Genomic DNA, 56,692 nt, shown 5'->3' with positions numbered 1-56,692 from the left:
GACCGGCCGGACACGTACAAGGGGCGCTACGTCCTGGTGCGCGCGCAGGTGGCGGATCAACGCACGGAAGGGGAGCGCCCCACCGTGTGGCTCGTGGAGCAGACGCTCTCGTCGGTGGAGACGAGCGCGCCCGTGGGGTACGGCGAGCGGGTGGACACCCTCACGTCGTCCTCGGGGGACCTGGGCGGTCAGACGCAGTTGACGGGGCCGGGGCGCGTGGGCGGGAGCTTCGTGACGCGCGAGCGCAGCGACTCCTCCGTGACCCAGCGGCACTTCGACAACATCTCCGACGAGACGGGCCGGGAGGCCCTGGGGCGCCTGGCGAAGGCGGACCCGTTCCTCGAGACGCGCAGGGACTACGTCTTCCTGGCGCGGTTCGACGGCGTGCGGCTCACGTCGGGCGGCGCGGATGATGACGCGGAGGCGCCGCGCATCCCGGTGCTGACCATCGTCAGCTACCACGCGCCGCAGCCGCTCGTCGTCTACTGAGCCGCCGCGCGACCCCACCGACAAAAAACGAGGCGCCGGGAAACGACGTCCCGACGCCTCGCCTGTGGAGCTGGCCCCGCGCCAACCCCAGCGTGATCGCGAGGGCCCCAAGCCTTCGCGGCCGCTCGCGCGTGCAAGACCCCGCCTCCACGCGCCCGGCCACGAGCGCCCCGCGGAATTCCGCCGAGGTCCCAGGCCCTGCGTCAGGCGTCAGGTGCGTGCGTGAAGGAGCTGCCGCGCCCATGTCGGGAGGGCTGGGTGCTCGCGGCAGCCTGGCGCACAGGTCGGGTGTCAGGCGCCGCCGGCGTCCAGCCCGTGCTTGCGCAGCAGCTTGCGGAGGTAGACGCGGTCGATGCCAGCCTCGCGCGCGGCGCGGGACAGGTTGCCCTCGCAGCGCTCGACGAGGTTGCGCAGGTAGTCCCGCTCGAAGCCGTCGATGAGCTGCTCCTTCGCTTCCTTGAAGGGCAGGTCGAGCGCGAGCGACAGCGTGGACTCCGGGTCGTCGCCCGAGGGCGGGGGCCTGAGGCTGGCGGACGCGGGGACGTCCGGGATGTCCGGCAGCGCCTCCTCGCCGAGGTTCACCACCCGGTCCACCACGTTGCGCAGCTCGCGCACGTTGCCGGGCCACGGGTACTGCGACAGCAGCAGGCGCGTGGTGTCGGAGAGGGCGCTGGGGGGCTTGCCCAGCCGCGACAGCACGGTGTCGATGAGCAGCGGGATGTCGTCGGGCCGCTCACGCAGAGCGGGCAGTGCCACGCGCAGCACCGCGAGGCGGTGGAAGAGGTCGCCACGGAAGCGGCCCTGCGTGACGGCGCCTTCCAGGTCCTGGTGCGTGGCCGCCACCACGCGCACGTTGAACGTGCGGTAGTCGTTGGCGCCCACGCGCTTGACCTGACGTCGCTCCAGGGCGCGCAGCAGACGGGGCTGGACCTCCAATGGCAGCTCGCCCACCTCGTCGAGGAAGAGGGTGCCTCCGTGCGCGCGCTCGAAGGCGCCCGCGCGGTCGCTGTGCGCGCCGGTGAAGGCGCCCTTCACGTGGCCGAACAGCTCGCTCTCCAGGAGCTGGGGCGCGATGCCCGCGAGGTCCGCGATGACGAAGGGCCCCTTGGCGCGAGGGCTGTGCAGGTGCACGGCCTCCGCGCACAGCTCCTTCCCCGTGCCCGTCTCGCCCTGGATGAGCACATCCGACTCGCCCTGGGCCAGCCGCTCCAGCAGCGTGAAGACCTCGCGCATCCGCCGGCTGTTGCCCACCAGTCCGCCAAAGCTGCTGCGGGACGAGAGGGGCAGGGCGCGGCTCCGCTCCCCTTCGGGGACGAGCTTCAGCTCCGTGGTACCAAGGGTCAGGACCGCCCCGGGGCGGACCTCGAGCTCCGAGAATCGCATGCCCTCGCAGTAGGAGCCGTTGCGGGAGCCGGGGTCGACGGCGCGCACGCCGTTCTCCCTCACCTCCAGGACGAGGTGCTGCCGCGAGACGGCCCTGTCTGGCAGGACGATGTCCGCGGTGGGCTCCGAGCCCAGGCGGTATCGCCCCGGCGAAAGCGGGTACACCTTGCCGGCATCCGGCCCCGACAACACCGCCAGCTTCACCCGGACGTTCAAGCTCCGGAGCGCTGGCAGTGCATCGGTGCGGACCAGCGCCTCATCCCCGTCCTCGTCACCCATACGTGCCACGGTTCGCAACATAGCACGCGGGAGACCCAGGAAGTTCGGACCTTCTGGATAATGCGGTAGGGTCGTGGATTGCTATGGCCTTGCAACCCGGTGACAGGTTCGGCCGATACGAGCTGGTGTCCTGGCTTGGTCGGGGGGGAATGGCGGAGACGTGGCGCGCCCGGTGGGTGGGCGACGCTGGCGTCACCAAGTCCGTCCTCATCAAGAAGGTCCTCCCCGAGTTCGCGGACGATGACGCCTTCATCTCCATGTTCATCAGCGAGGCGCGCATCTCCGCGACGCTGTCTCACGGGAACATCGCCCAGGTCTTCGATTTCGGGCGCGTGGACGGCCAGTACTACCTGGCGATGGAGCTGGTGGACGGGCAGCCGCTGCACCGGGTCTTGAAGCGGGCACAGACGACGGGGCTGACGACGCTGCCCATTCCCCTGGCGGTCTACATCGTCCTGGAGATGTGCCGGGGGCTGCACTACGCGCATGCGAAGACAGACGACAAGGGGATGCCGCTGAGCATCGTCCACCGGGACATCTCCCCGGACAACGTGCTCATCAGCTACGAGGGGCAGGTCAAGATCGTCGACTTCGGCATCGCCAAGGCACGCATGCTGCGCAGCTTCAGCACCGAGCCCGGCGTGGTGAAGGGCAAGTTCCTGTACTTCTCGCCGGAGCAGGCGCGCGGCAAGGAGGTGGATGGGCGCACGGATGTCTGGGCCACGGGGCTGGTGCTCTATGAACTCCTGTGCGGGCAACGGCCGGTGGAGGGCTCCCAGGCGGCGGTGATGATGCGCCTGGCGCATGGCGAGTTCCCGTCGCCCCGGGAGGTCCGCCGGGAGATTCCCTCGTCGCTGAATGAGATCGTGATGAGGGCCCTGTCGGTGGACCTCGCGGGGCGGTTCGAGTCGGCGAATGCCTTCGGGGATGCGCTCGCGGCGTTCCTGTATTCGTTCGCGCCCCGGTTCTCTCCGATGAACCTGGCGTACCTGGTCCGGGTGCTGTTCCGAGGGGACATGGCGGTGGATGGGCGGGAGCTGGCCGTTCCTCCGTCATTCCTCGAGGAGCTGAGTGCGTGGCGGACGGGAACAGGCGTGGTGCAGGCGCTGAAGTCTCCCGCGCCACGGAAGCTCCTTCCTTCGAACACGGAGTCTGAGACCGAAGACGGGGCACCGACGACGCCGATCCCCGTGCAGCGGGCGAAGCCCCGTGTATCGACCGCGCGCGAGTCCGCGATATCGGAAGTGGCCCTGGAGTCCGCTGAGCAGGGCGAGAGCGCCGGCGGGAAGACCCGGTGGCTCCTGGGGGCGGGCCTGGGGGGCGTGGCCTTGTTGGCCGTGGCCTTCGCGAGCTGGGGGCCGGAGCCCGAAGTGCCGCTGAACCGCTATGTCGAGAAGCCCCTCGGGGGAGCGACTGGAACCGTGGCCAAGCAGGACGTGCCGCCTCCTGTCGATCCTCGGCCACTCTCCTTGGATGAGCGGGGGGCCAAGGCAGAGGAGCGGTTGCGACAGGCCCGTGTCCAGTATGTCGAGCGTGATTATCAAGCAGCCCATGCCAGCGCGGAACGCTGCCTCGACATCGAGCCGGATAACTCCACGTGCCTGCTCCTCTCCTCGGTGAGCCTGGTCCGGATGGGACGCGCGGATGATGGCTCGGGGCGCTTCAGTCGCTTCCTGGCCGTCCCTCGCAATCCTGCACACGAGGACCTGACTGTGTTGCTGATTGACGACTATCGGCGGGCCGCCAGCGCGAAGCTCCGGAACATGAACGTCGAGACTCCGCCCGAGCGCACGGTTGGCAAGGAGTCCCCGTCGAGAGAGAGCGTCATAGGGCCGGCTACCGCCAGCAATTTGTCTCTGCCCGTCCAGGACCGGTTGAATGGGCTCAAGCTTGCGCTCCGGGAGAATCGATACGCCCATGCCGTGCAATTCGGACGGCAATGCATTGAACTCGACCCGACGGTCGCGGAGTGTCACATGTATCTGGGCTCCGCGTTGGCCAGGTCGGATCAGATCTCTCAGGCAGTGATCCACTACCAGCAATTCTTGAAGCTTGCTCCTAGTCACCCCGCCGCAGACAGGGTCAGGAAGCTCGTGGATGACTACACCAAGTTCCATACTCGATGATGTCGGACACGGGCTTGGAATGGCATTGATGGTTCGATGAGCACCCCTCCCGCCATCCCCTTCGGACGCTACGAACTGCTGGCCGAGCTCGGTCGGGGCGGCATGGCGGAGACGTGGCGTGCGCGGCTCGTGGGGGCGGCGGGGGTCACCAAGCCCGTGCTCATCAAGAAGGTCCTCCCGGAGTTCGCCAACGACGAGGCCTTCACCTCCATGTTCATCCGGGAGGCGAGCATCTCCACGACGCTCTCTCACGGGAACATCGCCCAGGTCTTCGACTTCGGCGAGCTGGATGGCCAGCACTTCCTCGCGATGGAGCTGGTCGACGGACAGCCGTTGCACCGCATCCTCAAGCGTGTGTCGAAGATGGGGTTGCGGACCCTGCCGGTCCCTCTGGCGGTCTTCATTGCCCTGGAGATGTGCCGGGGGCTGCACTACGCGCACACGCGGACGGACGAGAAGGGGATGCCGCTGGGCATCGTCCACCGGGACATCTCCCCGGACAATGTGCTCGTCAGCTACGAGGGGCAGGTCAAGATCGTCGACTTCGGGATCGCCAAGGCGCGCATGCAGCGCACCTTCGACACCGCGCCTGGCATCGTCCGTGGGAAGTACCTCTACTTCTCGCCGGAGCAGGCGCGGGGCAGGGAAGTGGATGGCCGCACGGACGTCTGGGCCACGGGGCTCGTCCTCTACGAAATGCTCTGTGGGCAGACGCCCGTCGCCGGGACCCAGGCCACGGTGATGATGCGCATGGCGCATGGTGAGTTCACCTCGCCACGCGGTATCTCCAGGGATGTTCCGGCCGAGCTCGATGCCATCGTCATGAAGGCACTCGCGGTCGACCTCCAGGACCGCTTCGAGTCGGCCCATGCGTTCGGCGACGCACTCGCCGGCTTCCTGTTCTCCGTCGACCCCCGCTTCTCGTCGATGAGCCTGGCACACCTGGTCCGCGTCCTGTTCCGCGAGGACCTCCATTCCGAGGGGCGGGAACTCACCGTCCCGCCCGACTTCACGAGCATGCTGGCCCGATGGCAGGCGCGGAAGATCGCCACCCCGCCACCCCAACCCCCACGGCGCCGCCCGCCCGCACCGCCCGCCGGGCCGTCCCCATCGCTCTTCGAGACGGCCCCCCTGCCGCCGAGGGGTGATCCCAACATGGCCCCCACGGTCATCGTCCCCGGCCTCTTCGGTCCCTCGTCCCGGACGGAGCTGCTGCCCCGCGTTGAGCGCGGGGGCCCCTGGAAGGGCATCGTCCTGGGCGGAGGGTTGTTGGTCCTCGGCGCGCTGGTCGCCATCCCCTGGTCCACCGGCGTGTTCTCCTCCGACGACGCGCCGCCTTCCTCGGAGGCGCCAGGGGGCGAGCCCCAGTGGGGCGTCGCGCCTCCCATGGCCCCATCCGAGCCCGTGCCGACCCCGGGGCAGGCCACGAAAGCACCCGTTCCCGCCCCGGGCGACAAGGGCGCTGGAGTGATGGCTCCGCGCGTCACGCCCAAGCCTGTCCCAGCGGGTTCGAAGAACCGCAGGGACAACAGGAAGGTCGCCGCCGTCCCTGGCTCGACCGAGGCCCAGCGCAAGGAAGCCGAGCGGCTGTCCCTGATGGCCCGTCGAGCCGCGCGGAAAGAGGAGTTCAAAGACGCCTTCCTGCTGGCGGAAGACTGTCTGTCCAACGTCCCCAACCATGCGGAATGCCTGCTGGTCTCCGGCGCGATGCTGAACCGTCTGGGGTCCAGCGAGGACTCCATCGAGCGCTACCGCGCCTTTGTCAGACATCACCCCGACCACGAGCGTGCGCCCAGGGTGAAGCAGATACTCGAGGAATACGACCGGGCTGCCCCCCGGTCCCGCTGAGTCGGGCGCAAGGCTCCGTGCGACCGTGTTACATTGGCCACCAATGGCCAATGAGCAGCATGAACAGTTCGGACGGTACAGGCTCGTGTCCCGTATCGGCCGGGGGGGAATGGCGGAGACGTGGCGGGCCCAGCTCAAGGGCGCCGCGGGCGTCACCAAGCCGGTGCTCATCAAGAAGGTCCTGCCGGAGTACGCCAACGACGAGGCCTTCACCTCGATGTTCATCAGCGAGGCGCGTATCTCCGCCACGCTCTCCCACGGCTCCATCGCGCAGGTCTTCGATTTCGGAGAGGTGGACGGCGAGTACTTCCTCGCCATGGAGTTCGTGGACGGGCAGCCGCTCCACCGGGTGATGAAGCGCGTCCTGCGCTCGGGCTTCACCAGCCTGCCGGTCCCCATCGCCACATACATCGCCTTGGAGATGTGCCGGGGGCTGCACTACGCGCACACACGGGTGGATGAGAGCGGGCAGCCGCTGGGGATCGTCCATCGGGACATCTCCCCGGACAACGTGCTCCTCAGCTACGAGGGGCAGGTCAAGATCGTCGACTTCGGCATCGCGAAGGCCCGCTCGCTGCGCAGCTTCGACACCGCCCCGGGCGTGGTGAAGGGCAAATACCTCTTCTTCTCTCCGGAGCAGGCCCGGGGCGAGGAGGTGGATGCCCGCACGGATGTCTGGGCGGCGGCGGTGGTGCTCTTCGAGATGGTCTGTGGCCGGTTGCCATTGGAGGGCCCCGAGTACGTGGTGATGCACAAGCTGCACAGCCGCGCCCCCATGCCTCGGGCCCGCGACCTCAAGCCCGACCTCCCCACCAAGCTGGACGCCATCCTCCAGAAGGCGCTCGCGGTGGACAAGAAGGACCGCTTCGAGTCCGCCCACGCCTTCGGCGACGCGCTCGCGGGGTTCCTGTTCAAGGCCGCGCCACGGTTCTCCTCGATGTCCGTGGCGCACCTGCTCAATGAGTTGTTCCGCGAGGACCTGCGGGCGCTGGGCAAGGAGACGAAGGTCCCGAACTCCTTCGTCGAGGAGCTGTCCGTCTGGCGCGCCACCGCGAACCTGCCCAAGCCCACGGACATCGAGGTGCCCCAGCTCAGCGAGGAGCCTCGGACGCGCAAGGAGGAGACCGCGCGCTCGGCGGAGGCGGAGGCCGCGGAGCTCGAGGAAGAGGAGGGGGGCGGCAACTCCCCGGATCGGGGCAGCTTCCTCGAGCGAGGCGGGCTCCGCGTCTCCTCACATCACCTGGTGGTCGTCGGGGCGTTGGTGGTGGTGGGCGGGCTGCTCTGGTCGTCCTTCAGCAAGCTCAAGCCGGATTGGGTCCCTCCGGAACAAGAGGCCAAGGACAGGGCTCGCAACCTCCCGCCCAAGGCGGTTCCCGGCGAACCTCCTGGCTCCACGGCTCGGAAGGTGGAGGCGTCGTCGCCCGGCACGCCGAAGTCATCCGCGGCGCTCCCGGGAATCTCCACGCCCGTCGAGCTGCCGGTGGAGTTCGTCCAACTCGAGGCGCGACGCGATGTCTTCCGGGTGTCGTCGGGCTATTCCGCCCAGGTGCGGCTGGACGCCCAGGCGAGCTATCGCATCCAGGAGACGACGGTGCTGCACGCGGCGGAGCGGGCCAAACCCTTTCCTCAGCTCTTCTATCTCTTCACGGGAGACTTCTCCGCGGATGTCGCGCTTGGGGTGGTCACCCGGAATCGCTCCGAGTCCTTCCAGGGTGCATCGACGGTGTTCTTCTTCACGGTCGGGGCTCCCTCGACCCACGAGAACCTCCCCCAGCGCGGCGTGACACTGACGAACATGGTCACGAACAAGAGTCAGCTCGTCCCCGTCCATCCCGAGCAGATGGCGACGGACGTGGACCGGGCTCTCCTCATCAAGGGAATGGATGCCTCGGAGACCTACTTCCTGTCCGTGGAGCCCGTGGGGGATGGCGCCTTCACGCGAGGTCGCGCCCGGGGCCCCGTGAACACGGTGGCGTGCGTCCAGGAGGTGCCCGTCAATCGCGACGGCATCTCCGTGAGGCCCGGGACGGCGCAGCGCTTCCTCGTGTCTCGGGGACAAGGCCCCGTCAAGGTCACCAACATCCAGGCGCTGCGCTGTGGCTTCGTCGACGACGAGGTGTCGGACAACGAGGGCGCCGTGCGGCTGCGCATCGAGTCGGCCCGTGCTCTCGCGGAGCGGAGTCTCGCGGCTGGAAAGTCCTCGACGCCACAGGCAGAGGAGGGGGCGCGTACGCCCTCGAGGAAGACGCCACCTCCCGAGCCTGTCCCGGAGGCGCCTCCGAAGCCGGCCCAGCCTGGCGACGACAAGTACGCGGAGGCCCGGAGCGCCTACGCCGCGGGCAAGTATTCGCTCGCGCGAAGTCGTGCCCGGGAGTGTCTCGCCGTGGCGAGCGAGCATGACGAGTGCCTGTTGGTGGCGGGGGACGCGTCGGCCAAGCTCAACCTGGTGAAGGAGGCCGCCTTCTATTACGGGCTCTTCCTCCAAACGGCGCCCAAGGGCCACCCCGAAGGGAGTCGGGTGCTTCGGATGCTGGAGAAGTACGAGGCCGATCTGCAGAGCGGTGGAGGGGAGGCCCCCGAGCACAGTGGGGGGTCTCCCCCGTGAGCCACCGCGTGCTCGGGGGGGCCTAGCGCAGCCGCTCGCTGGTGTGGGGTTTCGGGTCCAGCGACCCGAGCACGTCGCGGGCGTGCCGCGCTTGTCTCGGAGGCAGGCGCGGAATGCCCTGGAGCGCGGCGGTGAGGTGTCGCCGCGCGGCGGGGACATCCCCGCTGGCCGCGTCCACGAGGCCCGCGACGTAGTCGAGCCGCGTGCTGCGGGTGCCCAGGCGGGTGGCGTTGCGTGCCATGACTCGGGCCTCGTTCAACTTGCCGACGGCGAGGAGCGCCTGGGCCAGGATGCCCTGGGTGAAGACGTCCTGGCGGCGTTCATGCTCCTCGCGCGCGAGACGCTCCGCGCGCGGCGCGTCCCGCCCCAGGTCCAGCAGGAGGCGGGCCTGCTCCCGCGCATCCTCGCGTGCGGCGCTCTCGAGGGCCCGGGTGTATTCCGCCTGCGCCTGGGCCGCCAACCCCTGGGCCTCGAGTGTCTCCGCGAGCAGGGCGTGGTAGCCGGCCAGCGGGCGCGCGGCCACGGCGGCCCGGAACTCCTCCGCCGCGGCGGCATCGTCGCCCCGCGCGCGCAGCACGTGTCCCCGGCCGACATGGGCGCGGTCCAGGCCCGGGCGGCGGGACAGGGCGACGGAGAAGTAGTCGAACGCGATGTCGGGGGAGCCCTGGGCGAGGAACGCGTCGCCCAGCTCACACAGGGCCCGGGCCACCATGTCGTCGTCCATGGCGTCCGCGGACGACGCCGCGAGCTTGAGGACGGAGATGGCGCCCTCCACGTCTCCCTCCATCAGCCGCAGATAGCCCACGCGCGTATAGGTGGCGTGCGAGGGCTTCAGGTCCATCATCCGCGTGTAGGCCGCCGCCGCCTCGTCGTAGCTCCCGAGCTCCAGCCACGCATCGCCGAGCAGCCCCTGGAAGAAGGCGTCATGCGGGTACTGTCGCGTCAGCTCGAGCGCCGCGTCCCGCAGCGCCTGGAACTGGTGCCCCTGGTGGAGCACGAGCAGCTCCACCTTCAGCGCGTCCACCTGCTCGGGGTCCGCCAGCAGGGCCCGGCGTGCGGCGAGCCGGGCGCGCTCGACGTACCGGGCCTCGCCGGTGCGATGGGCCTCGCGCATCCAGGCCTGGGCGAGCCGGGCCTGGGCGGCGGGGTCGTCTTCCCGGGAGGCCCTCGCCATCTGGACGAGGGCCTCGGGGCCGTCGAGGGGGGCCGGCTCGTGCGCGGACAGGGTCAGCCAGCGCACGAGCCCTCCCGCGGCGACCGCCGCCACGGCGACACCCACGGCCAGGATTCGCGGAGCGGCCATGGGGAGCCTCAGGGCGTGGGGTCGCCGGAGTGGGGCGGAGCCAGGTAGGGGAAGACGGTGAGGAAGGGCACGTCGTTGGCGGCGACGCCGTCGCTGAGGTTGGCGGCCGCGGCGGCGAAGGTGCCGCCGTCGGGCAGCGTGGCCGGACCTCCGTCCGCGAAGGTGGTGAAGAACGCGCCGCCCGCGGCCTGGAGCGCGATGTCCGTCACGTCGTCGGTGAGCTGCCGCCCGTTGGGGAAGGCGGTGGCCTTGCTGGTATCGATGTGGAGCATCTCACCCGTGGACGCGCCGTTGGTGTTGCGCGTGAAGATGTTGACGAGGTCCGTCCGGGGCGGGGGCGGGGCGAGCGGGATGAAGCCCTTGGCCTGGAGCAGTTGCGGCAGCTCCGGGTTGGTGACGATGGCGACGATGGCCGGCGTCTTCAGGTCGTTCTGGGGCTTGGACGCGTTGAAGAAGTCCTTGAACTTCGTCGGGACGATGACCTCGTTGATGAGGGGGTTGCCCAGGCGCGACACCTGGACCCACGCCCCCGAGGCGTCCACGTTCCCGTCCGCGCGGCGGGTGGTCACCTTGGGCCGGCTCGAGGTGGTCCAGATGCCCAGGTGCGGCGAGTTGAACTCGGTGAGCGGCACCTCGATGACGAGCGACAGGATGTTGAGGCCCGCCAGGTCGTCCCGGTTCGGCTGTCCGTTGTAGTTGAGGAAGTCGAACGTCTTCGAGAGGTTGACGAAGAAGGGGTCGTCCCGGGGGCCGACGAAGACCTTGTAGGCGGAGGCCGAGCCCGAGCCGTTCTGGATGGCGCTCTGGGTGATGGGGTCCAGCGCGGTGGTCCCGTCGGTCTGGGGATAGGCCGGCGTCGTCAGTCGCCCGACGTTGTTGGGGGCCACCGGGGCGTCACGCACGATGACCTGCTGCTGCCCGCCACCACCGGAGACGCGCGTGAGCGTGTACGTCTGGGAGCGGAGGATCTCCGGCGAGGTGGCGCTCTTGACGCCCGCGAACGCGTAGAGGAACGAGTCCTTGTAGGCGTTGTACCCGGCGGTGTTGCTCACGGTGGGCAGCGCGCTCTGCCGCAGTTGGGTGCGGAAGCGGAACTGGTAGCGGATGTCCGGCGCGCCGTCGCCCGTCTGATCGATCTGGATCTCGTAGAGGACGTTGTCGTCGAACAGGTAGTAGTTCGGCCCGCCGTACGGAATCCCGATGGGGTAGTAGTTGGCGACCAGCACCAGGTTGCCGCCCTGCTTCCAGGCATACATGTCGGTGCCGTCGGCCGCGGGGTCGTTGCTGATGAGGGGGGCCTCGCGGTGGCTGGATGCGCCAGCACCGCCGGCCAACAGGGACAGACAGACCGCGAGAAGACGCCGCGCCAGGCGGGACGTACCCATGGAACCTCCTTGGACAGATGGGGGACAACGGGGCGGGACGTGGGACCCAGTCGTGCGGGCGGTTCGCCGGGGATCCCTACCTAATGCATCGGGCTTTCCGGGGGACATGCCCCCCGGTACGAGCCCGCCAGGGGATGTTGGCCAGTGTCCAGAGCCTCCCGGAACGCGTCGAGTCACCGCCACCCCTCCCGGGGGCTTGGAAAAGCCCGGGCGCCTCCCGTAGAAAGGCAACCGCATGGCGCACATCCGCATCTCTCGAACCGTCGCGCTCTCCGCGCTGCTGCTGGCCTCCGCCTGTGGAGACTCCGAGGACACCATCGCCGTCCGGACCTGCGAGGTGGCGCTGACGTACGCGCCCCAGCAGTCGCTGGTCGCTCCGGTCTACGTGACTGGCGAGTGGAATGGCTTCGCCTCCGAAAGGCTGAAGATGGAGGACCGGGGCGACGGCGTGTTCACCCTGCGCCTCGAGGGGCTGGAGCCGCGCGACTACGGCTACCGCTTCGTGGTGGGGAAGGAGGAGATGCTGGATCCGCAGAACCCGTACTCCCGCTGGGTGCGCGCGGAGGAGTACTCGCGGCTGACGGTGCCGGACTGCCGCCAGCCCCTGCTGGCGCTGCGCGCCTTCTCCGTGACGCCCGAGGGCAGGCTGGACGTCGCGGTCGACTACGTCGACGGCGTCGACGAGGAGGGGCCGGACCAGGGCAAGGTGTCCCTGACGCTGGATGGCGAGCCCCGGCCGGACGCGTTCGACGCCAGCTCCGGGCGCCTCCAGCTCCGCGTGGAGGGCCTGGCGCTGGGCAAGCACCACGTGAAGGTGGTGGCCATGGACGCGGCCGGGCGCGCCGCGGAGCCCCTCTACCTGCCGTTCTGGGTGGAGGCCGAGCCCTTCCGGTGGGAGGCGGGCCTCATGTACTTCGCCTTCACGGACCGCTTCCGCAACGCCCGCGCGGACAATGACGGCCCGGTGGCGGACGTGGACCCCATCGCCAACTACATGGGCGGCGACTTCGCCGGCATCACGGAGAAGATCGAGGACGGCTACTTCGACGCCCTGGGCGTCAAGACGCTGTGGATCTCCCCCGTGGACCAGAACCCGGAGGGGCGCTTCGTCGGCACGGGCGGCAAGTACTACGCCGGCTACCACGGCTACTGGCCGTCGAAGCCCCGCGAGACGCAGCACCGGTTCGGTTCGATCGACGAGCTGCGCGCCCTCACCCATGCGGCCCATCAGCACGGCATCCGCGTCATCGCCGACCTGGTGCTCAACCACGTCCACCAGGAGCACCCGTACTGGGTCAACCACCGCGAGGACGGCTGGTTCAACACCGCGGCGAGCTGCGTGTGCGGCACCGCGGATTGCGACTGGGAGGTGAAGCGCCTCACCTGCAAGTTCACGGACTACCTGCCGGACTACGACTGGCGCTCGTCCGGGATGGTCGACCAGTTCATCGCGGACACGCTCTGGTGGCTGGAGGCCGCGGACTTCGACGGCTTCCGCATGGACGCGGTGAAGCACATGGAGCAGGTGGCGGGCCGCACGCTGCGCGGGCGCCTGCGCGACATCACCGCGATGACGGGCACGCAGTTCTACCTGGTGGGTGAGACGTTCGTGGGGACGGACGGACGTTCGCAGATCGCCCGCTACATCGGGCCCCGCGAGCTGGACGGCCAGTTCGACTTCCCGCTGTACTGGCCGGTGCGCGAGGCGTTCGCGGACGGCCAGGGGCTGGAGCGCGTGGACCAGGCGGTGCGGGAGAACGAGGTGTTCTACGCGCCGGGCACGCTCAACTCGCCGTTCCTCGGCAACCACGACGTGGCGCGCTTCATGTCCCAGGCGTCCGGACAGTTGCAGGGCGAGGGGAGCGATCCGTTCGGCGCTGGACGTCCCCCGTCGACGGTGACGGACGCGGCGGCCTTCGAGAAGGCGAAGTACGCCTTCACCTTCCTCCTCACCCAGCCGGGTGTGCCGCTGGTCTACTACGGGGACGAGGTGGGGCTGCCGGGTGCGGGCGATCCGGACAACCGCCGGCTGATGCGGTTCGGGGGCGAGCTGACGGACCTGGAGCGCCAGCTCCTGGCGCACGTGCAGACCCTGGGGCGGACGCGGCTGGCGCACCCCGCACTGCAATCAGGGGCGCGTCACACGCTGCGCATCGAGAAGGACCTGTACATCTTCCAGCGCTCACTGCCGGACGGGCAGGGCGCCATCGTGGCCATCAACCGTGGCGACGTGGAGCGCCCGCTGGTGGTGGAGCTGCTGGGGGGCCTGGCGGCCAGCACCGCGACGTACGAGGACGTCTTCAGTGAGCGGACGCTCCAGCTCGCCGGGACGGAGACGGTGATGGTCGTCGCTCCCCGCAGCGTCGCTGTCTACGTGCCCCGCACGGAGTAGCCACCCAGGGGATGGTGGAAGGGGAGGGGCCGCCCCCTTCTTCTTCCGCTGCCCCGGAGGGCTACGGCTGCTGCGGCTGCTGCGCCTTCCCGTGCCGGTAGAAGAGCACGAGCGTGTAGCAGTGGAATTCGTTGTCGGACGACTGGCAGATCACGCGATCGACGATCTCCAGATCCGCGTTGCTCTTCATCCAACGGGTGACGTTCTCACCCAACTCCTCGCGCTCCTTCGCCTTGGTGGCGGAGAAGACCTTCACGCCCGTGAACATCGCCTGCCACTCCTTGTGCGGTCCCGACACAGGACAAGGGGGTGTTATCGCACGGGGTGATCAGAGGTGTCAAAAACACGGCTTCCCGTGGGGTAGGGCGTTGATGGCCTCATGACGGGGGTTTGCACTGGCGGCGGCGTGCCTAGATTGGTCGGGTCGCACCTGAAACTGGGGGCGCTCGCGGCAGGGGCCACGAGTGGCGGCGTGTGCTGGGGAAGGGGAAGGGGGAGGCTCGTGGACGTGAAGACCAAGAAGGACCTCGCGGTCGATTTCATCAACACCATCCGGACGATGGAGCCCACCGCGCTCAACGCGCTCATCGTCAAGGAGGCGGGGGAGGAGCTGGCGCAGTTCTTCTTGAACTACAGCGCCAACCTCATCTCGAAGGATCCCTCCCGGGTGCTGGAGAACACGTCCTCGCTGATGCTGATGGGCTACCTCATCCGCACCTACGAGGAGAAGAACACGCAGGCCAAGCAGGGGACCTTCCAGTCCTACGCGTTCGCTTGAGCGACGGGAGCGGGGGCATCGCGGGCTCGACAGCTCCTGGGGGAGCCTGTTAGGGAGCGACGCCCATGCTCATCGACCTGCACGCCCATTCCCACCTCTCCAAGGGGTGCGAGCTGGACCCTCGCGCCGTCCTGGAGCGGGCCGCGCTGTTCGGCCTGGACGGAGTGGCCTTCACCGAGACGAACACCCAGGACGGGTGCGACGAGCTGTTCGAGATCGGCGCGAAGGCGAAGCTCAAGGTCTTCGTCGGGCTGGAGCTGGTGACGGACCGGGGCCAGTACCTGTGCTTCTTCCCGAAGCCGGAGCTGGCCCCGGAGCCCGTGCAGATGTGGGGCAGCAACCGCGAGAAGCCCTGGAGCGCCGCGGAGTGTCTGCCCAAGGTGAAGGCGCTGGGCGCCGCCATCGTCGCGGCCCGGCCCTTCGACCGGGACTTCCCCAACCCCGCCATGGACTATGTCCGCTCGCTCAACGTGCTGAGCGCGGTGGAGGGCTACAACGCCCGCGTGAAGCAGACCGCCAACGACCTGGCCGTGGAGGCCGCGGAGGCGCTGAAGCTGCCGTGCACCGGGGGCAGCGACGCGCGCGGTTCGCTGGACGAGGTGGGCCGGGGCGCCACGTTCTTCAAGCGCCCGGTGGAGACGCAGGCGCAGTTGGTGGCGGAGCTGCTCAAGGGGGAGTTCTGGCCGGTGATGGCCGGCGAGCTGCCCCGGCTGACGCGCCCGGGCGAGGCCCAGGCGGCGCGCAAGCAGGGCGGGGGCGGCGGCAAGCGTCGCCGCCGCCAGCGGTAGCCCCCGCTACGGCAGCACGGACGCGCCGGCCTCCTCCGCGCGCGCCAGCCGCCCGTCGGTGAGGAACGCCTTGCGGCGGCCACCCGGGTACGTCCACTCCTCGTTCTTGGCGGTGCCCTCCAGCGAGCGGCGCACCACCTCCGGGGGCCCCCACGCCATGCGCACCGCGTCCGCGGGCATGTTGTTCACCAGCTTCTTCGCGAGGACGGCGTCGCGCACGGGCGCGGCCAGCGCGTCGAGCTGCGCCCTCAGGCTCTGGGGGGACAGGTACTTCTCCAGCTCCGCGCGGAAGTTGTCCGGCTGATCCAGGTTGGGCGGCAGCACCAGGATGAGGGGCGGGCCGTCCGGCGCGTCCTCGCGGGCCAGGTACACCCAGGGCCAGGTGCGCGGCGTGTAGAGCACGCGCTCGGCCACCACCCACGCGGTGGGGAACTCCACCTTGGTGATGCGCAGCTTCGTGCCCGCGGGCAGCGTGGTCTCCACCTCGCCGGGGTTGATGGGCTTGCCGCCGCTGTCGTCGAGCAGGCGCAGGTCCTCCGGCGCGTAGGGCGTGAGCAGGCGCTTGGAGCGATCCCCGAAGAAGGGCGTGATGTTGGCGGAGACGCGCAGGTACTGCTCGGCGTCCGGCCCGGTCAGCGTCCGCTGGAGCGACGCGCGGGACTCCGGCGCCATCTGGGTGTAGTTGGCGCAGCCGGCGGCGAGCGCGGCCAGCAGCACGAAGGTCAGGCAGAAGAGGGGGCGTGGGGCGAGCGTCATGGCACCTCCCGCGACAGTGCGCGCGGTCGGGCCTGCTTAGCTCAGCGGGAGGCCTGCGTCAGCGGGGAGGGTGTGGCCACCGACTCGCGCTTGCCACCCTGGCAGCCGCGCTGGGGAGGACAGACGGGGCCGCGCCCGTGGGGGTCCGGCACGAGCAGGAACCGTCCCTGGCCGCGCGCGTCCGTCAGCTCCGGATGACCGCACAGGGCGCAGTGGCGGGGAGGTCGCTTGGAGGGCGGGAAGGGCACGGGAGTCGAGTGTGCGTCGCTCCCGGACCCCGCGCGAATTTTCGGCGCCCTCCGCGCCTGACTACATCCTACGACTTGTCGCCGGACGCGCTGGACGTCGACGAGGTGCTGCTCGAGGACGACGTGCTGGCCGGCGTGCTGCTCGACGAGGACGAAGAGGCGGAGGTGCTCGAGGAGCTGCTGCTGGAGCTCGAGCTGGACGACGAGGAGCCGCCGTCCTTCTTCGTGGAGCTGTACAGGTCGGAGTACCAGCCGCCGCCCTTGAGGACGAAGCTGGAGCGGCTGACGACCTTGGTCAGCGTGCCCTCTGCGCCGCAGGCGGTGCAGGCGGCGGGGGTGGGGTCGGAGATCTTCTGGAGGACGTCGATCGTCTTTCCACAGCTCTGGCAGGCGTACTCGTAGATGGGCATGGTTGCGGTGCCTCTTCAGGGTGTTGATGACGGGACGGAGTCGCGGAGCTGCTTGCGCAGGCTCTCGGCCAGCCCCAGGCGCTCGATGGCGCGGAAGACCAGCTCGCTGGGGGCGCCGTGCTTGCGGCCCACCGCGTCGGCCAGGCCGTGCACGTCGGTGGCGCCGGGCAGCTCGTCGCGCAGCAGGCGCTCGAGCTCCTTGCGCAGGCCATCCGCGAACTTCCGCTGGATGCCCAGATCCGCCAGGTACTTGTCGCGCCCCAGCAGATCCAGCCGGTGCGTCAGGTGCGGCGTGGCCAGGGCCTCGCGACGGAACCGCTCGCGCAGGGCCTCCACTTCCACGGTGATCCCCACCGCGGAGACGAGCCGCTGCAGCTCCGGCGGGCTCACGCCCAGGGCCCAGGCCACCCGGCCGGTCGCGCCGCGCTGGGAGGAGTAGGCGTCGATGACCTGGAGCTTCTCCTTCTCCGTGAGCGCGTCGAGCAGGCCGTGGTCGCGCAGCACCGTCTCCAGGTCGACCAGGGACAGGTCGCCGCGCGAGCCGTTGAAGCGGTGGGACAGGTTTCGCAGCAGGGCGAAGCGGTGCTCGGAGCCGGCCAGCGTGGCCTCCAGCGTCTCCTTGCCGCTCGGGCGCGTCAGCTCCACGAACGGGGTGCGCGGGGCCTCCACGCGGGTGAAGCGGCCCCGGGGGCGGGGCAGATCGCGACGCAGGAACTGGCTGGGCTCGTCGCCCTCGGGGGGGGCCGTGGTCTCTTCGTCCACTGCCTGACGCTTCTTGGGCGCGATGCGCTCCATGACGGAGGCCTCGTCCTTGTCCGCCTTCTTCCCGGCCTTGGCGGCGGGCTTCGAGGCGGCGGGCGCCGCGAAGGTGGGGATGGACGGGTCCGGGGCCGGAGCGGGCGGCGGCGTCTTCAGCTCGCGCACGTGGGCCAGCTCGCGCACCACGTCATAGTAGCCGCAGGCCTGCCGCTGGGCGGCGAGCGCGGGGGCCGTCCCCTGGAGGATGTCCACCACCGCGAAGGGCCCCAGGGGGGAGGTCTCCGGCTCCGCGTCGGTCAGCGCGCGCACCCGGAAGTCCTCGGCCTCGGCCACCAGGGCCAGGGCCTCGCGAACCTCCGGTGCGGGCGCCGGCGCCTTGGCGCGCCGGCAGTAGTCCGAGACGGCAACCGCCACGGGAGTTGGAACGTCGTCGGGCTGTCGTCTTCTCTGCCAGGAGCTGGTCATGGAAAGTTGCCGAAAAATGCTCGTTTACGAGGGCGGATGCCTCTATCTTCGCGGCCAGACAGGTGTCAATGAGCCAGTCCGCCCCCAATCTAAACAGCCAGCGGCGGTTGCAAGTCGAGAAGCGAGGCGGGCGGGGGAGGGTCCCCCCGCTGGAGCAGGCTGCCGGACGTTGCGGGCCGGGACCGTCGGGGGTATCAGAGACCCCGCGTCCGGGGTCCAACAGTCGTCGCTGAGACTTTACTTCGAGGATGACGGGCGCCAGGGGGGCGGCAGGGAGCGCGCGCGTCCGGGTCGCGGGTTACAAACAGGAGCGGCGGGCCAGGGCAGGTCGGCCCCCTACCGAGGGATTTCCATGCAGGGCCACGAAGAATCCAAGGACGAGGTGCTCGCGCGTTACATGGCCCAACACGGGCTGAAGAGCACGCGCCAGCGCAGTCTCATCATCGATACGTTCTTCTCCGTGGGCGGCCACCTGTCGGTGGAGGAGCTGTGGAACAAGGTGCGCGAGCAGGACGCGAAGGTGTCCGTCGCCACGGTGTACCGCACCATGAAGCTCCTCAACGAGTGTGGCCTGGCGCACGCGCGCAACTTCGGGGACGGCCAGACGCGCTACGAGGCGGCGGCCGGCCGCGAGCACCACGACCACCTCATCTGCACCCGGTGCGGCACCATCGTCGAGTTCGAGAACGACCGCATCGAGGCCATGCAGGACGCGGTGGCGCGCAAGCACGGCTTCACGGTGACGTCCCACAAGATGGAGCTGTACGGCTTGTGTCGGGAATGTCAGCGCGGAGATCACCGGCCTCCCCCCGAAGCATGAGCGCCGCGGCCCGACGCCTGGTCCGCGGGGCCGTCCTGCTGCTCCTGGTGGCCGCCGGCTGCCGCGGCACGCGGCCGGTGGACCTGGGGCCGGCCTTCCTCCAGTCCCTGGCCCTGCCGTCCGTGGGGCCGACGCCACACGACGTCCGGGCGCTGTCCGGCAAGGTGGTGCTCGTCTCCTTCTTCGCGACGTGGTGCTTCCCGTGCCTGGCGGAGATGCCGACGCTGGAGGCCCTCCAGAAGGAGTACGGCGCGCGCGGGTTCCAGGTGGTGTCGGTGGGGATGGACCTGGAGGGCGCGAAGGTGCTGGCCCCGTTCGCGGCGCACTACGCCCCCAACTATCCCATGCTGGTGGCGAACGACTGGGTCCGCGACGGGCGCAGCGCGTTCGGCCACATCAAGGCGCTGCCCACCACCGTCCTGTTGGACCGCCACGGCCGCGCGGTGGCGGGGTGGCAGGGCGTGGAGGGGCACGACGACGTGGCGAAGGCCATCGAGAAGCTGCTCGGCCAGGACTGAGTCGGTCCGGCGCGCCTCGCGTGCGGCGAGGTGTGCTACAGGTCTGGAGCGGATTTCTTGCGGCGTCGAGGGTCGCTGGTACCGTCGGCGGCGTTCATGACGGCGAGGCGAAAGCTCCTGATGGTGTCGGTGGGTGTGGCGGGGGCCTTGAGCCTGCTGTCGGTGGCGGACGCCAAGGGCTTCCGCCGGTATCTCGCGTTGCGGCAGGACGTGGATGCGCTCCAGGTGCGCAACCAGTCGCTGGCCCAGCAGAACGAAGCGCTGCGCCAGGAGATCAACGCCCTGCGCAAGGACCCGGCGGCCTTGGAGCGGGCCGTCCGGGAGGAGCTCGGCTACGTGAAGCCGGGTGAGCTCGTCTTCCATCTGGAGTCTCCATGACGTCGCTGACCTCGATTCCGTCGCCCGGAAGGTTGCTGCGTCACGCCCTGAGGCTCATCCCGCCGGCGGCCGCGCTGGCCACGTTCATCCACCTGGCGCGGGGCGGCTTCCGCGGCCTGCACACGCTCGGGTGGACGGAGGCCTCGCTCGTCCTGCTCCTGCTGGTGGGTATCGCCGTGGCGGGGTGGCGCCGGGCCATGCGCGGCTCGGTGGGCGCGGTCATCGACCTGCGCGACGACCTGGAGCTGGGGGGCGGCCTCATCGCCGCGTCCTTCATCGTCGTGGCCATCGGCGGGGGGGAGCTGTTCCCCATCGTCTACCTGCTGATGGCGTTCCTCGTCGCCTTCCTGCCGCGCAACGCGGGCCTGACGCTGCTGGGCGTGGCGCTGGTGTTCGACGCGCTGGTGACGCTGGGCGGTCCGGTGCCGAACGCGGCGAGCTTCGCCACGCACTCGACCTTCCTCGTGCTGTTCGCGGGGGCGTACCACCTGGTGCTGGCCTCGCGCATCGCGGTGGCCCGCCGCGCGGAGAACGACGCGGTGCAGAAGCGCATCCGCGAGGTGGAGGAGCGCGCGCGCACCTTCCGCCTGGTGAGCTCCGGCACGCAGGACAGCTTCAGCGGGATGAGCTCGGACGAGAAGTGGCTGGTGGCGTCGGTGAAGGAGATCGAGGGCGCGGTGCAGGCGGCCCTGGAGATCGCCGAGACGGGGCTGCGCACGCACACCTGCGCGGCCTTCCTGCTCGCCTCCGACGACCGCAGCCTCAAGCTCTACGACTGCCGCTCCACCTCCGACCGCGTCCAGCGGGATCGCTTCGGGGCAGGGGAGGGCATCATCGGCGGGGTGCTCAAGCGCCGCGCGCCGGTGCGGATGAACTCGGTCCAGGGCCTCAAGGGCGTCACCTACTACGAGAGCGGCGGCCCCACGGTGCAGGCGCTCCTGGCGGTGCCCATCCTCGAGGGCAGCGGCCTGGTGCGCGGCGTGCTCGTGGCGGACAAGGTGGCGAACGAGCCGTTCAGCGACCAGGACGAGAAGCTGCTGACGACCATCGCGGGCGAGGTGCTGCGCTCCATCGAGGTCGAGCGGGTGATGAACTACATCCGCAAGACGCGCGACGAGAAGGACCGGTTCTTCCGCGCCATCGAGGAGCTCAACCGCGCGGGCAGCCCGGAGCAGGTGTTCGTGGCGGTGCTGGAGAGCACGCGCCAGCTCGCGGGCCTGGACTTCTGCGCGGTGACGCTGGTGTCCGAGGTGGACGGCAAGCGCATGCACCGCGTGGTGCGGATGACGGGCGTGACGGCGCAGGGCAAGGCGCTGGAGGGTCGCTCGTTCCCGGACAACAACGGGCTGGTCGCCAACGTGGTGCGCTACGGCGCGCCGCTGCCGGGGCGTGACCTGAAGGCGATGGACCGGCAGATCATCTTCGACGACGAGACGCAGATCCGCGGGCTCGGCGCGCTGAAGATCTTCCCGCTGGTCGCGGGCGACCGCATCCTGGGCACGCTGGTGGCGGGGTCGCGCAAGAAGGCGAACTTCGAGCAGGACGTGCTGCGGATGATCGAGGTCATCGCCATCCAGGCCGCCCAGGCGGTGCTGCGCGCGCAGCTCTACGAGCAGATGGAGCGGATGGCGACCACGGACGGACTCACCGGCCTGTTCAACCACCGCACCTTCCAGGCCAGGGCGGACGAGATCCTCGCCCAGGCGCGGCGCTACCAGCGCAAGTGCTCCGTGGTCCTCACGGACGTGGACCACTTCAAGAGCGTCAACGACACCTATGGTCACCCCACGGGCGACCAGGTGCTCAAGGGCGTGGCGCGCATCATCAAGTCGCTGGCCCGAGACACGGACGTGGTGGCGCGCTACGGCGGCGAGGAGTTCGTCATCATCATGCCGGAGACGGACGCCAAGGGCGCCTTCACCATCTCCGAGCGCATCCGCGAGGCCGTGAAGGCGGAGACCTTCCAGACGGAGATGGGGCCGCTGAAGATCACCATGTCGCTGGGCATCGCCACCTTCCCGGACAACGGGATGGAGAAGCAGCAGCTCATCGACCTGGCCGACCAGTGCCTCTACCACTCCAAGCGCAACGGCCGGAACCAGTCCGTCACCGTGGCCATCATGCAGGGCGGCCGCAAGCTCCAGGCGGTCGACGCGTCCGCCTCCTGAGCCCCGAGCCCGGGGAGCCCTCGTGGTGGCTCCCCGAGCGGGGTGACTCAGTCCTTCGGGTCCTCGCTCACAGCGTCTGGAGGAAGCGCAGCAGCGCGGCGCGATCCGCGGCGCTCATGGCCGCGAACGCGTTGCGCGCGGCCTGCCCCTCACCGCCGTGCCAGAGGATGGCCTCGGTGAGGCTGCGGGCGCGGCCGTCGTGCAGGTACGCCTCGCCGCCGCTGACCCCCGCCGTCAGGCCGATGCCCCACAGCGGCGGGGTACGCCACTCGGCCCCGACCGCGTTGCCATCCGGGAGGTTGTCCGCGAGGCCCGTGCCCATGTCGTGCAGCAGCAGGTCGGTGTACGGGTGGATGACCTGTCCGCGCAGCTCCGCGTTCGGGTGGAAGGCGCTCGTCGTCATCGTGGCGGCGTGGCACTTCGCGCAGCCGGCGCTCTGGAACAGCGTCTCGCCGCGCAGCGCCTGCGTGTCACGCAGGTCCCGCCGGGCGGGGATGCCGAGGAGGGCGATGTAGCGCACCATCTTGTCCAGCTCCGTGGCGCCCAGCTCCTGGCTGGACCCCGCGCACCCCTGCTGGGACGGGCCGCAGTCCAGCGTGGGGAACACCGCCGTGGTGACGCCGATGTCCCGGTTGAGCGCCTCGGCCACCTGGTGCTTCAGGCGCGCGATGCCGGCCTTCCAGCCGAAGCGGCCCAGGCGCGTCTGGCCCGTCTCCGGATCGATGACCGCGTTCATGCGACCGGAGATGCCGTCGCCGTTGGCGTCATTGGGGTCCGCGAGGGCCGCCACCGCCGTCTCGGGGATGGCCTCCAGCAGGCCCAGGCCGACGAGCTGCGGGGAGATGCGCGCGGAGTGGTTCGTGGGGATGACGTTGAGGAACTGGAAGTTGGGCCGGCGCAGCTCGTAGGCCGTGCCGTCCGCGAAGGTGCCCGTGCTCGTCGTCCAGCTGGCGATCCGCACGTCCGCCTCGGGCGTGCCGCTGGTGCTGCGCGGCTGGAGGCGGAAGCCCAGGAACGGGTCGGCCGTCACCGCCGTGCCGTTCACCCGGCCCACCTTCACCACGTAGTTGCCCAGGGTGGTGTTCACCGCGGGGGGCAGCCCGCGGCCGTTCTGCACGTGGCAGGAGATGCAGGAGCGCGAGATGTAGTTCGGCCCCAGCTTGTTCGCGTGCTGGGTGAAGACCGGGTTGCCCGGCTCCGAGTGGCTGCCGTCACCGAAGTCCGTGTGGTGCAGCCGGCGGCCCTCGACGAACGGCTGCGCGTTGACGGGGGCGATGTTGAGCGCCATCTGCAGGAAGCGGTTCCGAGGCTCGTTGGAGTAGGGGTAGTTGAGCGTGGTGCGGCCGCCCGTCCATCCCGCCTCGGGCAGGGGGAAGGAGTCCAGCAGCGCGCCCTGGCCCTCGAACGGGACGATGCCCGGCGAGCCTACGATGTAGAGCAGCGCCCGGCCGTAGTAGTTGAAGCGCCCCTCCACCGGCTGCTTGAGGAACACGCCGGCTTCGATCTCCATCCGGTCTCCCACGCGGATGGCCCGGCCCTCCTTGGCGTTGTAGTTGACGCTCGCCGTGTAGAGGTAGTCGTTCACCCGCTCGAACGTGCCGTTGTGGAAGTACTCGGCCACGGTGTTGATGCCGCGGAAGAAGGCGCGGAAGTTGGTGCCGTCGTGCGGGTACACCGTGTTGAGGTTGACGCGGATGGTGGTGCCGCCCTTGGCCACCTCGTCGATGATCTCCAACCAGAAGGTGCGGTTCTCGAAGTAGCGCGCCAGGTAGTGGTCGTAGGCCTGGAACTGGGACTCGCGCGCGTGACGGTCGCGGACCCGGTCACCCACGCGGGTGACGATGGCCGTGCCGATGTCCTGCGTCGTCGCGGGCTCCAGCGCCGTGCCGCTGTTGAAGAGGGGGACGATGTTGCCCACGTCGGGCGGCGGCCCCGAATCCGGCGTTCCCGAGTCGGGCGTGCCTGAGTCCGGCGTGCCCGCGTCGGGAGGCGGCGTGCCGGAGTGCGTGTAGCGTTGCCAGGGCGTGTCGTAGGCGCAGTTACAGGCCACGTCCCAGTAGGTGAACGAGTAGTCCACGAAGTTGCCCGCGGCGAGCCCCGTGACGGCGTACTCGTTGCGGCCGTTCGTGACGACCATGCGGACGTTGAGCTGCTGTCCGTCGTTCACCTTGTAGTGGATGTCGGCCCACGACGTCGTATCGATGAAGAAGATGGCGGACGAGCCAGACGGTTGGGCGCCATAGGTGGCGGCCGACGCGCTGCTGCTCGCGAGGCCCGCCAACAGCAATGCCACTGCCATTCCTGCTGCTCTGTTGCGCATGCGTTTTCTCCAGGGGGACCCTCCGCATGGTGGCTCCGGCTTTCTCCACCATCCGAAGGAAGTAGAGGTTTAGGCCGCGCAGCTAAGAATTCCTATGAAGTTCGGAAATTTTGGCTACTACGGTTGATTTTCAGACATTCGAGATACTTCGGGCTTGTGTGTTGATGCGTTGCGTAACGCATGCGCTCGGGCAGGATGCGCGGCTCCCATGGCTCCCGTGCCCCTGGCGGTGACGACCAGCACGAAGGTGGATGAACTCCAGACGCGAGAGGCGCGCGCGGTCGCCGAGCGCTGGGGGCTGCCGTACTTCCCCCGGCGGGCGAAGGAGTCGGTCGCGCCCTGGCTGGGAACGCGCGTCGAGGCGCTCCTCGTGGTGGGGGGAGACGGTGTGACATTGTGGGAGCCTGGAGGCTCATTCGGGTTTCACGCGGGCATGGCGCACCTGCGTCGCATGCGCCTGCGGGAAGGGGAGCCGGACACCTTTGTTCGGGTCGCGGAGCTTCGTCCCGGCGACGCGGTGCTCGACTGCACCCTGGGGTTGGGGCAGGACGCGCTGGTGGCGTCGCTCGCGGTGGGGCCCTCGGGGCGCGTGGTGGGGGTGGAGCGGAGCCTGCCCCTGTGCGCCGTCGCCGGCGAGGGGCTTCGTCGCTACGAGCGCGGGCCGGACTCGTGCGCCGTCGAGGTGGTGCACGCGGACGCGCGGGAGTACCTCAGGGCGTTGCCGTCCGCGTCCTTCGACGTGGTGTTCTTCGATCCGATGTTCGCGAAGCCGCGCAAGGCCCAGCCGGCCTTCGAGGTGTTGCGCCGCTTCGCCGAGCACGCCCCGTTGACACCCGAGACGCTCGCCGAGGGCCGGCGCGTGGCGCGTCGCTGGGTGGTGGTGAAGGGCGCCAAGTACACGGACGACCTGCGCAAGCTGGGGCTCACCGAGGAGCCGCTGTCGCGCTTCGCGGATGTCGTCTGGGGCCGGGTGGCCCCGCTGCCCGTGGCGCCGTGAGCCCTGCCGCCCTCAATCCCGCCCCATGCAACTGGCGTAGTAGCTGACCGTCCCCGGCCAGTCGCTGAAGACGCCGAGCACGCCCACGTCCCGGGCGAGCACGTCCAGCGCCACCAGCATGTCCCCGTCGCGCTTCAGCGCCGGGGCGATGGACTGGAAGTAGTAGCCGCCGTCGGGGCGCAGCGGGCCCTCGCGCTCGAAGGACCAGGTGATGAGGTCCAGGCCCGCGGCGCGGGCCTCGCGCGCATAGGCGGAGGGGATGATGCGGCCCTGGGTATCCAACGTGAGGAGCACGTAGATGGGCGGCGCGAGGATGCGCACGCCCGACTCCGCGAGCGCCGCCATGCTCGGCTCCCACGTGGACGGATCGTTGGGGTCGAAGCGCGAGCCGGGCAGGTCGTCCCGCTCGTCCAGGAAGACGGCCTGACGGCCGAAGTCCGGCGCGCGCTTCAGCCAGTACTTCACGTCCTCCAGTTGGAACGACTGGGGCCACACGTCCTCGGGGGGGACGCCGGCCCGGGTGTACTCGTCGATGAGCTGCTGGGCGTACGCGGCCTGCGTGTAGTCGCCCTCGTAGGGCATGGGCACGCTGGGGGCCTTCAGCTCCGGCGTGAACTTCGTCCCCAGTCGCCGGAAGAGGGTGATGCTCTCCTGGTGGGAGAGGAGGGTGCCGCAGGTCGAGTAGAGGTCGGTGCGGAAGTCCGGCGTGCCCCGCAGGTACCGCGCCACGGTGGTGGCCGTGGGGTCCACGCCGTCCATCTTCCCGCACAACTGCTTGAACTCGGCGAGCGTCACGTCGCTGGTGCAGCAGCGCGCCGACGCGGGCCGCCCCGTCGCCGGGTCCGCCGGCTCGAAGGGCTTCGTGCACTTCGCCGCCAGCGCGGGAATCTCGAGGATGTTGGTGGTCGCGTGCAGGTCGCATTGGGAATGGCGACACACGAGCTGGCGGTCCTTCGTGAACGTGACGTCGCACTCCAACACGCCCGCGCCCATGCGCGCGGCGGCCTCGTAGGACTCCTGGGTGTGCTCGGGGAACTGGAGCGGCGCGCCCCGGTGGCCGATGGAGAAGGTCGTCCGCCGGAAGGGGCCCTCCGCGCAGCCCTGGAGCTTGCGCTTCAGCGGCCCGGCCTCCAACTGGTCCACGAGGAAGGAGGGGCGGGGACCGACCTGGATGCCCTGCGTGACACCGCCCGACGAGGTACACGCCGACAACACCACCGCGCCGAGCATCCACCACGTCCTGGCATCCATGTGCGGCCCCCCGGGTTTCGTCAGTCCTTGCCCGCGCCCTTCGGTGGCCCCTCGCCACCCAGCGGGGACAGCCGTGCCGACAGCGCGCCGGCCTGCTCGTGTGGCATCAGGTCGCGCGGCGAGCGGTAGTACTGCATGGGCGAGTGGTGCAGGAAGTTCGAGACGCGGCTCGTGTAGAGGCACGCGTACTGCTCCACCTGGTAGCCGAAGCGGCTGTTCTCCGTGCCTTCCTTGAACAGCAGCCCCCAGTACGGATTGAAGCCTTCCTCGACGTCCTCCTCGAGCGTGTCCGCGATGTCCGTGGCCTCCTTCAAGGCCCGGCGCATCCGGTCCAGCTCCGCCTTGAGCTGGCGCCGCTGCTCCTCCGCCTCGGTGCGCTCGTCGGGCGTCAGCGGCTCGCGCTCCAGCCGGCGCTCCAGCACGTTGAGCAGCGTCTTGTGGTGGTTGACCTCGTCGTCCAGGCGCTCGCGGAGGATCTCCATCTGGGTGAGCGTGCCGATCTCCTCCTGCCGCGTGGCCGTGTAGGCGATCTCATCCTCGATCTCCTGCACCACCATGCACGTGCGCCACAGCGACGACTTCTTGGACTTGAGGATGTCGCCGTAGATGTGGTCGCCCACGTAGAGGATGTTCTCGCCCCGGTAGCCGGTCAGCTCCTCGAAGCGCGCCAGGTTTCCCCCCGAGTACACCTTGCCGCGATCCAACGAGGTGGCCTCGCCCACGGGGCGTCCCTCCTCCGTGGAGGCGTCCAGCTCCAGGAAGGGGCGCCCGTCCGTGAAGAAGCCCGGCTTGCCCGCCGCCGTCACCACCACGTCGAAGTAGTTCCTCCAGCTCGGGTACTCGGGCAACTGCCCGTCGAGCAGGTACTTCATCACCGCGTCGGTGTAGTCCCAGGCGGAGTTGGTGAGCAGGAACAGCCGCTTGCCGCCCGAGCGCAGCTTGTGCAGCGCGGGGCCCAGCTCCGGGTCCAGGAACACGTAGCGGCCCAGGTCCTTGCGCACCTCGCGCTTGAGCGAGTTGTCCCGGTGCACCGTGTCGATGGCCTCGCGGATGTCGTCGTAGAGCTTGCCGTAGTCGACCTTCTGCCCGAGCGACTCGAGCAGCTCGATGATGCCCGCGAAGAGGCACGTCTCCGGCAGCGCGAACAGCGTGTCGTTCCAGGCGAACTGGGGGTTGCGCAGCCGCACGCGCTTGTTGCGGTACAGCTCCCGCGACACGTCGGGTGGGAGCGGACGCAGGCCGTGCCACGCGCGCCCCACGTGCCCGAAGCGGTCCATCTTCAGGATGTTCCCGTTCACCCGGTCCACCGCCAGGCCACGCATCACGAAGTGGTGGTCGTAGAGCAGGTGGCCCACCAGCGGTGGATACCGGTACTCGCTGATGAGCTTGGCCAGCGTCATGTCGAACGAGAGCTGCTCCAGCCGGCGCATGTGGTAGATGGCCAGCGTGTAGTCCATGTCGAAGCCGACCAGCTCGACGCCCGACATCCGCAGGTTGCGGTTGACGAAGATCTCCCGGGCGCGGGGGACGACGTTGCGCGGCTCGCGAGGCAGGGCGAGCAGTCGCGCCAGCGCATCGTCTTCCAGCAACGTCTGGGCCTGCGCTTCCGCGGCCGCGGCGCGGGCGCGATTGAGAGGGGAACGAAAGCTCCCGTGAAGCGGGTCCGGCGAGGGCCCGCCCGGGATGGGTCGGAAGGGGGAGAGGGTCGGAGCCACGGGACGTCCACACATAACACGCACGCTCTCTCGCGGCTCGGTCCTTGAGGGCACTGGCGCGGCGTGGCACGCTCGCGGTTCGCGATGCGCTCGCCCGCCCGACGTCAGGCCCCGGAACCCCCCGAGGCCGCTCATGCCCGACTGACCCAGCGGATCGCCGCGCTGGAGGACCGGGTGCGTCGGCTGGAGGCCCGGCTGCGCGTCGTCTCCGTCGCGTCGCGTCGGGCCGCCCCCGGGCAGGCGACCAGGCCCCTGGCGCCCACCGCCTCCGCGCGAGCGCGCCCCCGGTGTCCCGGGTGTACCCTGGAGCTGCCCCCTGGCCGACGGGGGGAGTCCTGCGTGTGGTGCGGCTTCGTCTTTTCCGCCCTGACCCGGCGCCGTCCGGCGCGAAAGAAGCGATGAGCGCCACCTACCGACTGACGGGCCGAATCGAGACCGGAGAGCTCGCGGAGCTGTACGAGGCCGTCCAGGCGCCGTCCGGCGAGGTGGTGGTGAAGCTCTTCCACCCCAAGACGTCCGACCCCGCCTACGCCCTGGACCTGGCCGAGACGACGCGGCTGCTCCAGCCCGTGCGCCACCCCGGCATCCTCCACGTCGTGGACATGGGCGTGGTGCGTCAGCGGCTCGCGGTGGTGCGCGAGGACCTCGACGGGTACCTGCTCGGCACCGCCCTCCAGCGGCTCCACACGAAGGAGGTGCTGCTGCCCCCGGCCGTCGCGCTCTACATCATCATCCAGCTGCTGGACGCCGTGCAGCACGCGCACGACGCGGGGGTGATCCACGGCGCGCTCACGCCCGGCAACGTGGTGCTGGGGCGCTCGGGGCAGCCCGCCGTCTGCGACTTCGGCGCGATGCGCGCCCTCGTCGCCGTCCCGCAGCTTCGCAAGACCTTCGCGGGGCGCGGCCGTGGGACGTATCGCGCGCCGGAGGTGTCGCGCGGCGAGCCGACCTCCGAACAGTCCGACGTGTATTCGCTGGGCGCCATCGCCTACGAGCTGCTCACCCAGCGCGAGCCGGTGGTCCCCGGCAGTGGCGGCGTGTCCACCCGCCGCAGCGAGTCCCTGCCTCCTCCCAGCCGGTTGGATCGCCGCATCAACGCGCGGTTGGATCCGCTCGTCCTCCGCGCGTTGGATCCGAGCGCGGGGCGGCGCTTCCGCTCGTGCGCGGAGTTCGCGAGCGCGCTGCGCAACTTCCTCTCCGCCAGCGGCGGCATGCCCACCGCGGACGACGTGCGCCGGTTCGTGGGGGAGCTGTTCCCCAACGAGGTGAGCGTCGCCAGCCTCGCGGCCCCGGTGTTCAAGGAGCCCTTCACCCTGGAGCCCATCTCCGGCGCGGAGATGGTCGACCTGGGCGCGGAGGAGCCCGAGGCCTCCATCGTCCAGCGCGCGCCGTACAGCCGCGCCCTGACGGAGGAGGAGGCCAGCGCGGAGACCCAGGAGGCCGCCGGCCCCGCCTTCGCGGAGTACCGCCCGGAGGACTACGAGCCGGACATCGCGCCCTCGCAGACCCGCACGCGCGCCCCCCAGCCCACGCCCCCGCCGGAGAACGAGGGGACCCAGATGGGCACCTCGGGCCTGGAGCAGGGCTGGGACGCGCCTCCGGGCGCAGCGCCGCCGAAGCCCCGCCGGCAGATGGGGCAGTCATCGGGCGCGGCCGGGCAGGGCTCGGCGAAGCCCGCGGGGCGCAACCCCCGGCTGCGCGTGGTGGAGGACTTCTCCTCGCCGGAGCCGCTCCCGGACGACGACGAGGAGTTCTCCGTCGTGGGACGCCGCGCCGCCGCCCGGGCCGCCAAGCGCGCCGCGGCCCCCGTGGATCGCTCCCGCACGCTGCCGGACCCGATGCCCGCCGTGATTCCCGCGGCGAGCCGACCCCGCGACGACATCGCGATGCCGCCGCCCTCCGCGCCCTCGCTGCCCGCCACGCCGCCGCGGATGCCCACCATGGAGCGCGAGGTCCAGCGCATCCAGGGGCGGCGCGGGCGCATGGTCGCCATCGCCGGGGCGATCGCCCTGGTGGGCCTGCTGTCCTTCGCCATCGCGGCGTGGCGCCTGGGCGGACCGGAGGAGGGCGTCGCGGAGCTCGAGGACGAGCCCCTCCCCGACGTGCTCCCCGTTCCACCCCCGCCGCCCCTGCCCATTGCCCGTCCGGCGACGCCCGCGCCGGCCCGAGGGGGCGCGGCGCACGAGGAGTCCGCGCCGGCCGACGAGGACTCGTCACCGGCCCCGTCGTACCGGCCGCCCCCCAAGTCCCAGCGCGGCTACCTCACCGTCGAGGCCAACGTGCCCGCCCGCGTGTACGTCGACGGGGAGCTGGTCGCGCGCAGCACCCCCGTGACGCGCCTCCCCGTTCGCCCGGGGGTCCGGCTCATCATGCTGGTGGCCATCTCGACGGGGGAGCGCGAGCAGTTGGAGCTGCGCATCGAGAAGGGCAAGCTCCGCCAGGTCAACGTGCCTGGCTTCCGTCGGAAGTGACCATGGACCCGACCCGCATCTTCGTCGTCGAGGATCAACCCCAGTTGCTCAAGAACCTGCTCAAGGTGCTGAGCACCTTCGAGGAGCTGCAGGTCATCGGAAGCAGCCAGGAGGGCGAGGCCGCGGTGGAGGACATCGTCCGCCTCCGTCCCCAACTGGTCCTGCTGGACCTGGAGCTGCCGGGCATCAACGGCATCCAGGTGACCCAGCGGGTGAAGCGGCGCGCACCCGAGGTGGAGATCCTCATCCTCACGTCGTTCGACGACGAGCAGAAGGTCTACGAGGCCATCCAGGCCGGGGCCTCCGGCTACCTGGTGAAGCGGGTGGGGCCGGAGAAGATCCGCTCCGGCATCCAGGAGGTGATGGAGGGCGGCACCGTGCTGGAGCCCCTCATCGCGCGGCGCTTCTGGAACTACTTCCAGTCCGTCAAGGCCCAGCCGGCCTCCCCGGAGAAGAAGGAGAACAACCCGTGGAGCCTGTCGCCCACGGAGTTCGATGTCCTGCGCTACGTGGCCAAGGGCCTGTCCAACGCGGAGGTGGGGCAGGTGATGACGCTGGAGCGGCGCACGGTGCGCACGCACCTGTCGCATATCTACCGGAAGATGGGCGTCAACTCCCATGTGGAGGCGGTGGTGCTGGCCCTGCGTGAGGGGGTCGTGGACCTGTAGCCGCGCCGTGTATACGGTGGGGCCCTATGCGCAAGGCTTCCCCGAAGAAGGCTCCCGCCCGCGCCGCGGATCCCGCCCTCCAGTCCCTGTTCGACGTCCACGAGGCCACGCTGCCCAACGGCCTCCAGGTGCGCCTGCTGGAGAACCACCTGGCGCCCGTGGTCAGCCTCTACACGTTCTTCAAGGTGGGCAGCCGCAACGAGCGGCCCGGCATCACCGGCATCAGCCACCTCTTCGAGCACATGATGTTCAACGGGGCCAAGAAGTACGGCCCCAAGATGTTCGACAAGACGCTCGAGTCCAGCGGCGGCAGCTCCAACGCGTACACGTCGCACGACATGACGGTGTACTACGACGACTTCGCGTCCGACGCGCTGGAGACGGTGCTGGACCTGGAGTCGGACCGGATGCGCTCGCTGCGCATCTCCGACGCCATGCTCGCCTCCGAGCGCGAGGTGGTGAAGGAGGAGCGCCGCGTCCGCACGGACAACGACATCGGCGGGTTGATGGACGAGGAGCTGGGCACGCTCGTCTACAAGGCCCACGCCTACCGCTGGCCCATCATCGGCTGGATGGCGGACATCGACGCGATCACCCGCGAGGACTGCCAGCAGTACTTCCGCACCTACTACGCGCCCAACAACGCGGTGCTCTACATCGCGGGCGACATCGACCCGAAGAAGACGCTGGCCCTGGTGCGCAAGTACTACGGCGACATCCCCCGGGGCCCCGTGCCCGCGGGCGTCGTCAACGCGGAGCCCCCGCAGCGCGGTGAGCGCCGCTCCTTCGTGCGTCACCCCGCCCAGTCCCCCGCGGTGATGATCGGCTACCAGGGGCCGGCCGCGCGCGACGAGGACACGCTGGCCCTGGACGTCGCGCAGTACGTGCTCACCAAGGGCGAGGGGAGCCGGCTGACGCGCTCGCTCGTCTACGACCAGAAGATCGTCGTGAGCGTGGGCCTGGACTGGGCCTGGCGCATCGACCCGGGCATGGTGATGTTCTTCCTGGAGCTCAAGCCGGACTCGGACCCGCAGAAGGCGGAGGCTGCGCTGTACGCGGAGCTGGAGAAGCTGGCGCGCGACGGCATCACCGAGCGCGAGCTCCAGAAGGCCCTCAACAACCTGCGCTCGGACCACCTGCGGGAGCTGGGGACCAACAACGGCCGCGCCCATGCCCTGGGCAACTACGAGGCGCTGCTGGGCGACTGGCGCCACGTCCTGACGCTTCCCTCCGCGTACGCCGCCGTCACCAGCGACCAGGTGAAGGCCGCCGCCGCGAAGTACCTCATCCCCGAGCGCCGCTCCGTCGTGACGCTGCTGCCCGCGCCCACCGAGGCGTGAGCCCGGACCGACCTTCCGAAAGATCCGCTTCCATGGCCTCCCGAAAGAGCCGTCCCCAGAAGTCCGCCGCTCCCCGCCGCGCCGCCAAGGCCCCGGCCTCCGCGCGCAAGAAGAGCGCCTCCCGCAAGCCGGCCTCCGCGCCCCGCGCGAGCGCCGCGTCCCGCGCCCTCACGTTCCCCACGCTCCACGACAGCGTCACCTCCAGCGGCCTGAAGGTCGTCGCCGCCGAGCGGGGCCCGCTGCCCATGGTGTCCATGCGGCTGGTGCTGCGCGCCGGCAGCGCCAACGACCCCGCAGGCAAGCACGGCCTGGCGGACTTCACCGCGCGGCTGCTGCGGCGGGGCACGCGCCTCATGGACGCGCGCGCCATCGACGAGGCCGTCGAGTTCGTGGGCGCGAGCCTGGGCGTGGGCGTGGGCGAGGACAACCTCTCCGTCGCGATCACGACCCCCGCGGAGCACTTCGCGCAGATGCTCGGCATCATCGGGCAGTTGGTGCGCGAGCCCACCTTCCCGGAGTCCGAGGTGGACGACGCCCGGGAGCGCGCGATGGCGCAGTTCGCCAACGACCTGGACGAGCCCTCCGTCATCGCAGACCGGGCGATGGTGCGCGCCCTGTGGGGCGACCATCCCTACGGCCACGACGTGGGCGGCTCCGCGCGCACCGTGCGGACCTTCACCCGCGACGACGTGGTGGCCTACCACCGCGAGCGCATCGGCCCCAAGGTGGCCCAGCTGGTGGTCGTGGGCGCGGTGGACCCGAAGCGCGTGGCCGAGGCCGCCGAGGAGGCCTTCGGTGGCTGGACCGGCGGCCCCGAGGAGCGACGCATCATCCCGCCGCTGAAGCGCGTCCCCCAGGCCGGGCGCGTGGTGCTGGTGGACAAGCCGGACCAGACGCAGTCCCAGGTCCGCCTGGGCGGCCCGGGCTTCCGGCTGGGCCACGAGGACTACTTCCCCTGCACCGCGATGAACGTGGCGCTCGGCGGCGGCTTCACGTCGCGGCTGATGAGCGAGGTGCGCGTCAACCGCGGGTTGACGTACGGCATCGGCTCCTGGTTCGACGCGATGAGCGCCGACGGCGTCTACGCCGTGTCCACGTTCACCAAGACGGAGTCCACCCGGGAGATCATCGACGTGTCCCTGGGGGAGATCTCCAAGATGCGTGACGGGGGCATCAAGCCCGGAGAGCTGCGGGACGCGCAGGCGTACATGGGCGGCCTCTACCCGCTGCGCACGGAGACCAACGAGTCCATCGCCAGCAGCATCGCGGACATGCGCCTCAACGGGCTCGGCGACGACTGGGTGCTCCAGTTCCGCGACCGGCTCAACGCGGTGACGCCGAAGCAGGTCGCGGCGGTGGCCCGCAAGTACTGCTTCGCCGAGGCGCCCGCCGTGGTCGTCCTGGGCAAGGCGGACGCGGTGAAGAAGCAGCTCAAGGGGCTGGGCCCCATCACCGTGGTGCCGGCGTCGGAGTACGAGTGACCGAGCCCCGCATCCTCTTCGAGGGCGGCGGCGTGCTCGTGGTCGACAAGCCGCCCGGGGTGCCGGTCATCCCCGGGCGCGACGGCGGCGCCTCGCTGCGCGACGCCCTGGAGGCCCAGCGGGGCCAGAAGGTGTTCGTGGTCCACCGGTTGGATCGCGACACCTCCGGGGCGCTCGTGTTCGCGCTGGACGCGGCCGTCCACCGCTCGCTGTCCGTGGCCTTCGAGAAGGGCACGGTCCGCAAGCGCTACGTCGCGCTGGTGGAGGGCCGCGTCGAGGCCCCCCAGTCGGTGGACGCGCCGCTCGTGGCCGGGCGCAAGGGCCGCATGCGCGTGGCCCGCCCGGGCGAGGTGGACGCCAAGCCGTCCCGCACGCGCATCCGTCCGGTGGAGACGTTCGCGAGCGCCTCCCTGGTGGAGGCGGAGCCGCTGACGGGGCGCACGCACCAGATCCGCGTGCACCTGCTGTCGCTCGGGCACCCGCTGCTGGTGGACCACCAGTACGGCCGCGACACGCCCCTCACCGAGAAGGCGCTGGGCGGGGAAGGGGAGGCCGTCGTCCTCGCGCGCACGCCGCTGCATGCCGCGCGCGTGGAGTGGCCCGCGCTGCCGGGGGTGGCCCCCCGCGGGGTGGATGCACCGCTGCCGGCGGACATGACGCGGGCCCGAGCGCTGCTGCGGCTGACCGTCCGCTGACTCCGGAGCGCGCCCGACGGCCGCGGGCTACTTCACCCGGAAGCCGTTGGAGGTGGCCTGGACCCCGAAGCGGTCCGTCACCGTCAGCTTCACGTTGTTCCCCTGGGCGGCCACGGTGACGCTCTGGGTGCAGACCCCGGCGACGAACTGGTCCAGGGACTCGGGGCTGATGACCCCGGAGGCGGGGCTGACGGAGAGGTCCACCTTCTCCTCGAACTCGAACGCCCGGGGACCGATGGCGCGCACCGTGACGACGAAGGACTGCCCCTGCGCCTGGTCCGGGATGGCGTCGAACTCGTACGCGGTGATGTCGCCCTCGCGCATGGGCGAGCCCGGCTCGGGCTGCGGGGTGCCGCCGTCACCCTCTCCGACACCTCCGTCCTCCGGTGCCCCCGCGTCAGCGGTACCGCCGTCGTCGATGAACGTGCCCGAGTCGGTCTCCACCTGGGGCTGGTCCTCCGCGTAGAGCAGGAAGCCCGCCTCGCGGCGCGCCTCGCGCCCGTCGGCGAGGATGACGCGCACGTCGTGGTCGCCCGGCGTGAGCGCGTCGGGCACGCTCACCTCGAGCGTCCCGTCGGGATCCAACGTCTGGAGGCGGGCCTCCACGTCGCCGAACATCACGCACACCGTCGTCTCCGCGCGGGCCTCCTGCTGCCCGTAGTCCACCCGGACGGGGACGACCGCGTCGAGCGACACGCGGATGAGGCCCGTGTAGCCCACCTTCGCCTGCCGGGGACTCACGGAGAGGATATGGGGCGTGGGGAGCACCGTGTTCGCGCCGCAGGCCAGCAGCACGGCGAGGAGCACGGTGGCGCCCCTCATGGCTCGAACCTCGCGCCCACCAGCGCGGCGACGCCGCCGAGCTGCGCGTCCAACCAGGGCGTGCTCGCGGGGGCCCACGAGCCCCGGAGCTCGCCGAGCGCGCTCCAGTGCCCCAGCCGGTATGCACCCTGGATGGCGAGGAACCCCATGCCTGAAAGTCTGCTCTCTCTGATGTCCTCCTGGAAGTCGCTCCCCAGGTGATGCCGGAAAGGCGCCACTCCACCGCCTGCTCGGCCGTACAGGACGATGCCCGCGCCCCGCAGCAGCTCCGCCCGCACCGACACGAGGATGGGCACCGCGAGCACGCTCGAGCGGACCGCGCCGAGGGAGTCCACCGTCCCGTCGAAGGTCGCGCCGCGCAGGCCCACCTCCAGCTCCGCCGCGAGCCGTCCGTGCCACCAGGGCGTGCCCACCGACACGCCCACCGCGCCGAGCGGCCCCGTGTTGGAGCCGTTGGCGAACGCGCCTCCCGCGAGGAGGAACGCCGAGGGCCGCCACGCGCTCGGCGGGGGGGCGGGGCGCACGGGCGGAGCGGGCGGTGGCGGGGCGACGCGTCGGAGCACGTCCGCCCGGGCCTGCGCCACGTCGCGTGTCGCCGCGTCGCGCGGGCGCACGTCCACCACGACCTGCTCGACCTCCGGACGCGCGCGGACGCGGTAGCCCACCACGGCGCCCTCCCGCTCCACCGTGAGGACCGCCTCCTCGGTGACGACGTCGAGTCCGGCCGCCGTGAGCGCGTCCTCGCCCGCGACGAGCAGGAGCCCGTCGGCGCCCTCGACGAGCGGGGAAGGGGAGAGGGCCGCCACGAGCGGCCGTTCGCGGGGCACGTCCAGCGGCGTGGCCGCGTCCGTGCGCAGCGCGCCGCGTGTCGCGAGGACCCGCGCGGACACCGCGTTGGGAGGCACCTCCAGGGGGACGCGGGCCTTGCCCTGGGCGTTCGCCATCACGGGGCCGAAGCGGTCGTCCCCGACGACGACCACCACGCTCGCGCCCGGGGCGGTGACCACGTCGAGCGTCGTCTGGCCCAGCAGGGGGAGCTGGAAGGTCGTCACGTCGGACGCCCCCCCCGCGGTCTCCACCCAGAACAGGAAGAGGGCGACCTGGGGATGGCGCACCGGCGGTGGCCGCCAGGTGAACGTGCGCGTGGGGCCGCCGTCGAGCACATCCTCCGCGAACGAGCCCGTCGAGGCCGCGGCCCTCAACCGTCCCGCGGCCGGTGCGCCGCGGACCTCCAACTGGACGAGGCCGTCACGGCCCAGGACGACCTGGGCGGGGGCGGCGGACACCACCAGCCCCGGGCTCGCATCCGGCGCCGCCTGGGCAACCGACGATGCGGCCAGCAACACGAGCAGCGACAGGAGGGGGCGGCGGAGGCTCACGTGCGGTTCCGCCAAACTTCGCCCCCTCCCCGCGCCGGGTCAATCCCCGTTGGTGGCGGATTCCCCGGAAGCCTCGGCGTCAGCGGGCGGAGGCTCGGCGGCCATGGGCTTGTCGGCCGGGCCGGTGGCGCCGCGCGTGGGCGGGCTGAAGGCGGGCTTCTCCGCCGGCGGGCCGCCGCGGCCGTGCACCAGCGTCTTGGTGTCGGTGCGGAAGGTGAGGTCCACCTTGTCGCCCCGCACCGCCGTCACCAGGCCGATGCCGAAGGTCGGATGGGAGACGACCTGATCCACCTGATAGGTGTCCTTGGGGCTGTACTTCGGCGCGTTGGCGATGTCCTTGCCGGCCAGCTGCTCCTCGAAGGAGATGATGACCTTCTCCGCCTTCGCGGAGGACGACCCGGAGGAGGAGGCGCGGCTCGCGCGCGGGGTGCTGCTGGGCGTGGGGCGATCCGTCGTGCCCGGGGCCCCGCGGTAGGCGTGGTCCCCGTTGCACGTGTTGCAGCGCACCCGAGCAATCTTCGTTCCCACCATCGCCAGGATGGTGTGCGCGAGGGTGAGCTTGCAGCGGGTGCAGTACGCATCCACCTCGCCGCCGACCTTGTGAGTTGCCATGTTCGTCTGAGTTCTCGGCCCGGTGACCGCGGGGACCACCGGGCATGGAAGGAAAGGGGCGCGGAAGATAAACGCAACACTCCATGAGGAGGTAGTCCCTTCGACGGGTGCCCGCTCGCCGGACGTCGGGGCCAGGGAGAAGAGGGAACACTTCGCTTGTGCCCCCCGCCGTGGCACGTAAGAGTAGGCGCCCGAACGCATGACGACGCAGACCCCCAGCAAGCCGGCCAGCGAGCCGGGGATGTTCACCCAGGCGGTAGCGGGCTTCGGCAAGGGCCTCATCGACGTCGTCAGCACCATCGGCGGAGTCGTCACGCTCGGCCTGGACGTGGCGCGCTGGAGCGTCCGCCGCCCCTACCGGCTCCAGAACCTGTTCGCCCAGCTGGACTTCGTGGGCGTGGGCTCCATCTTCATCGTCGGGCTGACGGGGCTGTTCACGGGCATGGTGTTCGCCCTCCAGACGTCGGAGGCGTTCCGCCTGTTCGACGCGGAGAGCCTGGTGGGCCCCACCGTGGCGCTGACGCTCACCCGCGAGCTGGCCGCCGTGTTCTCCGCGCTGATGGTCACCATGCGCGCCGGGTCCGCCATGTGCACGGAGCTGGGCACCATGCGCGTCACGGAACAGGTGGACGCGCTGGAGACCATGGCCGTCAACCCGGTGCAGTACCTGCTGGTGCCCCGGGTGCTGGCGGGGCTGTTCATGGTGCCCATGCTCACCATCCTCTTCAGCACGGCGGGCATGTCCGGCGCGTACTTCGTGGCCGTGTCCGGCCTGGGCATCTCCCCCGGCACGTTCCTCACCCGCACCCAGCAGTGGCTGGAGCCGGTGGACATCTACGAGGGCGTCATCAAGGGCGCCGTGTTCGGCCTCTCCGTGGCCCTCATCTGTTGCTACAAGGGCTTCAACGCCTCCGGTGGCGCGAAGGGCGTGGGCCAGGCGACGACGGAGGCGATGGTGGCCAGCGCCCTGTCCATCTTCATCCTCGACTTCCTCGTCGGCCTCGTCATGCACTGATGGCTGCCAACGCTCCTCCTCGCGACGCCGACGCGGCCTCCCGGCCGATGATCGAGATCGTCGACCTGCAGAAGACCTTCGGGGAGAACAAGGTCCTCACCGGCATCAACCTGAAGGTGCCGGTGGGCAGCACCTGCGTCATCCTCGGGGGCTCCGGCTCCGGCAAGACGGTGCTGATGAAGCACATGATCGGCCTGCTCAAGCCGGACAGCGGCAAGGTCGTCATCGACGGGGAGGACATCGTCCCGCTCAGCGTGGAGCACCTGCAGCGGGTGCGCGCCAAGTTCGGCATGGTGTTCCAGGCCGCCGCGCTCTTCGACTCCATGACGGTGTTCGAGAACGTGGCCTTCCCGCTGCGCCAACACACGAAGCTGTCCGAGGACGAGCTGTACGCGAAGGTCCGCGCCAAGCTGGACCTGATGGGCCTGAAGCGGGAGGTGGAGTCGAAGTTCCCGTCCGACCTGTCCGGCGGCATGCGCAAGCGCGTGGGCCTGGCGCGCGCCGTCGTGCTGGATCCGAAGATCGTCCTCTACGACGAGCCCACCACCGGCCTGGACCCCATCACCACCGACTACGTGGACGAGATGATCCTCGCGGCTCAAAAGGGTCTGGGGGTCACCAGCGTGGTCATCAGCCACGACATCTCGTCCGCCTTCAACGTGGCGGATCAGATCGCCTTCCTGTCCAAGGGCGTCATCGTGGAGAACGGCCCCCCGGAGCAGCTGCGCGAGTCCCAGCAGCCCGCGGTGAAGGTCTTCCTGGAGACATGGTTCGGAAAGAACTGACCCCTGCCCCCCGGGGTGGGGCAGGGTCAGGAATTTGTGGCACTCCGGATGCAAAACGCTAGAGTCGCGCCCGGCCGGTAGCCCTCGGAGTCACATCAGGTGAAGAAGCTCGTTACGCCCTTCCGTGTTGGCCTGCTGGTCATCGCCGCGGGGGCCTTTTTCGTCACCTTCGTCCTGTTCGCGCGCGAGGGAGGCCTGAGCGACCGGGACGCCACCCGTGTGTGGGCGTACTTCCGGGACGCGTCGGGTCTGGCCATCCGGGGACGGGTGCAGATCGCCGGCATCCGGGTGGGGGAGATCGACGACATCGTCCTGGAGGGGACGCGCGCGCGGGTCATGTTGAAGATCCGCAACGACGTGGACCTGCGGGAGGACGCGGTCCTCACCAAGCGCTCCGAGTCGCTGCTGGGCGACTACCTGCTGGACCTGAACCCCGGGACGGAGAACGCGCCGCGCCTGGAGAACGGCGGGCAGATCCGCCGCGTCATCGACACCCAGGGCATGGAGGCCATCTTCGAGTCCCTGTCGCAGATCACCTCCGACATCCAGCAGGTGACGGGGGCGCTGCGCGAGGTGCTCGGCGGCGAGCGGGGTGCGGGGTCGCTCCAGCGCATCGTGGAGAACCTGGTGCGCCTGTCGGACTCGGTGGACGCCACGGTGCGCCGCAACGCGGACCGCCTGGACGTCATCCTGGCCAACTTCGAGGGCGTGTCCTCGGACGTGCGGACGATCACCCAGAGCAACCAGGCCGACGTCGGTCGCATCGTCGACAACATCGAGTTCATCACCCGCGACGTCCGCGAGGTGCTCGCCAGCGTCAAGAACATCGTCGGCAGCGGGGAAGGGGACTTCAAGGAGAGCGTCGCCAGCCTCAAGCAGACGCTCAACAAGCTGGACCACACCCTGGGCAACCTGGAGGAGATCACCCGCAAGGTGAAGGACGGCGAGGGCGCCGCCGGTGTGCTCCTGGCCGACGAGAGCGTGGGCCGCGAGGTGCGCGAGACGGTCCAGGACGTGGCCCGCTTCGCCGCCAAGCTCACCGACCTCCAGACGGAGGTGGGCATCCAGAGCACGTACCTGGCGGCGCAGGGCCGCTCCAAGAACGTGTTCTCCGTGAAGCTCATCCCGAAGCCGGACAAGTACTACCTGCTGGAGCTGGTGGATGATCCGCGCGGCACGGTGACCACGCAGGTGGTGCAGACCAACCCGCCCTCGGAGGGCGACCCGGTCGTCCAGACGCAGAAGGTGACCAAGGAGAGCCTGAAGATCAGCGCCCAGTTCGCCAAGCGCTGGTACTTCACCACCCTGCGCGTGGGCCTCATCGAGTCCACGGGTGGCGTGGGCGCGGACCTGCACCTGTTCGACGACGCGGTGACGCTGAAGATGGACGCGTTCAACTTCGCCGCGGACGAGCTGCGCTACCCCCGTCTGCGCGCGACGCTGCAGGCGACGGCGTTCGACCACCTCTTCGTGGTCGCGGGCATGGACGACATCCTCAACGCCCAGCAGCGCGAGGTCTCCACGCAGCGGCTCATCGCCGGGCGCGACTTCTTCGTGGGCGGTGGCCTCTACTTCACCGACGACGACCTGAAGGCCATCCTCACGGCCACGGGCATCCCGTCCCTCTGATCCCCGGATTTCACGGGGCTGCGAGCTTGACGCGCGCCGGGAAACCGCGTAACCGGCACCGGCACGGGGTTCCTGGATGAGCGCCGTGCCTCACGGCATTCCCAGGAAGCTCGCATGTCCCTCCTCGTCGTCGGCTCCGTCGCTCTGGACTCGGTCGAAACCCCCTTCGGTCAGAAGGAGGACGTCCTCGGCGGTTCCGCCACGTACTTCTCGACGTCGGCGTCGTTCTTCAGCCCCGTGCGGGTGGTGGCGGTGGTGGGGGAGGACTTCCCCGAGGCCCACGTCACCTTCCTGCGGGGCCGGGGCATCGACCTGGAGGGGCTCACCCGCGAGCCCGGCCGCACGTTCCGCTGGAAGGGCCGCTACGGCTACGAGCTGAACGAGGCGAAGACGCTCGACACCCAGCTCAACGTCTTCCAGTCCTTCTCCCCGGTGCTGCCGGCCGGCTATTGCGACTCGCCCTACGTCTTCCTGGGCAACATCCACCCGGAGCTCCAGTCCCGCGTCGTGGATCAGGTGCGCAACCCCCGCCTGGTCGCCGCCGACACGATGAACTACTGGATCCAGGGCTGCCGGGACGCGCTGCTCAAGACGCTCCGCCGCGTCAACCTGCTCTTCGTCAACGACGCGGAGGCGCGCCAGCTCGCCGGCGAGCACAACGTCGTGAAGGCCGCGCGCGCCATCCTCTCCATGGGGCCCGAGCGCGTGGTCATCAAGCGCGGTGAGTACGGCGCGCTCCTCTTCGAGAAGGACCACATCTTCGCCTGCCCGGCCTTCCCCCTGGCGGAGGTCTTCGACCCCACCGGCGCGGGAGACACCTTCGCCGGCGGCTTCATGGGCGCGCTCGCCACCTCGCCCGGCGTGGACGGCCAGGTGCTCCGCCGCGCCATGGTCATGGGCAGCGTCATGGCCTCCTTCACCGTGGAGAAGTTCAGCCTCGAGCGCCTGCGCGAGGTGACCCGGCCGGAGATCCACGCGCGCTTCGCGGAATTCCGGAAGCTCACGCACTTCGACGACCTGGGGCCGCTGGAGCGCTGATCGCCGAGCAGGCAGGTGGGGTCCTGGGGACCCGTGAACTTGACGGTGTGTTCAGGGCGTCTCTACGCTTCGCCCCTTGGTGCCCGGGGAAGGAAGAGGGTTGAGCGATAACCGAAAGTCCACGCGGGTTCCCACGCAGTTGCGGTGTTGGTGCGAGGGAGACAACGTCACCCTGTATGCCCGCATCACCAACTTGAGCGAGGGAGGGCTGTTCCTCCGCACGAGCACGCCCCTGTCCCCCGGCGCGCGGGCGCTGGTCCGGCTGGGGCCGGCGGAGGACCCCGAGGTGCAGGCCTCCGCCACCGTCGTATGGCTCCGGGAGGACGAGGATCGCGCCAATCCCCCGGGGATGGGCCTTCGCTTTGAAAATATCGACGCGGAAACCCTGGGACGTCTCCGGCGGATTATTTCGCAGCAGCAGAACCCCGTGAAGGCGTCCTGGGCCGGCTGAACGCCGGAAGTCCCAGGTCGACCGAGGCCCCCATGCGTATCGCGGTCATTTCCGACATCCACTCCAACATCGAGGCGCTCACGGAGGTGCTGCGGGTCTGCGAGCACCAGAAGGTCGATCGCATCGTGTCCCTGGGGGACATCGTCGGATACGGCGCCTCCCCGAACCCATGCTGCGAGCTGGTGCGTTCGGTGACGGAGGTGACGCTGCTGGGCAACCACGACGCGGCGGTGGCGGGGCGGATGGACTACTCGTACTACTACGACGCCGCCCGGCACGCGCTGGACTGGTCCGCCAACGTCCTCACGGACGAGAACATGGCGTGGCTGCGCAGCCTCCCGTACACGTACCGCATCGGCGACGTGGGCTTCTGCCACGGCTCGCCCATCGACCCGAAGGCCTACGAGTACATCTTCGCGCTGGAGCAGGCCCGGGAGCTGACGCCCTACGTGGAGGAGCTGCCGGAGGTGACGTTCATCGGGCACAGCCACCTGTGCCGGGCGTTCGCCATCGGCAATGGCGAGGTGAACGACGTGGTGGCCCAGAAGTTCGGCATCCGCCGGGGCTACAAGTACATCATCTCCGTGGGCAGCGTGGGCCAGCCCCGGGACTACGACAACCGGGCGTGCTTCGTCATCTGCGACACGGACGCGCGCACGGTGGAGTACCTGCGCGTGGAGTACGACATCGAGACGTCCGCGCAGAAGATCTTCGACGCGGACCTGGCGCTCAACTTCGGCAAGCGCCTGTTCCTGGGCGTCTGACGCGGCGCGCTCGAAAAGTGGGCACAGGGCCGGGGAAATGAAATAAACCCAGCTTGTGAGCCCCCAGGTCCTTCGAGCGTCCCTCCGGCCCTTCGCGGCCCTTCTCGGCTCCCTCGTGTTGGCACTCTCCGCGTGCCGCAGGGAGCCGCCCCCGCCCTCCGCCGAGTACGAGCAGGCCTCCCGCCAGTTCCGCACCCTGTACGCGCAGAAGCTGGACGAGGCGTACCTCGACCCGCAGATGGGGGAGATCGAGGCCCAGCTCCAGCGCGTCCCCCAGGCCAGCCTGGACGCCCCGGCGGCCCAGGAGCTGCTCCAGCGCATCGCCCGTGAGCGGGCGCGGATGCAGGGCGAGGTCGACGCGCGCCACAAGGCCGTCGCCAGCGCCCGCGAGGTGCCGCCCACGGCCTCCAGCCCCAGCGCGCTGCCGGTCGCGCTGCCTCCGCCCCCCGTCGAGGTGGCGCCCGCGGACGCGGGAGCGCCCGACGCTGGTCCGATTCCCGGCCCCCAGATGGGCACGCCGGCGAGCGAGCTCGTGGCGGGCTTCCGGGGCTGCTTCCAGCGGGGCGCCCCCATCAACGTGGAGGGGCGTGGCCTGCGCGAGACCTGGGAGCTGAACCCGCGCACGTCCTGCACCCTGGAGTACCCGACCCACGTCGATTCGGTGCTGCTCATCGAAGAGGGACGGGTGCTGATGGTGTTACCGAAGAGCTCCGTGCGCACGGTGCCCCGGACCCTCGATGGAGGCACGGCTCCGGACGCCGGCCGTTAGTAGGAATCGCCCCATGAACGACCAGACCTTCATGAAGTTGATGCGCGTGTTGCCCAAGTCCGCCCTGTCGTCGGCGGTGGGCATGGCCACCCGCGTCCCCATCCCCGCGCCCCTCCACCAGGCGGCCATGCGTGCGTTCGCCAAGGCGTACGACGTGGACCTGGCGGAGGCCGAGCACCCCATCGAGTTCTACCCGACGTTCGCGCAGTTCTTCACGCGCGGGCTCAAGGACGGCCTGCGGCCCATCGACCCGGACGAGAAGGCGGTGGTGTCCCCGGTGGACGGCCGCGTGTCCCAGGTGGGCTACTCGGACAACGGGCGGTGCCTGCAGGCCAAGGGCATCGAGTACACGGTGGACGAGCTGCTGGGCGACGCGGAGGCCGCGAAGCCCTTCCACGGCGGCGCCTGGACGACGGTGTACCTGTCGCCGCGCGACTACCACCGCATCCACGCCCCGCTGGGGGGCACCATCACCGGCTACGCGTACATCCCCGGCGAGTTCTGGCCGGTGAACCCCGCGTCGGTGAAGAACAAGCAGTCCCTGTTCTGCGTCAACGAGCGGCTGGTGACGTACCTGGACACGGCGGCCGGCAAGTGCGCGGTGGTGAAGGTGGGCGCCACGTGTGTGTCGCGCATCAAGGCGTCGTACGACGACATCACCACGCACACGGGCCAGCCCGGCAAGGTGCACCGCTACCAGGACGGCTACAAGGTGGAGAAGGGCGGCGAGCTGGGCCGCTTCGAGATGGGCTCCACCATCATCCTGCTGTTCGAGCCCGGGCGCGTCACGTGGGACGCCAGCCTCCAGGAGGAGGCGGTGCTCCGCCTGGGACAGCGGATCGGAGTCGTGCGGTGAGCCAGAAGATCGTCAGCGTCAAGGGCATGAGGGATCTCCTCCCCGGGGAGATCGAGCTCTGGCAGCACGTCGAGGGCCTGGCCCGTGAGCTGTTCGGCCGCTACGGCTACGGGGAGCTCCGCACGCCCATGGTGGAGGACACCGCGCTGTTCGTGCGCAGCGTGGGCGAGGAGACGGACATCGTCGGCAAGGAGATGTACACCTTCGACGACAAGGCGGGCCGCAGCCTGTCCATGCGCCCGGAGGGCACGGCCCCCGCGGCGCGGGCGTACATCGAGCACTCCGTCGCCACCCAGGAGCCGCTGACGCGGTGGTTCTACATGGGGCCCATGTTCCGCTACGAGCGGATGCAGACGGGCCGCTACCGGCAGTTCTCGCAGATCGGCGCGGAGGCGTACGGCTCCAAGGACGCGGCCCAGGACGTCGAGGTGATGGACATGGTGGCGCGCTTCCTCCAGGCGCTGGGCCTCCAGGACATCACGCTCAACCTCAACTCGCTCGGCGACGAGGTGTGCCGTCCCCAGTACCACGCGAAGCTGGTCGAGTACCTCCAGGCACACAAGCCGGAGCTGTGCGAGGACTGTCACCGGCGCCTCGAGACGAACCCCCTGCGCGTGCTCGACTGCAAGAACCCGAAGTGCCAGGCGGTGGCGGCCCAGGGCCCCAGCGTGCTCGACTTCCTCTGCGAGCCCTGCAAGGCGCACTTCGACGACGTGCAGCGCAAGCTGACCGCGCTGGAGATCCGCTTCGTGGTCAACCCGCGCATGGTGCGCGGCCTGGACTACTACACGCGCACCGTCTTCGAGTTCGTCGCCTCGCACCCGGCGCTGAGCACCGCCAGCACGGTGAGCGCCGGCGGGCGCTACGACAAGCTGGTGAAGAGCCTGGGCGGCCCGGACACCCCCGCGGTTGGGTTCGCCTGCGGGTTGGACCGGCTCGTGCTCCTGCTGAAGGAGAGCGGGAAGTCCTTCGCCCAGGTGCCGGACCTCTTCATCGCGGCGGCGGACCCCGGCTCGCACGACGCGGCCTTCGCCCTGGCGGGGCGGCTGCGTCACCAGGGCCTCCGGGTCGACTTCGATACCCGCGGCGGCAGCCTCAAGAGCCAGATGAAGCGCGCCGACAAGAGCGGCGCCCACTTCACCCTGGTGCTGGGCGAGCTGGAGCGCACCAGCGGGCAGGCCAAGCTCAAGCAGATGTCCAATGGACAACAGTGGGAGACGTCGCTCGAGCCGGCCGCGCTGATCGCCACCGTCCGGACCCGGAAGGCCGAGTCCGCCTCCGGCGCCAGCTCGCAGGGCTGAGGAGCGGGCGGAGCCTGGGACCGAACGCGTGAGTCCCGGAGTCCCAGTGAACCGTTAGAAACCGGAGGAGCCTTGTAACCTCCGGGAAATTCTAGGGGATTCCACCGGGACTCATTCGCGTGACGTTCATGGCTGCGGTATTGTTTCGTGCCATGTCGCGCGAGTCGTCCACGTCCGCCATGCCTTCGGGGCTGCGCTGGATTCCCGTCCAGGGAGACAGCATGTGGCCCTCGTTGCGCGCGGGAGACCTCGCGGGCGTGGAGCCGCTGGAAGCAGCGCCCCGTCCAGGCGAGGTGGTGCTGGCGCGCTTCGCCGAGGCGCTCGTGCTCCACCGGGTCCGGGCCACGGGGCAGGGCATGTTGTCCCTGCGGGGTGACAACGCCGCGCGGGTGGATCCTCCCTTGCCCCTGTCACACGTGCTCGGGCGCGTGCGCCGGGTGCGCCGCGCGGGGGTGGAGCTGGAGGGGTGGGATTGGGGCCCGTCGCGGCTGGGGCGCGTCCGGGCGCTGGTGAAGCGCCGGGTGGCGCGCTGGCTGGGGAAGGGGGCGCGGCCGTGAGCGGCGTCTTCGAGCCGGAGAGCCATCCCCGGCGGCGGGCCGGGGCGGATGGACAGCGCTTCGGCGCGGACTACCTGCTGCTGGACGCGGAGGGGCGGACGTTGCGCGGCCTCAACGCGACCGCGGTGAGAATCTGGGAACTCAGCGACGGGACGCGGACGGCGCGCGCGGTGGCCGAGGTGGTGGCCCGCGAGTTCTCCATGGACGTGAAGCAGGTCCTCTCGGACACGCTTCGATTCCTGTCGGATCTGGCCCGGCTGGGCCTCATCGACGAGCTTCAGGAGGTACGGTGATGCGAGCACGCATTTCGGGCTTCGCGGCGGTGCTGCTGCTGGGCGCATGCACGGAGCAAGGTGTCGCGCCTCGCCCGGGCGGATGGACGGACACGCCGGTGGAGACGCCGGTCGGCCCCGTGGCGCCCACGGACCCGGTGGACGAGTCCGAGTCGGCCCAGCCCCCTGCGGCGGAGATCCCCGTGGAGGGCGAGCCTCCGGCGGTGGTCCCGCTGTCCGGCTCCGCGGAGGTGGCGGCCCAGGGGACGGGCTCCGGCGTGTCCGACGTCGAGCAGGTGGACGTGGACCTGACGGTGCGGGGCGTGCACGACAAGGGCACGGTGGAGGTGGAGTTCATCTCGCCCGCGGGACACCCGTACGAGCGGCGCTCGGCGGTCATCCAGGCGGTGGCCCCGGACGTCGCGAAGACGGTGCGCTTCTCCCTGCCGGTGGCGGGGACGACCGTGGCGACGTCCGCGATGAGCGGCACCTGGCAGGTCCGCTTCTTCTTCGACGGGGCGCCGCTGACCACGGCCTCCTTCACCCTGGAACAATGACGTGAGGGCCCTCGTGAAGACCTCCTCGACTCCGCGCCTCGCGACCCTGCTGGTATGTCTCGTCCTGCCTTCCGTGGCCTTCGCCCAGCGATCGATCACCCTCACCCAGGTCCGAAACCCGGGCGAGACGACCGCGCGCGTCGTCATGGATGAAGTCTCCGAGCTGACCTTCGACGTGCGCAACACGTCGAACAACAACACCCAGCTCCTCAACGAGATCTACATCGTCCTGCCGAACACCCACGCGTTGCTGGAGAGCCCGACGCCCACGGGCTGGATGGTGAGCTACTTCGACGCCCCCTCCCGCACCATCGCCTTCGCGCGAGCAGGCGTCACATGCGGGTCGGGCAATTATGGGCTCCGGATGAACGAGACGGTCCGGTTCACCCTCCGGACGATCGCGAGCCAGAACACGGCGGACCAGACCGCCCAGCGGTTCGCGGCCGGGACGGTCGGCCGGGACACCTGCCTGGGCGGGAACTTCACCGCGAGCAACCTGACCAACGCCGCGTCCCAGTGGGTGCGCTCGACCCTCTATGCCCAGGTCACCGCGCTGCCCCGCGTGCTGCCGATCGAGGACGACATCACCGCGCGCATCATCCTGGAGAACCGCTCGAGTTCGAACACCACGATCCAGAACATCACGGGGGAGGGCCCCACCTCGAACGTGGGGCTGGTGTCGTTCGAGATCGTCGAGCTCCAGCCGGCGAACTTCACGGTGAGCCTCCCCGCGCGCGGCGCGGGCATCCTCAGCGCCCGCGTGACGACGCTGAGCGGTGGTGAGCTGGTGGCGTACGTCCGGGGACGCAACTCCGGCAACACCATCGCCTCCCAGGTGGCCGCGACGCCCATGGTCAACGTGGGGGCGCTGCCGGCCGCGCTGGACGTGGACGCGCTGGACGCCTTCGCCGGCGAGACGGTGAGGGTGCGCATGACCATCACCAACCCGTCCACGACGAACACGTACCTGAACGTGACGCCGCGCGCGCCGGTGCTCCGGGGGACGTCGGGGGCGACGCTCGTCTCCGGGCCGACGCCCGCGAGCGCCGCGCGCCTGTCCCCGGGCACCTCCGCGCACTTCATCTGGACCTATCAGCTCACGGGCGCCGAGTTCTCCGACTACATCTTCGACGCCCAGGCCGACGCCACCCTCAACGGGAGCGCGGTGACGACGTCCCTGGTGAGCACCTCGCAGGGGCACATCGTGTCGCACCGCGTCCGGGCCAACCCGAGCGCGCTCGTGTCGGGGACCACGGCGCAGACCGTGGTCTACACGGTCCAGAACCGGGGGCAGGTGCCGCTCGGCGAGGTCCGTCTCATCAAGCCCGCCGCCAACTACTTCACCGTGTCCAACACGATTCCCGCCGTGGCGGGCTGGAGCGTGAACAACAGCACGGCGGGCATCACGTGGGAGTCGAACAACGACGCGAACCGCATCCCCGTGGGCGGGGAGCGCGCCTTCACCGTCACGTATACCGCCGTGACCGCCGTCACCGCGAACACGCCGTTCCGCCACCGCGTCCACCTGGCCACGGCCTACAACAGCGGCTCGGATGACCGCATCGAGACCCCTATGACGGTGGTCTCCGGCACCGCGCCGGAGGTCGAGCGTTTCACCGCGGTGGCGCGCGAGGGCAGCGTCACGCTGAACTGGGACAACCCGTCGATGCACAACGGCGTGGTGGTGTTGCGCGCCGCCAACGCCGCGCCGAACACCGTGCCCGTGGCGGGACGGACGTATGCCGCGGGCGCCACGCTGGGCAACGCGACGGTCGTCTACGCGGACGCGTACAGCGCGGTCTCGAGCTTCGAGGACACGAGCGTCACCAACGGCACGACGTACTACTACCGCGTGTTCAACGCGGACGACGTGAAGTGGTATTCGGCCGGCAACCGCCCCACCTCCGCCGCGCTGGTGGCGACGCCGAGGGCCCGCGCCGGAGGGCCGCTGTGGTGCTACTCGGTGGGCCTCGACGCGCGCCAGCAGCCCATCACCGAGCTGGGCGTGGGCGTCTTCAGCGCGTTCAACGACTCCGTGGTCGCCAACGTCACCCAGGTGACGAACCCCGCGCTGGACGGCGCCGAGCGGTGGCGCCCGCTGCCGCTGTCCGGCCTCATCGGCAGCCGCTTCCCGGTGGTGCCGCTGCGCGGGCTGCCGGGGCAGTACATCCTCGTCGGGGACCAGTCGGGCGTCGGCTACGCCATCAACACCGCGACCGGCGTGCCCCTGTGGCGCTGGGACAACAACGGCGCCCCCATCGGCACCATCCAGTCGTTCCCGGTCAGCCAGTTGTACGACTACGCGAACGCCGCCTACCAGGCCGCGCGACCCAACACGGACCTGGTCTTCTTCGCCACGCGCCTCTCGAACGCGTCGCAGAACCGCGTGGTCGCCCTCAACGCCGCCACCGGCGCCCTGGTCTTCACCTACCGGCCCGGAGACCTGGGCATGGTCAGCGGCGGCATGCTGGTCGACTACGCCAACAACCGCCTCTACGTCGGCGCGAAGACGCATGCGGGCTCCCAGTCGTCGCTGCGCATCCTGAACACGCTCACCGGCGCCGAGGTGGGGCGGCTCTCGCTCGGGGACATCGAGCTGAGCCTCGTGCGCAACGCGGTGACGAACCAGGTGCTGGTCAGCAACAGCGATGGCGTGGTCCATGCCATCGACCTGGCGACGATGCAGCCCGCCTGGAACGTCACCGTGTCCTCGCGTGCCTCGTCGTCCGCCCCTCCGGCGTTCACCAGCTTCTCGAGGCCCCAGGGCGGTGGGTTCATGGCGAGCCTGGCGAGCGGCAGGGTGGAGTTCTGGGACAACGCCGGCTCGGCGACCACGCCTCCTGTGAGGAAGTGGAGCACGGTCATCGCGAACCCCTCGGGCACGTTCAGCCTCAACCGGGGTGGCGTGGTCCGCCTCTACGCGGGTGGCGCGGACGGCAAGGTCCACGTGCTCGACTTCCTGAACGGCGCCGACCTCCAGCAGATCACCCTGGGCTCGGCGCAGCTCGTCGGCACCCCCACCATCGACACCACCGTCTCCCGACTGCACGTGGGCTCGCAGGATGGTCGTATCTGCGCCTTCCCGGTACCCTTCCCGTGAACACCATGTCCCCATCCATCCCATCCGAGCCCCCGCTGGCGGAGGCCTCCGCGCCGGCGCCCTCCCCGGTGGCGACGCCTCGCTACGAGGCGCCCGCCATCCTGTGGGAGCAGCCCTTCGTCGCGCTCGCGGCGATGTCCCAGTGCAACATCCCCGGTGAGTCGGAGTGCTCGCCCTGAGTTCATTGGGAGCCGGCTCGTCCGGTCCCCAGGAGGTCTCGGGCCCGGGGGGCCTCCCGTCGGACGCGACGGGCCCCTGGCTCTCCATCGCCCGCTGGACGGTGCGGCTGCACGTCCCCGACCAGCGCGTCCGCGAAGGGCTCCTCGGCGCGTTCTCGCGCTTCGTCATCCCCACGCCGCCCCCCGACGCGACCTGTGCCCGACTGGAGCTGGTCGCTCCCGAGACGCGGGTCGCCGAGCCCGTCCTCACCCGACGACTCCCGAGCCCCTGGCGCTCGCCGGAGGGCGCCCTGTGTCTGGAGGGCGAGGACTATTCGGCGCGGCTCGACGCGGACGGCACGAGGGCGATCGTCACGGGGGTGGGGCGGTTCCCCGTGGAGGTGGTGCTGCGGGTGATGCTCGCGGAGGCCCTGGCGCGCCGAGGCGGGTTGCTCGTCCATGGCGTGGGGGTGCTGCACGAAGCGCGCGCCGCGCTCTTCACGGGACACTCCGGGGCGGGGAAGAGCACCCTCGGTGGGCTCTGGGCGGAGGCGGGCGGGGCGCTGTTGTCCGACGAGCTGGTGGCGCTCTGGCCCGAGCCGCACGAGGCGCCGCGCGCCGCGCGCTGGTGGGCGGCGGGGACCCCGTGGAACATCGGGTATCCGCGCGAGGCGGAGCTGACGACGGTGGGGACGCTGGGGTGGGATGCGACGTCGCGCGTGGAGCCCCAGGCCGCGGGGGAGGTGGGACGGATGCTCCTGCTCAATGCGTTGTTGCCGGAGGCCACGGCGAGCGGGCGGTCGGCGATGATGGCGTCGGCGGGCCGGCTGCTGTCGGAGGTCCCGCCCTCGCGGTTGGTGTTCGCGAGGGATGCCTCGGCGGCGCGGGTGATACGTGAGGTCCTCGGAGGCATGTGGCGTGGGTGAAGGACAGGTGATGCGGCCCCGGCTCACGGTCATCGCGGGCCCGACGGCCTCGGGCAAGACGGCGCTCGCCATCGAGCTGGCGCTCCGGGCGGGTGGGGAGATCGTCAGCGCGGATTCCCAGCAGGTGTACCGGCACTTCGACATCGGGACCGCGAAGCCGTCCGCGCGAGAGCTGGCCGCGGTGCCGCACCACCTCATCTCGGAGGTGGACCCGCTCGAGGCGTTCTCCGCGGCCGAGTACCAGCGCCGCGCCGACGCGGCCATCGCGGACATCACCCGGCGCGGCAAGCCCGTGTTCGTGGTGGGCGGCACGGGGCTGTACCTCCGGGTCCTCCTGCATGGCGTCGTGGAGGCCCCGGGCGCGCTGCCGGCGCTGCGGGCGGAGCTGGAGGCCGTGGCCATGACGGAGGGCCGCGAGGCCGTGCATCGCCGGCTGGCGCTCGTGGACCCGGAGACGGCCGCGAAGCTCCCACCCCAGGACCTGGTGCGCGTGGTGCGCGCGTTGGAGATCCACGCGCAGACCGGCGTGCCGGCGTCGGAGTTCCGCAAGGCCCACGCGTTCGCCCCGGACCGCTACGACTTCCAGCTCTACGTGCTGGAGCCCCCGCGCGAGGACCTCTACCGCCGCATCAACACGCGCACGGAGGCGCTGTTCGCGAGCGGCCTGGTGGAGGAGACGCGGGAGCTGCTGGCGCGCGGCCACGCCGAGGCGGCCCCCATGCGCAGCGTGGGCTACGTCCAGGCCCGCGCCGTGGTCGAGGGACGCATGACGGAGGCGGAGGCCGTCGCGGACACGGCGCAGGAGACCCGGCGGTACGCCAAGCGCCAGCTCACCTGGTTCCGCAAGGAGCCGGGGGCCCTCTTCGTGGCGCCGCCCTACGACGGACTCCCCCGGGGGCACGCGCCGAGCCCGAGCTGAGGGAGGGGCAGGGGAGGGGCCTGCCATTGTCCGGGGCCGGACAGCCGCCCATGTTCGCTGTTGGAACCTTCCTCACGCGGGAGCGAACGGCCATGGCCACCAGTTACAAGCGGGAGTCGTTGACGCGAGACGAGTCGCGGGTCACCTCGGCGGCATGGGGTGGGCCCTTCGTGCTCGGGCTCCTCGTCGTCCTCCTCGGAATCGTCGCGCTGGGCGCGTCGTTCCTCACCAGCCTCGTCTCCATCATCCTCTTCGGCGCGTTGCTCGCGGTGATGGGCATCGCGGAGATCGTCTCCTCGGTGCGCATGCGCAAGGCGGGCGGCCCGTTCTGGCTCTACCTGCTGAGCGGCGTGCTCTCGACGGTGGTGGGCCTGCTCGTCCTCGTGTACCCGGCCGCCGGCCTGGGCGCGATGACCATCCTGCTCGCGGGCTACTTCTTCGCCAGCGGCCTGTTCCACGTCGTCACGTCGCTGATGGACCGTTACCCTCGATGGGGTTGGGATTTCCTCTATGGGGCCATCTCCATCCTCCTGGGCATCATCGTCATGGCCCAGTGGCCCATCTCCGCGGTGTGGCTGGTGGGGACGCTCGTGGGGATCGCCATCCTCATGCGCGGCATCGCCCTGATGGCCGGCTCGCTGGACCTGCGCCGCGCCATGCAGCAGGGCGCGCGGACCTGAAGCGGGTCCCCTCGGTGGGGCGCTCGCGCACGGGGCACGGGGCGGCATGGGCTCCGTGCCCCGTGTCCTTTCCGGAGGTCGCCTCGCTTCAGGAGGCGTAGCGGTCCGACGTCGACCCCGTGTCGCCCGTGCGGCGCGCGTCGGAGGCCGCGCTCGACGCGGACATGCGCCCCGTGAGGATGCGCAGCAGCCGCTCGGGGTCCACGGGCTTGGGCAGGAACGCCTCCGCCCCCACGTCGAGCGCCCGCTGGCGGACATGCGGGCGGTTGAGGCCGCTCATCACCACCACCCGCGTTCCCCGGGTCAGCGGGTGCTGCTTCAGCCCCTCCGCCAGGCGCAGCCCATCCACCCAGTGCAGCACGACATCGAGCAGGATGGCGGTGGGGGGCCGGCGCGCCACGGCGCAGAACAAGGCCAGCTCGTCGGCGAAGGCCACCACCTTCGCGCCCGTGCTCTCCAGGAGCGCGGTGAGCGCCTCGCGGGCGTCCGGGTCGTCGTCCACGACGTAGTAGAGGTCGGGCTCCAGCTCGGGCACCGCCAGCGGGACGGGCTCCATCGTCGTGCGCAGCCACGAGCCCATCAGCTCCCGCAGCCCCGCCCAGCGCAGGGTGCTCAGCAGCGTCAGGGGCGTGGGGGCGCTCAACCCCAGCACACCTCCGCCATAGATCCCGACCGTCGCGCGCCGCGCCTTCGCCGCGACGAACGCCGCGGGGGCTCGCCGGCCCGCGCGCCGCAGCCACGAAGCGGCCCGGGCGCCCGCGGCCGCGTCCTCCATCAGCTCGCCCAGCCCCTCACGCACATAGCGGCGGTCCAGCGTGTCGGTGTCCAGGCCTCCGTCGAGCATCGCCACGGCGGCCCGGCTGCACGAGGCCAGCGTCTCCGACAAGCCCAGTTGGAGCGGGTGACCGAAGGCGGCGGGCCCCACGGCCAGTTGCCCCGGGGCCACCAACGTGCGTCCGGGCCCATACGGCAGGCGGGTCGTCTCCAGCGCGGTCAGCTCGAAGCCTTCCTCCGCCAGTCCATCACGCGCGGCCATCATCAAGGCCTGGCACAGGTCGGCGGGCGTCACCGCGGGCCCGAAGGCCAGCGCATAGACGGAGTCCGCGCCTGGCAGGAGGAACAAGGCCTCCACCTTCGGAAGGGGGGCGATCCACAGCCGGGCCAGCGGCGTGAGCTCCAGCCGGGGTGAGGCGTGCCGGAGCCGCGCCTGGACGGCGGGCATGGTGGGCGCGGGCCGGAATCCGGGGAAGAACGCATCCCCCATGAGGGGCCCCGCGCCACCCGCGAGCGCCACGGCGTGGAAACGTTCGCCTCCGCCCTGGGCCCGCACCACCAGGGAGCCGGAGCTGCGGACGGTGGCCGGCGCGTCGGGAGCCGCGGGCTGGCGCTCCACCCGGTCCACGTGGCGCTCGAGGAAGCGCGCGCCCTGGGCGCTGGCCGCCGTCGCGAGGATGTCGCGCACCTGGGCCAGTCCTCCTTCGCCCTGGGGCCATGCGTCCACCACCCACAGGCCACCGGGGGAGGCGGACAGCAGCTCGCGCCGACCCTCGGCGATGATTTCGATGCCGCGCAGCTCGTGCGCGCGCCACTCGGTGGGGATGCGGCAGCCCAGCGCGGCCAGACGCGACCGGCACTCGGGCGTCAGCACGGCCGGGGGGGCGGTCCGGTCGGAGAGCCCGCCCGAATAGAGGCGGACGTCGAGCGTCAGCCCGCGCGCCCGCCCGTTGAAGAGCAGCGACGCGGCCAGCCCCGCGCCCGCGATGCCGCCTCCGATGACCGCAACCCTGGAACCACTCGTCAGCCTGTTGCCCAGATTCATCCGCGCCCTCGTGCTTCCCCGCCGTCGCCTGTCGAGCCGCTGTCGCTTTCCGCTCAATGCCGCTGCATGGGCGGATGTGATGCAGGCCTGCCGAACACCACCACCCGATCCCGCCCTTCACGCTTGGCCTCGTAGAGGGCCGCGTCCGCCGCCTTCATCAACGCGTCCGTGTCTTCGCGGGGTATCTCCAAGGTGTGGTCGGCGATGCCGACGCTCACGCTCAATCCAAAGGGGGCGGGGCGGCCGTCGCTGCGCTGCACGCCCACGGTGCGCAGCCCGGCGCGGATGCGCTCGGCGAACACCGCCGCTTCCTGCGCCGTCTGGTGCGGCAGGAGCGCGATGAACTCGTCACCGCCGAAGCGGGCGGCGAAGTCCGACTCGCGCAGGTTCCCCTTGAGCTGGTTGGCCAGGGCGAGGATGGCGCGGTTGCCCACGTCGTGGCCCATGCCGTCGTTGATGGCCTTGAGGTGGTCCAGGTCGATGACCACCACGCTCAGCGAGTACTGGTAGCGCTGGGCCCGGCGGAACTCCTCCTCCAGCCGCACGGTGAGCGCCCGGAAGTTCGCCAGCCCCGTCAGGCCGTCCGTCTGGGCGAGGATCTGCAACCTCCGCTGCTGCTCGCTCTGGCGCAGCGCCCGGTCGATCCGTGCCATCAGCTCCCTCGCGCTCGCCGGCTTGTGGATGAAGTCCACCGCGCCCATCTCCAGGCACCGCTCGAGCGTGGCCTCGTCCGCGTCCCCGGTCAGGAAGATGACGGGGACCGGCTCCGTGCGGGAGTCCTGCTGGAGCGTCTCCAGCACCGCCAGCCCGTCCCCGCTGGGCAGGAACCTGTCGAGCAGGATGAGGTCCGGGTGGTGCTCTCGCGCCAGCTCCACGCCCAGGCCCGCGTCGCCCGCGGACAACACGTCGAAGCGCGAGGCGAGCAGGTCCGAGAGGCTCTCGAGCACGCTCGCGTCATCCTCGATGATGAGGAGGAGGGATCGCCCCGGCGTACGCCCCCGTCGTTCCATGCACCACTCCGGTTCGCGGGACTCCAGGCACCTGACGGGCCAGAAGTCTCGGATGCCACGCTCCACCCGGTGCTCTCGACGCCCTTGCGCCCCACGCGCATCCGCCGCCTCCCGGTCCTGCGAGCACCCGCCTCCCGCAACCTTCACCCGAGACCTCCGGCCGCCAAGCCCACCTGTCACGCGTGAAGGGGCCGTGCCCCCGCTGCGCGCGCGGGAGCCTGGAGCAAGCTGCATGCCCCTCGACAAGGCATGCGGGCCGGAGTCATTTCAGGGGGTTGCCGACCGCCTTCGTCCCGCCCGGCGAGCGGGTCGGAACTCGTTCCAGCGTGGGAAGGCGGGCGTCGGTAGGAATTCCCGTGCGCGGGGCAGGGGAGCGGGCCCCGCGGCGTGGGCTCAGCGTCGGGTGTTGAACTGCATCCGGCGGCCGCCACCGCCCA

50 protein-coding genes (2 of these 50 only partly in view) are annotated in these 56,692 nt (G+C 70.5%); 34 read left to right on the top strand and 16 right to left on the bottom strand.

Going from position 1 to position 56,692, the window contains the following annotated elements; all coding sequences use genetic code 11:
- A protein-coding gene (locus LZ198_RS11085; protein WP_253971885.1) for a hypothetical protein crosses the window boundary here: on the top strand, window positions 1–489 show its 3' portion. Its footprint begins 471 nt before the window's first position; only the last 489 of its 960 coding nucleotides appear in the window; its start codon lies beyond the left edge, outside the window; its stop codon occupies window positions 487–489.
- Between the two features lie 291 nt (window positions 490–780).
- Here LZ198_RS11085 and LZ198_RS11080 read toward each other — a convergent pair whose 3' ends face one another.
- Window positions 781–2,160: a sigma 54-interacting transcriptional regulator gene (locus LZ198_RS11080; RefSeq protein WP_407667403.1), complete on the bottom strand. Its 1,380-nt coding sequence runs from the start codon at window positions 2,158–2,160 to the stop codon at window positions 781–783.
- 74 nt (window positions 2,161–2,234) lie between these two features.
- Here LZ198_RS11080 and LZ198_RS11075 point away from each other — a divergent pair, with 74 nt between their 5' ends.
- From LZ198_RS11075 to LZ198_RS43400, 3 genes are all read left to right on the top strand, one after another.
- A complete protein-coding gene (locus LZ198_RS11075; RefSeq protein WP_253971884.1) occupies window positions 2,235–4,277 on the top strand; it encodes a protein kinase domain-containing protein in 2,043 nt (680 codons plus the stop codon).
- 36 nt (window positions 4,278–4,313) lie between these two features.
- Window positions 4,314–6,125: a serine/threonine protein kinase gene (locus tag LZ198_RS11070; protein ID WP_253971883.1), complete on the top strand. Its 1,812-nt coding sequence runs from the start codon at window positions 4,314–4,316 to the stop codon at window positions 6,123–6,125.
- A gap of 109 nt (window positions 6,126–6,234) precedes the next feature.
- Window positions 6,235–8,730, top strand: coding sequence for a serine/threonine-protein kinase (locus LZ198_RS43400; RefSeq protein ID WP_407667402.1), 2,496 nt, complete (start codon window positions 6,235–6,237; stop codon window positions 8,728–8,730).
- A 22-nt stretch (window positions 8,731–8,752) separates the two neighbouring features.
- Here LZ198_RS43400 and LZ198_RS11060 read toward each other — a convergent pair whose 3' ends face one another.
- Together LZ198_RS11060 and LZ198_RS11055 are read right to left on the bottom strand one after the other, a co-directional pair.
- Window positions 8,753–10,033, bottom strand: a complete 1,281-nt coding sequence (locus LZ198_RS11060; RefSeq protein WP_253971882.1) for a tetratricopeptide repeat protein — start codon at window positions 10,031–10,033, stop codon at window positions 8,753–8,755.
- 8 nt (window positions 10,034–10,041) lie between these two features.
- On the bottom strand, window positions 10,042–11,418 hold the full coding sequence (locus LZ198_RS11055) for a DUF4331 domain-containing protein (RefSeq protein ID WP_253971881.1): 1,377 nt from the start codon (window positions 11,416–11,418) through the stop codon (window positions 10,042–10,044).
- Window positions 11,419–11,653: 235 nt separating this feature from the next.
- Here LZ198_RS11055 and LZ198_RS11050 point away from each other — a divergent pair, with 235 nt between their 5' ends.
- A complete protein-coding gene (locus LZ198_RS11050) occupies window positions 11,654–13,810 on the top strand; it encodes an alpha-amylase family glycosyl hydrolase (protein ID WP_253971880.1) in 2,157 nt (718 codons plus the stop codon).
- Window positions 13,811–13,871: 61 nt separating this feature from the next.
- Here the strand turns inward: LZ198_RS11050 and LZ198_RS11045 are convergent, their stop codons facing one another.
- On the bottom strand, window positions 13,872–14,078 hold the full coding sequence (locus tag LZ198_RS11045; RefSeq protein WP_253971879.1) for a hypothetical protein: 207 nt from the start codon (window positions 14,076–14,078) through the stop codon (window positions 13,872–13,874).
- Between the two features lie 234 nt (window positions 14,079–14,312).
- Here LZ198_RS11045 and LZ198_RS11040 point away from each other — a divergent pair, with 234 nt between their 5' ends.
- Both LZ198_RS11040 and LZ198_RS11035 read left to right on the top strand, forming a co-directional pair.
- Window positions 14,313–14,588 carry a hypothetical protein gene (locus LZ198_RS11040; protein ID WP_046713894.1) on the top strand — a complete coding sequence of 92 codons (276 nt, stop codon included), beginning with the start codon at window positions 14,313–14,315 and terminating at the stop codon, window positions 14,586–14,588.
- Between the two features lie 65 nt (window positions 14,589–14,653).
- On the top strand, window positions 14,654–15,376 hold the full coding sequence (locus LZ198_RS11035; RefSeq protein ID WP_253971878.1) for a PHP-associated domain-containing protein: 723 nt from the start codon (window positions 14,654–14,656) through the stop codon (window positions 15,374–15,376).
- Between the two features lie 6 nt (window positions 15,377–15,382).
- Here the strand turns inward: LZ198_RS11035 and LZ198_RS11030 are convergent, their stop codons facing one another.
- The 3 genes from LZ198_RS11030 to LZ198_RS11020 all read right to left on the bottom strand — a co-directional run bounded on the left by LZ198_RS11030 (window position 15,383) and on the right by LZ198_RS11020 (window position 17,963).
- Window positions 15,383–16,132, bottom strand: coding sequence for a hypothetical protein (locus LZ198_RS11030; RefSeq protein ID WP_253971877.1), 750 nt, complete (start codon window positions 16,130–16,132; stop codon window positions 15,383–15,385).
- A 316-nt stretch (window positions 16,133–16,448) separates the two neighbouring features.
- Complete coding sequence (locus LZ198_RS11025; protein ID WP_253971876.1) at window positions 16,449–16,790, bottom strand: FmdB family zinc ribbon protein; 342 nt, start codon at window positions 16,788–16,790, stop codon at window positions 16,449–16,451.
- Window positions 16,791–16,805: 15 nt separating this feature from the next.
- Window positions 16,806–17,963 carry a hypothetical protein gene (locus tag LZ198_RS11020; RefSeq protein WP_323382358.1) on the bottom strand — a complete coding sequence of 386 codons (1,158 nt, stop codon included), beginning with the start codon at window positions 17,961–17,963 and terminating at the stop codon, window positions 16,806–16,808.
- A gap of 403 nt (window positions 17,964–18,366) precedes the next feature.
- On the opposite strand from LZ198_RS11020, the gene LZ198_RS11015 reads away from it, so the two are divergent.
- From LZ198_RS11015 to LZ198_RS11000, 4 genes are all read left to right on the top strand, one after another.
- Window positions 18,367–18,834 (top strand): Fur family transcriptional regulator, encoded by a 468-nt coding sequence (locus LZ198_RS11015; RefSeq protein ID WP_253971874.1) that lies wholly within the window; start codon window positions 18,367–18,369, stop codon window positions 18,832–18,834.
- The gene (locus tag LZ198_RS11010; protein WP_253971873.1) at window positions 18,831–19,352 is read left to right on the top strand and encodes a TlpA family protein disulfide reductase; all 522 of its coding nucleotides are present in this window, start codon (window positions 18,831–18,833) and stop codon (window positions 19,350–19,352) included. Before LZ198_RS11015 ends, LZ198_RS11010 begins: the two co-directional genes overlap by 4 nt.
- A 96-nt stretch (window positions 19,353–19,448) precedes the next feature.
- Window positions 19,449–19,730: an FtsB family cell division protein gene (locus tag LZ198_RS11005; RefSeq protein ID WP_253971872.1), complete on the top strand. Its 282-nt coding sequence runs from the start codon at window positions 19,449–19,451 to the stop codon at window positions 19,728–19,730.
- Window positions 19,727–21,898 (top strand): sensor domain-containing diguanylate cyclase, encoded by a 2,172-nt coding sequence (locus LZ198_RS11000; protein WP_253971871.1) that lies wholly within the window; start codon window positions 19,727–19,729, stop codon window positions 21,896–21,898. The genes LZ198_RS11005 and LZ198_RS11000 overlap by 4 nt, the downstream gene beginning before the upstream one ends.
- Window positions 21,899–21,965: 67 nt before the next feature.
- On the opposite strand, the gene LZ198_RS10995 is transcribed toward LZ198_RS11000, so the two are convergent.
- Window positions 21,966–24,197, bottom strand: a complete 2,232-nt coding sequence (locus LZ198_RS10995; protein ID WP_253971870.1) for a di-heme oxidoreductase family protein — start codon at window positions 24,195–24,197, stop codon at window positions 21,966–21,968.
- A 229-nt stretch (window positions 24,198–24,426) separates the two neighbouring features.
- Between LZ198_RS10995 and LZ198_RS10990 the strand changes: the two genes are divergently transcribed.
- A complete protein-coding gene (locus LZ198_RS10990) occupies window positions 24,427–25,215 on the top strand; it encodes a class I SAM-dependent methyltransferase (RefSeq protein ID WP_253971869.1) in 789 nt (262 codons plus the stop codon).
- A 12-nt stretch (window positions 25,216–25,227) separates the two neighbouring features.
- On the opposite strand, the gene LZ198_RS10985 is transcribed toward LZ198_RS10990, so the two are convergent.
- Both LZ198_RS10985 and LZ198_RS10980 read right to left on the bottom strand, forming a co-directional pair.
- Window positions 25,228–26,466 (bottom strand): glycerophosphodiester phosphodiesterase family protein, encoded by a 1,239-nt coding sequence (locus tag LZ198_RS10985; RefSeq protein WP_253971868.1) that lies wholly within the window; start codon window positions 26,464–26,466, stop codon window positions 25,228–25,230.
- 20 nt (window positions 26,467–26,486) lie between these two features.
- Entirely contained in the window at window positions 26,487–28,196 is a 1,710-nt protein-coding gene (locus LZ198_RS10980; protein ID WP_253971867.1) for an HAD-IG family 5'-nucleotidase, read from the bottom strand.
- Window positions 28,197–28,579: 383 nt separating this feature from the next.
- On the opposite strand from LZ198_RS10980, the gene LZ198_RS10975 reads away from it, so the two are divergent.
- From LZ198_RS10975 to LZ198_RS10955, 5 genes are read left to right on the top strand one after another with little or no spacing between them, the layout of a single operon-like run.
- The gene (locus LZ198_RS10975) at window positions 28,580–30,652 is read left to right on the top strand and encodes a serine/threonine-protein kinase (protein ID WP_253971866.1); all 2,073 of its coding nucleotides are present in this window, start codon (window positions 28,580–28,582) and stop codon (window positions 30,650–30,652) included.
- Between the two features lie 2 nt (window positions 30,653–30,654).
- Window positions 30,655–31,320 carry a response regulator gene (locus tag LZ198_RS10970; RefSeq protein WP_253971865.1) on the top strand — a complete coding sequence of 222 codons (666 nt, stop codon included), beginning with the start codon at window positions 30,655–30,657 and terminating at the stop codon, window positions 31,318–31,320.
- A 26-nt stretch (window positions 31,321–31,346) separates the two neighbouring features.
- Complete coding sequence (locus tag LZ198_RS10965) at window positions 31,347–32,660, top strand: M16 family metallopeptidase (RefSeq protein WP_253971864.1); 1,314 nt, start codon at window positions 31,347–31,349, stop codon at window positions 32,658–32,660.
- A gap of 32 nt (window positions 32,661–32,692) precedes the next feature.
- Complete coding sequence (locus LZ198_RS10960; RefSeq protein WP_253971863.1) at window positions 32,693–34,141, top strand: M16 family metallopeptidase; 1,449 nt, start codon at window positions 32,693–32,695, stop codon at window positions 34,139–34,141.
- Window positions 34,138–34,836, top strand: coding sequence for an RluA family pseudouridine synthase (locus LZ198_RS10955; RefSeq protein WP_253971862.1), 699 nt, complete (start codon window positions 34,138–34,140; stop codon window positions 34,834–34,836). Before LZ198_RS10960 ends, LZ198_RS10955 begins: the two co-directional genes overlap by 4 nt.
- Window positions 34,837–34,863: 27 nt before the next feature.
- Here the strand turns inward: LZ198_RS10955 and LZ198_RS10950 are convergent, their stop codons facing one another.
- Genes LZ198_RS10950 through LZ198_RS10940 form a run of 3 tightly spaced genes read right to left on the bottom strand, consistent with a single transcriptional unit; the run spans window position 34,864 to window position 37,649 of the window.
- Window positions 34,864–35,658 carry a hypothetical protein gene (locus LZ198_RS10950; protein ID WP_253971861.1) on the bottom strand — a complete coding sequence of 265 codons (795 nt, stop codon included), beginning with the start codon at window positions 35,656–35,658 and terminating at the stop codon, window positions 34,864–34,866.
- Window positions 35,655–37,037 (bottom strand): hypothetical protein, encoded by a 1,383-nt coding sequence (locus LZ198_RS10945; RefSeq protein ID WP_253971860.1) that lies wholly within the window; start codon window positions 37,035–37,037, stop codon window positions 35,655–35,657. Before LZ198_RS10945 ends, LZ198_RS10950 begins: the two co-directional genes overlap by 4 nt.
- 39 nt (window positions 37,038–37,076) lie before the next feature.
- A complete protein-coding gene (locus LZ198_RS10940) occupies window positions 37,077–37,649 on the bottom strand; it encodes a hypothetical protein (protein WP_253971859.1) in 573 nt (190 codons plus the stop codon).
- 199 nt (window positions 37,650–37,848) lie between these two features.
- Here LZ198_RS10940 and LZ198_RS10935 point away from each other — a divergent pair, with 199 nt between their 5' ends.
- The 17 genes from LZ198_RS10935 to LZ198_RS10855 all read left to right on the top strand — a co-directional run bounded on the left by LZ198_RS10935 (window position 37,849) and on the right by LZ198_RS10855 (window position 53,426).
- Window positions 37,849–38,664, top strand: coding sequence for an MlaE family ABC transporter permease (locus LZ198_RS10935; RefSeq protein WP_253971858.1), 816 nt, complete (start codon window positions 37,849–37,851; stop codon window positions 38,662–38,664).
- 47 nt (window positions 38,665–38,711) lie between these two features.
- Window positions 38,712–39,449 (top strand): ABC transporter ATP-binding protein, encoded by a 738-nt coding sequence (locus LZ198_RS10930; protein WP_253972081.1) that lies wholly within the window; start codon window positions 38,712–38,714, stop codon window positions 39,447–39,449.
- Between the two features lie 99 nt (window positions 39,450–39,548).
- Entirely contained in the window at window positions 39,549–41,078 is a 1,530-nt protein-coding gene (locus LZ198_RS10925) for an MlaD family protein (protein WP_253971857.1), read from the top strand.
- 114 nt (window positions 41,079–41,192) lie between these two features.
- Window positions 41,193–42,116: a PfkB family carbohydrate kinase gene (locus tag LZ198_RS10920; protein ID WP_253971856.1), complete on the top strand. Its 924-nt coding sequence runs from the start codon at window positions 41,193–41,195 to the stop codon at window positions 42,114–42,116.
- A 100-nt stretch (window positions 42,117–42,216) separates the two neighbouring features.
- A complete protein-coding gene (locus LZ198_RS10915; protein WP_253971855.1) occupies window positions 42,217–42,567 on the top strand; it encodes a TIGR02266 family protein in 351 nt (116 codons plus the stop codon).
- A gap of 32 nt (window positions 42,568–42,599) precedes the next feature.
- Window positions 42,600–43,331: a metallophosphoesterase family protein gene (locus LZ198_RS10910; RefSeq protein ID WP_253971854.1), complete on the top strand. Its 732-nt coding sequence runs from the start codon at window positions 42,600–42,602 to the stop codon at window positions 43,329–43,331.
- Between the two features lie 115 nt (window positions 43,332–43,446).
- Window positions 43,447–44,100: a hypothetical protein gene (locus LZ198_RS10905; RefSeq protein WP_253971853.1), complete on the top strand. Its 654-nt coding sequence runs from the start codon at window positions 43,447–43,449 to the stop codon at window positions 44,098–44,100.
- A gap of 13 nt (window positions 44,101–44,113) precedes the next feature.
- The gene (asd, locus tag LZ198_RS10900) at window positions 44,114–44,956 is read left to right on the top strand and encodes an archaetidylserine decarboxylase (protein WP_253971852.1); all 843 of its coding nucleotides are present in this window, start codon (window positions 44,114–44,116) and stop codon (window positions 44,954–44,956) included.
- Window positions 44,957–44,982: 26 nt separating this feature from the next.
- Window positions 44,983–46,257, top strand: coding sequence for a histidine--tRNA ligase (hisS, locus tag LZ198_RS10895; protein ID WP_256559471.1), 1,275 nt, complete (start codon window positions 44,983–44,985; stop codon window positions 46,255–46,257).
- Window positions 46,258–46,409: 152 nt separating this feature from the next.
- A complete protein-coding gene (locus tag LZ198_RS10890) occupies window positions 46,410–46,814 on the top strand; it encodes a S24/S26 family peptidase (RefSeq protein WP_253971850.1) in 405 nt (134 codons plus the stop codon).
- Window positions 46,811–47,107 (top strand): PqqD family protein, encoded by a 297-nt coding sequence (locus tag LZ198_RS10885; protein WP_253971849.1) that lies wholly within the window; start codon window positions 46,811–46,813, stop codon window positions 47,105–47,107. Before LZ198_RS10890 ends, LZ198_RS10885 begins: the two co-directional genes overlap by 4 nt.
- Entirely contained in the window at window positions 47,107–47,643 is a 537-nt protein-coding gene (locus LZ198_RS10880) for a hypothetical protein (protein ID WP_253971848.1), read from the top strand. The genes LZ198_RS10885 and LZ198_RS10880 overlap by 1 nt, the downstream gene beginning before the upstream one ends.
- 13 nt (window positions 47,644–47,656) lie before the next feature.
- Window positions 47,657–50,743 carry an outer membrane protein assembly factor BamB family protein gene (locus tag LZ198_RS10875; RefSeq protein WP_253971847.1) on the top strand — a complete coding sequence of 1,029 codons (3,087 nt, stop codon included), beginning with the start codon at window positions 47,657–47,659 and terminating at the stop codon, window positions 50,741–50,743.
- Window positions 50,744–50,748: 5 nt separating this feature from the next.
- Window positions 50,749–50,922, top strand: coding sequence for a hypothetical protein (locus LZ198_RS10870; RefSeq protein ID WP_253971846.1), 174 nt, complete (start codon window positions 50,749–50,751; stop codon window positions 50,920–50,922).
- A complete protein-coding gene (locus LZ198_RS10865) occupies window positions 50,910–51,827 on the top strand; it encodes a hypothetical protein (protein ID WP_253971845.1) in 918 nt (305 codons plus the stop codon). The genes LZ198_RS10870 and LZ198_RS10865 overlap by 13 nt, the downstream gene beginning before the upstream one ends.
- Complete coding sequence (gene miaA, locus LZ198_RS10860) at window positions 51,820–52,746, top strand: tRNA (adenosine(37)-N6)-dimethylallyltransferase MiaA (RefSeq protein WP_253971844.1); 927 nt, start codon at window positions 51,820–51,822, stop codon at window positions 52,744–52,746. The genes LZ198_RS10865 and miaA overlap by 8 nt, the downstream gene beginning before the upstream one ends.
- A 92-nt stretch (window positions 52,747–52,838) precedes the next feature.
- Window positions 52,839–53,426: an HdeD family acid-resistance protein gene (locus LZ198_RS10855; RefSeq protein ID WP_253971843.1), complete on the top strand. Its 588-nt coding sequence runs from the start codon at window positions 52,839–52,841 to the stop codon at window positions 53,424–53,426.
- 88 nt (window positions 53,427–53,514) lie between these two features.
- Here LZ198_RS10855 and LZ198_RS10850 read toward each other — a convergent pair whose 3' ends face one another.
- From LZ198_RS10850 to LZ198_RS10840, 3 genes are all read right to left on the bottom strand, one after another.
- Window positions 53,515–55,245: a response regulator gene (locus LZ198_RS10850; protein ID WP_253971842.1), complete on the bottom strand. Its 1,731-nt coding sequence runs from the start codon at window positions 55,243–55,245 to the stop codon at window positions 53,515–53,517.
- A gap of 53 nt (window positions 55,246–55,298) precedes the next feature.
- Complete coding sequence (locus LZ198_RS10845; RefSeq protein ID WP_256559447.1) at window positions 55,299–56,255, bottom strand: GGDEF domain-containing response regulator; 957 nt, start codon at window positions 56,253–56,255, stop codon at window positions 55,299–55,301.
- Between the two features lie 393 nt (window positions 56,256–56,648).
- Window positions 56,649–56,692: the 3' portion of a tetratricopeptide repeat protein gene (locus LZ198_RS10840; protein ID WP_253971840.1), read on the bottom strand. It continues 709 nt past the right edge of the window; 44 of the gene's 753 nt are visible here — the last part of the coding sequence; the start codon falls outside the window, past its right edge — the gene reads right to left on this strand; its stop codon occupies window positions 56,649–56,651.

Source organism: Myxococcus dinghuensis (assembly GCF_024198235.1).
GTDB classification, from domain to species: domain Bacteria; phylum Myxococcota; class Myxococcia; order Myxococcales; family Myxococcaceae; genus Myxococcus; species Myxococcus dinghuensis.
The sequence above is the reverse complement of the archived record's forward strand: the minus strand, read 5'-3'. Positions and strand labels throughout refer to the sequence as shown.

Excerpts from the sequence above, each read along its gene's own strand:
- LZ198_RS11075 (WP_253971884.1), top strand. The coding sequence starts at position 2,235 with ATGGCCTTGCAACCCGGTGACAGGTTCGGCCGATACGAGCTGGTGTCC.
- LZ198_RS11070 (WP_253971883.1), top strand. The coding sequence starts at position 4,314 with ATGAGCACCCCTCCCGCCATCCCCTTCGGACGCTACGAACTGCTGGCC.
- LZ198_RS43400 (WP_407667402.1), top strand. The coding sequence starts at position 6,235 with ATGGCGGAGACGTGGCGGGCCCAGCTCAAGGGCGCCGCGGGCGTCACC.
- LZ198_RS11060 (WP_253971882.1), bottom strand. The coding sequence starts at position 10,033 with ATGGCCGCTCCGCGAATCCTGGCCGTGGGTGTCGCCGTGGCGGCGGTC.
- LZ198_RS11055 (WP_253971881.1), bottom strand. The coding sequence starts at position 11,418 with ATGGGTACGTCCCGCCTGGCGCGGCGTCTTCTCGCGGTCTGTCTGTCC.
- LZ198_RS11050 (WP_253971880.1), top strand. The coding sequence starts at position 11,654 with ATGGCGCACATCCGCATCTCTCGAACCGTCGCGCTCTCCGCGCTGCTG.
- LZ198_RS11045 (WP_253971879.1), bottom strand. The coding sequence starts at position 14,078 with ATGTTCACGGGCGTGAAGGTCTTCTCCGCCACCAAGGCGAAGGAGCGC.
- LZ198_RS11035 (WP_253971878.1), top strand. The coding sequence starts at position 14,654 with ATGCTCATCGACCTGCACGCCCATTCCCACCTCTCCAAGGGGTGCGAG.
- LZ198_RS11030 (WP_253971877.1), bottom strand. The coding sequence starts at position 16,132 with ATGACGCTCGCCCCACGCCCCCTCTTCTGCCTGACCTTCGTGCTGCTG.
- LZ198_RS11025 (WP_253971876.1), bottom strand. The coding sequence starts at position 16,790 with ATGCCCATCTACGAGTACGCCTGCCAGAGCTGTGGAAAGACGATCGAC.
- LZ198_RS11015 (WP_253971874.1), top strand. The coding sequence starts at position 18,367 with ATGCAGGGCCACGAAGAATCCAAGGACGAGGTGCTCGCGCGTTACATG.
- LZ198_RS11010 (WP_253971873.1), top strand. The coding sequence starts at position 18,831 with ATGAGCGCCGCGGCCCGACGCCTGGTCCGCGGGGCCGTCCTGCTGCTC.
- LZ198_RS11005 (WP_253971872.1), top strand. The coding sequence starts at position 19,449 with ATGACGGCGAGGCGAAAGCTCCTGATGGTGTCGGTGGGTGTGGCGGGG.
- LZ198_RS11000 (WP_253971871.1), top strand. The coding sequence starts at position 19,727 with ATGACGTCGCTGACCTCGATTCCGTCGCCCGGAAGGTTGCTGCGTCAC.
- LZ198_RS10995 (WP_253971870.1), bottom strand. The coding sequence starts at position 24,197 with ATGGCAGTGGCATTGCTGTTGGCGGGCCTCGCGAGCAGCAGCGCGTCG.
- LZ198_RS10990 (WP_253971869.1), top strand. The coding sequence starts at position 24,427 with ATGGCTCCCGTGCCCCTGGCGGTGACGACCAGCACGAAGGTGGATGAA.
- LZ198_RS10985 (WP_253971868.1), bottom strand. The coding sequence starts at position 26,466 with ATGGATGCCAGGACGTGGTGGATGCTCGGCGCGGTGGTGTTGTCGGCG.
- LZ198_RS10980 (WP_253971867.1), bottom strand. The coding sequence starts at position 28,196 with ATGTGTGGACGTCCCGTGGCTCCGACCCTCTCCCCCTTCCGACCCATC.
- LZ198_RS10975 (WP_253971866.1), top strand. The coding sequence starts at position 28,580 with ATGAGCGCCACCTACCGACTGACGGGCCGAATCGAGACCGGAGAGCTC.
- LZ198_RS10970 (WP_253971865.1), top strand. The coding sequence starts at position 30,655 with ATGGACCCGACCCGCATCTTCGTCGTCGAGGATCAACCCCAGTTGCTC.
- LZ198_RS10965 (WP_253971864.1), top strand. The coding sequence starts at position 31,347 with ATGCGCAAGGCTTCCCCGAAGAAGGCTCCCGCCCGCGCCGCGGATCCC.
- LZ198_RS10960 (WP_253971863.1), top strand. The coding sequence starts at position 32,693 with ATGGCCTCCCGAAAGAGCCGTCCCCAGAAGTCCGCCGCTCCCCGCCGC.
- LZ198_RS10950 (WP_253971861.1), bottom strand. The coding sequence starts at position 35,658 with ATGAGGGGCGCCACCGTGCTCCTCGCCGTGCTGCTGGCCTGCGGCGCG.
- LZ198_RS10940 (WP_253971859.1), bottom strand. The coding sequence starts at position 37,649 with ATGGCAACTCACAAGGTCGGCGGCGAGGTGGATGCGTACTGCACCCGC.
- LZ198_RS10935 (WP_253971858.1), top strand. The coding sequence starts at position 37,849 with ATGACGACGCAGACCCCCAGCAAGCCGGCCAGCGAGCCGGGGATGTTC.
- LZ198_RS10930 (WP_253972081.1), top strand. The coding sequence starts at position 38,712 with ATGATCGAGATCGTCGACCTGCAGAAGACCTTCGGGGAGAACAAGGTC.
- LZ198_RS10920 (WP_253971856.1), top strand. The coding sequence starts at position 41,193 with ATGTCCCTCCTCGTCGTCGGCTCCGTCGCTCTGGACTCGGTCGAAACC.
- LZ198_RS10910 (WP_253971854.1), top strand. The coding sequence starts at position 42,600 with ATGCGTATCGCGGTCATTTCCGACATCCACTCCAACATCGAGGCGCTC.
- asd (WP_253971852.1), top strand. The coding sequence starts at position 44,114 with ATGAACGACCAGACCTTCATGAAGTTGATGCGCGTGTTGCCCAAGTCC.
- hisS (WP_256559471.1), top strand. The coding sequence starts at position 44,983 with ATGAGGGATCTCCTCCCCGGGGAGATCGAGCTCTGGCAGCACGTCGAG.
- LZ198_RS10890 (WP_253971850.1), top strand. The coding sequence starts at position 46,410 with ATGTCGCGCGAGTCGTCCACGTCCGCCATGCCTTCGGGGCTGCGCTGG.
- LZ198_RS10880 (WP_253971848.1), top strand. The coding sequence starts at position 47,107 with ATGCGAGCACGCATTTCGGGCTTCGCGGCGGTGCTGCTGCTGGGCGCA.
- LZ198_RS10870 (WP_253971846.1), top strand. The coding sequence starts at position 50,749 with ATGTCCCCATCCATCCCATCCGAGCCCCCGCTGGCGGAGGCCTCCGCG.
- LZ198_RS10855 (WP_253971843.1), top strand. The coding sequence starts at position 52,839 with ATGGCCACCAGTTACAAGCGGGAGTCGTTGACGCGAGACGAGTCGCGG.
- LZ198_RS10850 (WP_253971842.1), bottom strand. The coding sequence starts at position 55,245 with ATGAATCTGGGCAACAGGCTGACGAGTGGTTCCAGGGTTGCGGTCATC.
- LZ198_RS10845 (WP_256559447.1), bottom strand. The coding sequence starts at position 56,255 with ATGGAACGACGGGGGCGTACGCCGGGGCGATCCCTCCTCCTCATCATC.